Annotated in this window: 38 protein-coding genes, 1 tRNA gene and 2 pseudogenes; 33 read left to right on the forward strand and 8 right to left on the reverse strand. The window is 68.0% G+C overall.

Annotated elements, in window-relative coordinates; all coding sequences use genetic code 11:
• Nucleotides 1–222 (reverse strand): annotated as a pseudogene (locus tag ABT078_RS34110) (hypothetical protein); the annotation flags it as partial.
• Between the two features lie 247 nt (nucleotides 223–469).
• Between ABT078_RS34110 and ABT078_RS34115 the strand changes: the two are divergent.
• The 7 genes and pseudogenes from ABT078_RS34115 (at nucleotide 470) to ABT078_RS34145 (ending at nucleotide 7,336) form a co-directional block, all read left to right on the forward strand.
• The gene (locus ABT078_RS34115; protein WP_351234739.1) at nucleotides 470–805 is read left to right on the forward strand and encodes a hypothetical protein; all 336 of its coding nucleotides are present in this window, start codon (nucleotides 470–472) and stop codon (nucleotides 803–805) included.
• 332 nt (nucleotides 806–1,137) lie between these two features.
• On the forward strand, nucleotides 1,138–2,130 hold the full coding sequence (locus ABT078_RS34120; protein ID WP_351234741.1) for an ArsR/SmtB family transcription factor: 993 nt from the start codon (nucleotides 1,138–1,140) through the stop codon (nucleotides 2,128–2,130).
• 47 nt (nucleotides 2,131–2,177) lie between these two features.
• A pseudogene (locus ABT078_RS34125) lies at nucleotides 2,178–2,465 on the forward strand (transposase); the annotation flags it as partial.
• A 1,666-nt stretch (nucleotides 2,466–4,131) separates the two neighbouring features.
• Nucleotides 4,132–4,659 (forward strand): hypothetical protein, encoded by a 528-nt coding sequence (locus ABT078_RS34130; RefSeq protein WP_351234743.1) that lies wholly within the window; start codon nucleotides 4,132–4,134, stop codon nucleotides 4,657–4,659.
• A 395-nt stretch (nucleotides 4,660–5,054) separates the two neighbouring features.
• The gene (locus tag ABT078_RS34135) at nucleotides 5,055–5,948 is read left to right on the forward strand and encodes an alpha/beta hydrolase (RefSeq protein WP_351234745.1); all 894 of its coding nucleotides are present in this window, start codon (nucleotides 5,055–5,057) and stop codon (nucleotides 5,946–5,948) included.
• Nucleotides 5,949–6,603: 655 nt separating this feature from the next.
• On the forward strand, nucleotides 6,604–6,993 hold the full coding sequence (locus tag ABT078_RS34140; protein WP_351234747.1) for a DUF3846 domain-containing protein: 390 nt from the start codon (nucleotides 6,604–6,606) through the stop codon (nucleotides 6,991–6,993).
• Between the two features lie 73 nt (nucleotides 6,994–7,066).
• Nucleotides 7,067–7,336 carry a hypothetical protein gene (locus ABT078_RS34145; RefSeq protein ID WP_351234749.1) on the forward strand — a complete coding sequence of 90 codons (270 nt, stop codon included), beginning with the start codon at nucleotides 7,067–7,069 and terminating at the stop codon, nucleotides 7,334–7,336.
• Here ABT078_RS34145 and ABT078_RS34150 read toward each other — a convergent pair.
• Together ABT078_RS34150 and ABT078_RS34155 are read right to left on the reverse strand one after the other, a co-directional pair.
• Nucleotides 7,261–7,686 (reverse strand): hypothetical protein, encoded by a 426-nt coding sequence (locus ABT078_RS34150; RefSeq protein WP_351234751.1) that lies wholly within the window; start codon nucleotides 7,684–7,686, stop codon nucleotides 7,261–7,263. The two genes, ABT078_RS34145 and ABT078_RS34150, sit on opposite strands and share 76 nt — an antisense overlap.
• A 651-nt stretch (nucleotides 7,687–8,337) precedes the next feature.
• Entirely contained in the window at nucleotides 8,338–9,588 is a 1,251-nt protein-coding gene (locus ABT078_RS34155) for a beta-propeller fold lactonase family protein (protein WP_351234753.1), read from the reverse strand.
• A 370-nt stretch (nucleotides 9,589–9,958) separates the two neighbouring features.
• Between ABT078_RS34155 and ABT078_RS34160 the strand changes: the two genes are divergently transcribed.
• Nucleotides 9,959–10,663: a cytochrome P450 gene (locus tag ABT078_RS34160; RefSeq protein ID WP_351234755.1), complete on the forward strand. Its 705-nt coding sequence runs from the start codon at nucleotides 9,959–9,961 to the stop codon at nucleotides 10,661–10,663.
• A 14-nt stretch (nucleotides 10,664–10,677) separates the two neighbouring features.
• Nucleotides 10,678–11,310 carry a DUF2461 family protein gene (locus ABT078_RS34165; protein ID WP_351234757.1) on the forward strand — a complete coding sequence of 211 codons (633 nt, stop codon included), beginning with the start codon at nucleotides 10,678–10,680 and terminating at the stop codon, nucleotides 11,308–11,310.
• A gap of 371 nt (nucleotides 11,311–11,681) precedes the next feature.
• On the opposite strand, the gene ABT078_RS34175 is transcribed toward ABT078_RS34165, so the two are convergent.
• Nucleotides 11,682–12,344: a class I SAM-dependent methyltransferase gene (locus ABT078_RS34175; protein ID WP_351234759.1), complete on the reverse strand. Its 663-nt coding sequence runs from the start codon at nucleotides 12,342–12,344 to the stop codon at nucleotides 11,682–11,684.
• A 299-nt stretch (nucleotides 12,345–12,643) separates the two neighbouring features.
• Here ABT078_RS34175 and ABT078_RS34180 point away from each other — a divergent pair, with 299 nt between their 5' ends.
• The 5 genes from ABT078_RS34180 to ABT078_RS34200 all read left to right on the forward strand — a co-directional run bounded on the left by ABT078_RS34180 (nucleotide 12,644) and on the right by ABT078_RS34200 (nucleotide 16,338).
• On the forward strand, nucleotides 12,644–12,790 hold the full coding sequence (locus tag ABT078_RS34180; RefSeq protein ID WP_351234761.1) for a hypothetical protein: 147 nt from the start codon (nucleotides 12,644–12,646) through the stop codon (nucleotides 12,788–12,790).
• A gap of 270 nt (nucleotides 12,791–13,060) precedes the next feature.
• Nucleotides 13,061–13,897, forward strand: coding sequence for a hypothetical protein (locus ABT078_RS34185; RefSeq protein WP_351234810.1), 837 nt, complete (start codon nucleotides 13,061–13,063; stop codon nucleotides 13,895–13,897).
• A gap of 918 nt (nucleotides 13,898–14,815) precedes the next feature.
• A complete protein-coding gene (locus ABT078_RS34190) occupies nucleotides 14,816–15,028 on the forward strand; it encodes a hypothetical protein (RefSeq protein WP_351234763.1) in 213 nt (70 codons plus the stop codon).
• 309 nt (nucleotides 15,029–15,337) lie between these two features.
• On the forward strand, nucleotides 15,338–15,622 hold the full coding sequence (locus ABT078_RS34195; RefSeq protein ID WP_351234765.1) for a hypothetical protein: 285 nt from the start codon (nucleotides 15,338–15,340) through the stop codon (nucleotides 15,620–15,622).
• A gap of 110 nt (nucleotides 15,623–15,732) precedes the next feature.
• A complete protein-coding gene (locus ABT078_RS34200; protein ID WP_351234767.1) occupies nucleotides 15,733–16,338 on the forward strand; it encodes a GNAT family N-acetyltransferase in 606 nt (201 codons plus the stop codon).
• 575 nt (nucleotides 16,339–16,913) lie between these two features.
• Here ABT078_RS34200 and ABT078_RS34205 read toward each other — a convergent pair.
• Nucleotides 16,914–17,447 (reverse strand): hypothetical protein, encoded by a 534-nt coding sequence (locus ABT078_RS34205; protein WP_351234769.1) that lies wholly within the window; start codon nucleotides 17,445–17,447, stop codon nucleotides 16,914–16,916.
• 430 nt (nucleotides 17,448–17,877) lie between these two features.
• Between ABT078_RS34205 and ABT078_RS42955 the strand changes: the two genes are divergently transcribed.
• The 5 genes from ABT078_RS42955 (at nucleotide 17,878) to ABT078_RS34230 (ending at nucleotide 29,844) form a co-directional block, all read left to right on the forward strand.
• A complete protein-coding gene (locus ABT078_RS42955) occupies nucleotides 17,878–18,126 on the forward strand; it encodes a transposase family protein (RefSeq protein WP_502981447.1) in 249 nt (82 codons plus the stop codon).
• Between the two features lie 230 nt (nucleotides 18,127–18,356).
• Complete coding sequence (locus ABT078_RS34215; protein WP_351234771.1) at nucleotides 18,357–22,052, forward strand: laminin G domain-containing protein; 3,696 nt, start codon at nucleotides 18,357–18,359, stop codon at nucleotides 22,050–22,052.
• 153 nt (nucleotides 22,053–22,205) lie between these two features.
• Complete coding sequence (locus tag ABT078_RS34220; RefSeq protein WP_502981445.1) at nucleotides 22,206–28,790, forward strand: RHS repeat-associated core domain-containing protein; 6,585 nt, start codon at nucleotides 22,206–22,208, stop codon at nucleotides 28,788–28,790.
• 267 nt (nucleotides 28,791–29,057) lie between these two features.
• Nucleotides 29,058–29,345, forward strand: coding sequence for a hypothetical protein (locus ABT078_RS34225; RefSeq protein WP_351234775.1), 288 nt, complete (start codon nucleotides 29,058–29,060; stop codon nucleotides 29,343–29,345).
• 145 nt (nucleotides 29,346–29,490) lie between these two features.
• Nucleotides 29,491–29,844, forward strand: coding sequence for a hypothetical protein (locus tag ABT078_RS34230; protein ID WP_351234776.1), 354 nt, complete (start codon nucleotides 29,491–29,493; stop codon nucleotides 29,842–29,844).
• 272 nt (nucleotides 29,845–30,116) lie between these two features.
• On the opposite strand, the gene ABT078_RS34235 is transcribed toward ABT078_RS34230, so the two are convergent.
• Nucleotides 30,117–30,302, reverse strand: coding sequence for a hypothetical protein (locus ABT078_RS34235; protein WP_351234778.1), 186 nt, complete (start codon nucleotides 30,300–30,302; stop codon nucleotides 30,117–30,119).
• A gap of 119 nt (nucleotides 30,303–30,421) precedes the next feature.
• On the opposite strand from ABT078_RS34235, the gene ABT078_RS34240 reads away from it, so the two are divergent.
• From ABT078_RS34240 to ABT078_RS34270, 7 genes are all read left to right on the forward strand, one after another.
• Entirely contained in the window at nucleotides 30,422–32,068 is a 1,647-nt protein-coding gene (locus ABT078_RS34240; protein WP_351234780.1) for a hypothetical protein, read from the forward strand.
• 191 nt (nucleotides 32,069–32,259) lie between these two features.
• A complete protein-coding gene (locus tag ABT078_RS34245) occupies nucleotides 32,260–33,015 on the forward strand; it encodes a hypothetical protein (RefSeq protein WP_351234782.1) in 756 nt (251 codons plus the stop codon).
• 248 nt (nucleotides 33,016–33,263) lie between these two features.
• Entirely contained in the window at nucleotides 33,264–34,136 is an 873-nt protein-coding gene (locus ABT078_RS34250; RefSeq protein ID WP_351234784.1) for a hypothetical protein, read from the forward strand.
• 48 nt (nucleotides 34,137–34,184) lie between these two features.
• Complete coding sequence (locus tag ABT078_RS34255) at nucleotides 34,185–34,853, forward strand: hypothetical protein (RefSeq protein WP_351234786.1); 669 nt, start codon at nucleotides 34,185–34,187, stop codon at nucleotides 34,851–34,853.
• A 65-nt stretch (nucleotides 34,854–34,918) separates the two neighbouring features.
• Nucleotides 34,919–34,992: transfer RNA gene (locus tag ABT078_RS34260), tRNA-Met, on the forward strand.
• Between the two features lie 87 nt (nucleotides 34,993–35,079).
• A complete protein-coding gene (locus tag ABT078_RS34265; RefSeq protein ID WP_502981449.1) occupies nucleotides 35,080–36,777 on the forward strand; it encodes a DUF7380 domain-containing protein in 1,698 nt (565 codons plus the stop codon).
• Nucleotides 36,778–37,002: 225 nt separating this feature from the next.
• A complete protein-coding gene (locus tag ABT078_RS34270; RefSeq protein WP_351234790.1) occupies nucleotides 37,003–37,206 on the forward strand; it encodes a cold-shock protein in 204 nt (67 codons plus the stop codon).
• A gap of 105 nt (nucleotides 37,207–37,311) precedes the next feature.
• Here ABT078_RS34270 and ABT078_RS34275 read toward each other — a convergent pair whose 3' ends face one another.
• Both ABT078_RS34275 and ABT078_RS34280 read right to left on the reverse strand, forming a co-directional pair.
• Nucleotides 37,312–38,010 (reverse strand): hypothetical protein, encoded by a 699-nt coding sequence (locus ABT078_RS34275; RefSeq protein ID WP_351234792.1) that lies wholly within the window; start codon nucleotides 38,008–38,010, stop codon nucleotides 37,312–37,314.
• Between the two features lie 708 nt (nucleotides 38,011–38,718).
• Complete coding sequence (locus tag ABT078_RS34280; RefSeq protein ID WP_351234794.1) at nucleotides 38,719–39,078, reverse strand: GntR family transcriptional regulator; 360 nt, start codon at nucleotides 39,076–39,078, stop codon at nucleotides 38,719–38,721.
• A gap of 375 nt (nucleotides 39,079–39,453) precedes the next feature.
• Between ABT078_RS34280 and ABT078_RS34285 the strand changes: the two genes are divergently transcribed.
• The 7 genes from ABT078_RS34285 to ABT078_RS34315 all read left to right on the forward strand — a co-directional run bounded on the left by ABT078_RS34285 (nucleotide 39,454) and on the right by ABT078_RS34315 (nucleotide 48,661).
• Nucleotides 39,454–40,182 carry a hypothetical protein gene (locus tag ABT078_RS34285; protein ID WP_351234796.1) on the forward strand — a complete coding sequence of 243 codons (729 nt, stop codon included), beginning with the start codon at nucleotides 39,454–39,456 and terminating at the stop codon, nucleotides 40,180–40,182.
• A 261-nt stretch (nucleotides 40,183–40,443) separates the two neighbouring features.
• Nucleotides 40,444–40,827: a hypothetical protein gene (locus ABT078_RS34290; protein WP_351234798.1), complete on the forward strand. Its 384-nt coding sequence runs from the start codon at nucleotides 40,444–40,446 to the stop codon at nucleotides 40,825–40,827.
• Nucleotides 40,824–41,033, forward strand: coding sequence for a hypothetical protein (locus ABT078_RS34295; RefSeq protein WP_351234800.1), 210 nt, complete (start codon nucleotides 40,824–40,826; stop codon nucleotides 41,031–41,033). The genes ABT078_RS34290 and ABT078_RS34295 overlap by 4 nt, the downstream gene beginning before the upstream one ends.
• 139 nt (nucleotides 41,034–41,172) lie before the next feature.
• Nucleotides 41,173–41,466, forward strand: coding sequence for a WhiB family transcriptional regulator (locus ABT078_RS34300; protein ID WP_351234802.1), 294 nt, complete (start codon nucleotides 41,173–41,175; stop codon nucleotides 41,464–41,466).
• A 289-nt stretch (nucleotides 41,467–41,755) separates the two neighbouring features.
• Nucleotides 41,756–43,903: a protein kinase domain-containing protein gene (locus tag ABT078_RS34305; protein WP_351234804.1), complete on the forward strand. Its 2,148-nt coding sequence runs from the start codon at nucleotides 41,756–41,758 to the stop codon at nucleotides 43,901–43,903.
• A gap of 587 nt (nucleotides 43,904–44,490) precedes the next feature.
• Nucleotides 44,491–47,397, forward strand: a complete 2,907-nt coding sequence (locus tag ABT078_RS34310; RefSeq protein ID WP_351234806.1) for a LamG domain-containing protein — start codon at nucleotides 44,491–44,493, stop codon at nucleotides 47,395–47,397.
• Nucleotides 47,398–47,617: 220 nt separating this feature from the next.
• Nucleotides 47,618–48,661 carry a hypothetical protein gene (locus ABT078_RS34315; RefSeq protein ID WP_351234808.1) on the forward strand — a complete coding sequence of 348 codons (1,044 nt, stop codon included), beginning with the start codon at nucleotides 47,618–47,620 and terminating at the stop codon, nucleotides 48,659–48,661.
• Nucleotides 48,662–49,216 lie beyond the last annotated feature (555 nt).

Below are 49,216 nucleotides of genomic sequence, written 5' to 3' on the forward strand. Positions count from 1 at the left end.
CTGGTCGGGTGCCTGCTCGAAGACCATGTCGATGCGCGGGCCGGCCAGGGAGAACTGGGACTTGGGGACGGCCAGGACGTAGCCGACGCCGGATGTTTCCAGCATCCGGCGGAAGCGGTTGTCCTGCCCGTAGGCGGCGTCCGCCGTTACCCAGCCCCGGCAACGCAGGCCGGTCGTGGCAGCCGGCCCACGCCACCGAGACGCACACCTTCCGGGAGAACCATGTCCGCTTTCCCCGGCGCGGCATTGCGCCGTCGCCCCCGTGTCTTCGACCTGTTCTGCTGCTCGGGCGGCGCCGGCATGGGGTACTGGCGCGCAGGCTTCGACGTCGTCGGCGTCGACATCACCCCCGTCCGCGCTACCCCTTCCGCTTCATCGAGGGCGACGCCCTGGATGCCATGCGCGGGATGTGCCAGGACTTCCACCTGGTCCACGTCTCCCCGCCCTGCCGGGCCCACACGCCCTCACAATGGGCACCAACCGCGGCCGCCACTACGTTGACCTCATCCCGCAGATGCGCGAACTCTGCCAGTGGTCCGGCGTCCCGTGGGTGGTCGAGAACGGCACCACGATGCAACGCAGCACCATCCACCACGACTACTCCTTCGTTGGTGACACTACTGCCCACGCGGGCGAGCAAAAGAGCCGACGATCAGGGCTCATCATCATCGGCGGCGCCGCCGCCAAGACGATGAGAGTTGGCTTTAAATTGCGCTGTCAGATAGCCTCACGGCATGAGTGCACCTGGCGGCCTGGGACGACTCGGCCGCTGGACACAAGCGTGGCACTGATTCCGCTCATGTGATCAGTGCGCGGTGCGGGACTTGAACCAGCTGGAGTTGGCCGGCCAGAGCGTGCGGGACGCGCTGGAGGCCCTGGCGACCGCCGCGCCCGGATGGCTGGCCGGAGCGGTGAACGTGCCCGACCGCTACAAACCAGACGCCGCCACTCCCGCCTCGTGCAACGCAGCCCCATCACCTACGAGACCGCACTTCCAGGCAGCACCAACTGCTCTGACCCAAGCCGTATACCCCGTTAGTCCCTGTCGGCAGTTGTTCGGCGAGTTGGCCGCAACACTCTCACCCCGTCGAAGGGGCAGATACGGACAGCCCCGCCACGGAAGGTCTGCATCTTGTCATGGTCTACCGAATACACTTCACGGTTCAGGATCTGGCCCGGACTCGTGTGGCCGAGGCGCCGATCCTGCTGCATGAGCTGGAGCTGGCAGCGCGAGCTCTGCAGAGCCGCAGCCAGCCCGCCTGGCTCGACGCCTGGCGGCGCCGTACTCGCGCCCAATTGTCTACCCAAGCCAGCATGGTCCTGGTCCTCATGCCTGCCATGGGGTATTCCCCAAACTTCCTCAGTCCTATCAAAGTGGGCACTGCTGAGGAACTCTTGGAACACGTGCGTAGCACGCCTCGCCAACGCGTGAGGACCGATCTACTGGAAGTAGCAAGTTATTATCCTTCCCTCCCCGAGTGGGCTGGCCGTCTAGCAGACGATGCGTCTCTGTTTGGTGAGCTCTGCACAGGGCTCAGCCATCTTCATGAACGCCTGCTCGCTCCGCACTGGGTCCAGTTCAGGAAACTGCTAGCGGTCGATCGAACTCTGCGCCTGCAGCAACTACTCACCGGCGGTGTCGAGCAGTTGCTGAGCCAGGCCAACCCCCAGTGGATGCGCTGGCACCCGCCAATTTTGGAAGTTCGGAGGATGTACGGAGCCGATCGTGACCTTTACCTGGAAGGGGAAGGTTTCTTGCTAATTCCGTCAATGTTCTGCACACACGCCGTGGTCACCGATGGCCAGCCCGTTTCCGTGAGCTATCCTGCCCATCCACGCCCCAGTGAGCTCACTTCCCTTGACTCCGTAACTGGTTACGCGCGCTTTTCCGGGGTGTCGACACTTCTGGGCCGAACGCGCACAATGGTGCTCGCCACCATCGCGGAGCACCAAGCCTGTTCCACCAAGGAATTGGCCGCTCATGTAGGTATCGCACCCTCGAGCGCCAGCGAACACGCAACCATTCTTCGCGAAGCCGGACTGCTCCTCTCCATCCGCCACCGAAACTCCGTGCTTCACAGCCTCACCTCCCTGGGCTTGGCACTCCTCAACACCGCAGAGGAAGGCTGAACCGCTCCGGGTCTGATGGAGGCTCGATTCCCTGAGAGGATCGAGTCATGGCACGTCCGTCCCCCTACCCTCCCGAGCTTCGTGAGCGTGCGGTGCGCATGGTCACAGAGATCCGTCCGAACTATCCGACCGAGTGGGCCGCGATGAAGGCGGTCGCGGCGAAGCTGGGCATCGGCGCGGCGGAGAGGGTGCGGACCTGGGTCCGCAGAGCCGAGGTGGACGCCGGTCAGCGTCCCGGAACCACCTCGGAGGAGACCGCGGAGATCAAGCGGCTCAAGGCCGAGAACGCCGAACTGCGCTGGGCCAACGAGATCCTGAAGGCGGCGTCGGCTTTCTTCTCGTCAATGACAGTCTCTGAGACACGGGCCTACGGATGGTGACTTAGTGACAGGTACCGGCGGGGCTGGCTCGTTTCTTTGCTGCCCCGGTAACGGTGGCTTGTCGGCGATGTGCCGCCCCGCCGGCTGCGGCTCTGTACAGCCCGCGCTGCGAGTTCCAGCTCATGCACGGCATCGGCGCCGCGGCCACACGTGTCGGGTCACGGCCATCGGAGTCGTCGGCCGGCTCGCCAGATCTTGAACCGTGAAGTGTATGCGATAAACCATCACGGTCTGCGTGGATCCTTCCGGAGTGTCGTTCTTCGGGTGGGGGCGAATCAGGTTGAGATCGTATTGATCGAAGGGGAGGCTGGACTCGACAGTCGGCAAGGGGTGATTCGTCAGGTCTGGAATTAGCTGAGGGATAGCCATGTCGTGAGACCACTTATCTCGATCTGAGTGTGAACTTTGCGGGCCGAAAGAGTAAATTGGCAGAGCCTGGCGGCGATATAGAAGGTATGCAGATGAATCTGCGTAGAGTACTGGTTAGGCTCAGAGTGGGGGCGCCGACGCAAAGTGTCACGTAGTCGAATGACCGGACCAACCCCCGACTTTGCGGCATCGTCGGCACAGGCGCCTGGTCGCAGGGGGCGCGCAATAGCGCACGAAATTCCCATTCCGCTCACAGGAAACGGTAATTCCAATGATGATGAAGAGTCGACTCAAGGCAGTCGGCATAACTGTCGCGGCGACCATGGTGGCCACCGCGGGTCTCGTCGCGACCGCCCCTAGTGCTAGCGCGCAGGGAAACTGCTATCACTACGGACAGGCTGGATACGCGCAGGTATTCACTGACGAATACTATAATGGCGACTGCTTCGAGTGGTGGATCGGGGGCCAGGTAAAGTATCTCCCTAGCTACATGGCCTGGAAAACCTCGTCGCTCAGAAGCTGGGCCCTCTATCCGGGTCAACAGCTGAGGATTGGTAACGAATACAACGGCTACGAATTCTATGCAGGCGATCAGCAGCCAACAGCGTCCTGGGAGTGGCGCGACAACTCCGACCGCGTACTTTAGTTCGCAACGCTCACTGAAGTCACACACAGATAAACGAAGTTCGTCGATCCGTGCGTTGGCGACAGGCGACACGTCGTCGATGTTACTTTGACGAGGTGAGGGCCTTCTGGTTTCAGTATGGATTAAGACATCTGCACCGAAACCAGAAGGCCCCTTGCTTCCCACCGTGAACCGCCCACGACCCAGGCGTTCATGAACTGCTCCGAGCTCTACACCGCGATCGCCCGGTCGTCGACGTCGATCCCAGGCAGCGGCAGGTCGGCCTTTGACAACCAGACGGACACCCGCCGTCCTGGGCCAGCGCAGCATGGTGCGTACGGTCTGGGCTTCCTCGTCGTCGTGTTCCTTGGGCTGCGTCCTGCGCCTCGTTCCACGAGATCACGCGCCCTGCAGATCCGTTACGGGCTGTTGCTTCAGTGGATCACTGACCCGAAGTTCAGCGCTCGCCGCGTCCTCCATGACGGCTCATCCCGGCTTCCGCCACGCAAGCGATGCCGCAGCCCGCGGAGCGGGAGATCAGGCCGAGACCGGCGACGCTGCCTTCGCTCGATGAGGCGTACGTCGCCCACGCCGACGCCCTCAGGCGCCTTGCCGCCGGCGCTTTGCGTGACATCCCGCTGGAGCTACGCGCTCGACCGTGAGTACGGCGGCTTCCTGAGCGCGGCCCTGCACCTGCGTTACCTGGCCGACGTCCTGGTGGAGAAGGCCGTCATCGTCGAGAAGGAACGTGGCGCCAGCTGGTCCGACATCGGCAACGCCGCGGGGATGACCAACCAGTCCGCCCACGAGAAGTGGGGCACCGCGGTCGGAGCCTGGACGGTGGTCAACCAACGCCGCCACCCCGCCGAGTTCGGCTCCGCCCACCTCGCCCGCTGTATCGACGAGTGGTACGCCGAGCTGCACCCGGACGAGGAACACGCCATCACAGCCGGGCTCACGTCGACCGACCCCACGCGCGGTGTCGCCGAGGCCCAGACCGCCGCCGCCCACCGGGTCGCTGCCCGGCTGCTGTACGCCCGGTTGGACGAGCTGAAGAAGGAGAACACCGCGGCGTTCAACACCGCATTCGAGGCCACCGGCACCGACGGCCAAGCCGCCGCGCGCCAGCACTGGGCCGACACTCACACTGTTTAGGCCGAGGTTTACGACCAACACGCCATCGCCGAGCCGGCGATCGTCGACGAGCACCGCGCCCGCGCCGAGAAGCAGCGCGAGCTCGCAGCCTCAGTCCTCCCCCCACACCGCCGAGGAGACCGGACAGTGAGCAACCGCAGCAGGCAGGTGTACCAGCTGGGCGTCCACCTTACCCAGGTCACCGGCGTCGACGTCACGCTCGCCTACGAGACCGGCGTCACATGCAGGGAAGCGTCGGATCCGCTGTCTAACTTTATTTTTACAAGTCAGGGTCTAGTGTTCTGGACATCAGATGGGCCGGAGCCGCCGAGGGCGTCCGCCCGCACCCTCGGATCCCGCGAGCGCGGATGTCGTTGTGGTCTGCCGCCGGCCGCACAGGAAAGTGATGTTTTGTCATGGTTGCCCGTTCACAAATAGAGATCCCGGTGGAGGGGGCCACGCTGGCCGCCGTCCTCTACACGCCGGAGAATCTTGCAGCCCCGGCTCCCGCGATCACGCTGGCCAACGGCATGGCCGGGCTGAAGGAGTCTCTCGACAGCTACGCGACCGCGTTCGCGGAGGCCGGATTCGTCGCCGTGCTGCACGACCACCGCAACTTCGGCGGCAGCACCGGCACCCACCGGCACGACATCGACCCCTGGCAGCAGATCGCGGACTGGCGCCGCGTCATCTCCTACCTGGAGTCCCGTGAAGAGGTCGACGCGAGCCGCATCGGGCTGTGGGGGACCAGCTTCGCCGGAGGTCACGCCCTGGTCCTGGGCGCCACCGACCGCCGTCTGAAGGCCGTCGTCTCCCAGGTTCCCTTCATCAGCGGCCGTGAGGATTTCCGGCGCCGCGTTCTGCCGGAGGCGCAAGCGGCCTGGCAGGAGCGCTACGACGAGGACGAACGCGGCCAGCTGCGCGGTGAGCCGCCGCGGATGATCAAGATGGTCGACACCGACCCCGGTGCCGACGCGCTGTACCACGCCCCCGACATCGCCCGTGCCTACATCGACAAGCGCCCGGCCGGGGTGGAGTGGAGCAACGAGATCACACTGCGCTCCAGCCGGAGGACGCGGATCTACGAACCCGGCAGCTACGCCGACCTCGTCTCGCCGACCCCGCTGCTGATGATCGTCACCGACAACGACACCATGACGCCCGCCGACCTCGCTCTCGGCGCCTACGAGCGGGCACTGGAGCCGAAGTCCCTGCTGATGCTGCCGGGCACGCATTTCACCCCGTACGTCGACCGCTTCGACGAGTCCAGCACCGCAGCCCTGAACTGGTTTGCCAGCCACCTGTCCTGAGGCACTCGCACGCCCGTGCCGCCAGTCCGGACGCCCCGAGCCGCTGAGCGGCACGTGAGTACAGGCATCCACTCGTGCCGGACACGGCACGCAGCGCACACCGGGCCCCAGGTCCGTCGCCCCGGCACGACGGACCTGGGGCCCGCGCCGGATTCCGGATCCCGGCCGCTCAAGGCACAACCAGACCACCTTCAACGCCTGCTGAGAGGGCGGACGAAGGCGCGGGGCGGAACCGATCGGTTCCGCCCCGCAACGCCGCGTCCTGGGTCACCGTCTTCACCGTCCATGGCGACGCCGAGACGGTCACCGTCGACTTGGATCCCGGGTGTCTCGACCCGTCAGGCGGCGCCGCCCCGCACGTCGCCCTCCCCGCCTGATCACCGTCTCCCTCGCCTCGGTACGGCCCCGCGCCGTGCCGGGGCGTACTTGTCTCCCCGGCCGGCCGCCCGGGCCCTCTGGCGGCTGCTCGCGGATGCGTCGGCCGGGCGCGTGGCGCCCGGGCCGGCCGTCCTCGAGTGGCCGCTGATCTCGGGAAATGCCGTTAGGAAGATCTCCGCCACCCCCTTTGTGGTTCATAGATGGTATAGTTGTCTTATTGGTCGGCGGTGGCAGTCGGCCAGCACTGAAGCCCGCACTCCGAACAAAGGGGACGGCTATGCCCGCGACCGCCACGGCCATAGAGATCTTCGCGCTGTGGGTATCGCCCACCGGCACCTTCCGCCTGCTCGACTGGGACATGGTCACCACCCCGCAGCACGCGCTGAGCTGCGGCACCGCCCAGGACGTCAGCCTCGCCCCCGAGCTGGCCATGTGGACGGACCAGGACGCCATCTGGCTGCGCCGCCCGAGCAACGATCCCGCTTCCGAGGTGCTGCGGGCCTACCGGCCGCACCCTGGCCTGCGCTTCGGCGATGTCGTCTTCACCGGCGCCACGGACCCCGGGGCTGATGCCGTCCGCGGGCTCACCGAGGACCAGGTCCTGACGCTGGTCGACCTCTACCTGCTGCGCGTCAACGCCCCCATGCCGGGCGCGCAGTGCCGCTGACATCAGGTCATGCCGGGTTCCGGTGGCGGATTCCGGGGCCTGGCCCTTCCGGAGTACCGAGTAAGGGAAAGCCATGAAATACAGGATCATCGGCGACTGGTACGACTGCTGGGACCTCGCCTCGGCTTTCGCCGTCGTCGCCGACGAAGCAAGCCTCGACGAGGCCAAACAGAATGCAGCCGAAGCCGTCCTGGAACACTTCCCGCACCGCGCCAAGGGCGACAAGGGTGAGACCCCGGAAACCCTCTGGGGCGGAGAGGGCGGCGCCTACGTCGTCGCGGCGTTCGCGGGCGACCTGAGCGCCCAGGCCATCGAGAGCGTGACGTTCGAGCGGATCGCATGAGCGCAGCCGCCCAGTCGTTCACCGTCATCGGCCTGACCCTGAATGTCGACAGCAGTGAACTGCTCGTTGCCGCTGTCCTGCCCGGCCCGGTCGCCGACCAAATCGAGCTGCTGGCCACCAGCGAGGTCGACTTCATTGGCGGGGCTGAGGCGTTCGACGCCCTCGACCCCGACACGGCCGCTGCGTTCGCGCACCTGGACTACCCCGACGCGACTCAGGCCCTCCAGATCGTTCGCTGGCGACGCGGCCTCGGCACCGACAAACTCTCCATCGAGCGCGTCTACCTGATCACCAGCCTGGCACCCGGCCAGGCCACCGGGGCCCAGCTCGCCGCCTGGATCAGAGGCCACTTAAACATCGAGAAGCACCGCCCGCGACCACCCAAGACCCTGCCACCGCATCAGGGGGATGGCGCCCGCCCGGGCCCAGCACGCCAGACGGACGCCAAGTCATATGAAGCTCTATGGCGAGCCGGGGATCGTCACTGTCGCTCCCCGGACAATGAAGGTATCGGCTGGTCCGGGAGGTCCGGGAGGTCCGGGAGGTCCAGGAGGGCCGGTGGGGCCTTCCTTGCACCGCCTGTCTCTCGGATGGTGCTCTCGGCACTCGTCATCGTCGGTGGGTTGGATCTCCGCGCCCAGGTCGGAACCCGCGTTCTCGCGGGGGGCGTTGGCGTTTGCTGTCGGACTCGTGAATGCGACGAGTGCGAGTGCGAGCGACGCGAATGCGCCGCTGGTCGTCCAAGCCCTTCGTCGAGGCATCGGCCCCAGCGTGATCCATGAAGTGCGGTCAGAGGTCATACTTTTCTCCCGATTTTCCGAGAATCAACCAGTCGCCAGCGAGCGCTGCGACGGCAGCCGCCGTTCCTCCAGGAACCGTCTGCGCCATCAGGTTGCGCCCGGAACCACAAGGGGCCGCGGGCCAGCCGGGCATGACTTGAGCCTGCTGTTGCAGGGCGGGGGATGGCAGGTGACGGCCCCTGCCATCCCGCCCTTACGGTCTTAGGCCGGCGCGCAGACCGCGTAGGGGGTGAGCGTGATGGCTTGGAGTGCCTTGTTCTGGGCACTCACCTGCCAGGAGTCACCAACCGGCTTGTTCGTGAGTTCACTGGGCGCGGGACCCGTCAACTCAGCCCCTCCGCCAGTGAGCACACTGCCCGCGGGGCATGTCGCCGCAGTCGTAGCCGGCACTGACCCCAGCGCCACCTCAACGGGACTGTCGCTGGGGACGGTTGCGACAACGCCGTTGGTGGCGGTATCGATCACCGACACCTCCCCGATGTTCTCGGCGACGTAGAGGAGGGTGCCGTTCGAGGACACCGCCACGCCCTGGGGAAAACTGGTGGGGGCGCCGAGGGGGATGGTGGCGATGACTGTGTTGGTGCCGGTGTCGATCACCGCGACCTGGTGATCGCCGTTCTCGGCGACGTAGACGCGGGTGCCGTTCGGCGACACCGCCACGCCCCAGGGATCGCTGAAGGCGCCGAGGGGGATGGTGGCGATGACTGTGTTGGTGCCGGTGTCGATCACCGACACCTCATCCCCGCCGACCTCGGTGACGTAGACGCGGGTGCCGTTCGGGGACACCGCCACCTCGTTGGGAATAATGCCGGCGCCGAGGTTGATGGTGGCGATGACTGTGTTGGTGCCGGTGTCGATCACCGACACCTCGTCCCCGGCGCGCTCGGTGACGTAGACGCGGGTGCCGTTCGGGGACACCGCCACGCCGTTGGGAGCACCGCCGAGGTTGATGGTGGCGATGACTGTGTTGGTGCCGGTGTCGATCACCGACACCTCCCCGATGTTCTCGGTGACGTAGACGCGGGTGCCGTTCGGGGACACCGCCACGCCGTTGGGATCGCTGCCGACGCCGAGGGGGATGGTGGCGATGACCGTGTTGGTGCCGGTGTCGATCACCGACACCTCATCCCCGCCGACCTCGGTGACGTAGACGCGGGTGCCGTTCGGGGACACCGCCACGCCGTTGGGACCGCTGCCGGCGCCGAGCGGGATGGTGGCGATGACTGTGTTCGTGCCGGTATCGATCACCGACACCCCATCCCCGCCGAAGTCGGCGACGTAGGCGAAAGTGCCGGGGGCCGCGATGGCCGGCGTGGCCATGGCGACGGGCATGACCAAGCTGACGGGAACCGCACAGACGGCCACCCACGCGCGTAGCTGGGCCCACCACCCTCCCGCGCCCTCATGGCCACGGCTACTGCGTTCCGGCACTTCGCTGACGGCGCTGCCCATGAAACCTCCCAAGCGGTTCACACCCGTATGTTCGCCGGCCCACTTTCCCAACGACCGCAACTGGCATCTGCTCACCGCGATCCAGACGGGAGCCGGTTCCTTTAGCCGCCTTTAGCCGGGAACATTCAGCTACTTATCACCCCCGGCCATTTCCCGCGGACGCTCCTCGCTACCAAACAGCGGCATGTCACACACATGGCCGCCCCCATCCCGTCGGGGCCACCACCCATGCCGAGCCCACCACCAGCACCAGCACCGCCCCGGCGCGCCTCACCGCGCCCTGACCCGGGCCCCCGCCCGCATTTCCCTCGTCGTCACCGCGGAACTCCTTGGTGTCCGCGACGAGGCCGTCGGCCCGCTGGAAGCCGCCATGGCCCGTGTCACTCGCGCCGACGTGGACAGCGACGAGGTCCAGGAGGCCCACCTGGAGATCCTGCGCTACTACGCCGAGGCACTGTTCGAACCGCCTGGCGCGCCCGACGCCAACGTGGTCTCCGCGCTGCTGCACGCCCGTTCCCTGGGGCAGGACATCTCGGACGAGGAGATCATCCTGGCCTGCGACAACGTGATCGTCGCCGCCACCGAGACCAGCCGCAACGCCATGACCTCAGGGCTCCTGGCCCTGCTGAGGCACCCGACGGCCTGGACCGAACTGTGCGACGGCCACCTGGACACGGCACCGGTCGTCGAGGAGATCCTGCGTCTGACGTCCCCGGCGATGCACGTGCTGCGCACCGCCACCCGCGATCTCAGCCTGTCCGGCGCCCAGATCAAGGCCGGTGACGCGGTCGTGGTGTGGATCGCCTCGGTCAACCGCGACACTTCCGTCTTCGAAGCCCCCGACGCCTTGCGATTCGACCGCCGGCCCACCCGCCATCTCACCTTCGGCTCTGGGGTGCACTTCTGTCTGGGCGCCCCGCTCGCCCGGCTCCTGCTCTCCGTGTTCCTCGACGAACTCGCCCACCGCGCACGGGACATCGAACTGGCCGACGAGCCCCGCCGCAACGCCTCCCACCATGTCTGGGGCTACGCCTCCCTGCCCGTTTCACTCTCCCGGCGCGCGGATCGTGGGTGAGCTATCCTGCGCGCATGCGCGGACAGTTCACCGGCTGGCCGGAGCAGGCCATGGACGTGTTGTGGCAGCTCCAGGGCGAACCGACCCACGCGACTCGCGAGCGCTACCGCGCGGACCGCGAACGCCTGGTCCGGCAGCCGATGATCGCCCTGCTGAACGAGGTCGCGGACACCGACCCCCGGTACGAGGACTTCTCCGTCTGGCACTACCGCACCGACTCCTGGTGGTGGCAGCACCAGGGCGCGGTGATCCGGCTCGGCCGCAAGATCGAGATCGGTCTCCGTTTCGACCTGGACGGCCTGCGGATCCAGGGCGCCTGGTGGTACCCCGATCCCGGCCAGGTGGACATGTTCCGCAAAGCCGTGGCCTCCGAGGGGAGCGGCCGCGAACTGTCCGCCATCGTCGAGGACGTGCGGAAGAAGGGCTACGACATCTCCGGGGACGTGATGAAACGCCCCCCGCGCGGCTATCCGACGGACCACTCCCGTACGAACCTGCTGCGCCACCGTTCGCTGATCGCCGCCCGTCCCCTCGGCTGCGAGCAGTGGCTGCACACCCCCGAGGCGGTCGACCGGGTCCTCTCGGCCGCCGCCGACCTGGACGCCCTGCTGATGTGGCTGGTCCGCCACGTGCAGCGCGCCGCCTGACATCACAAGGGCGCCACGCGGCACGGGAGGAACCACACCCGCGCCGCCGGCCCCCGCACTCTGACGGTGATGCGCACTTTCAGCGCCGACCGGTCGTCCCTCGCCCGATAACCGTCCGGCACCTCGGCCAGGGGGACGGCACCGTCGAAGACGGGCCCCGGATCGAGGGCCCCGGAGAGCGCATCCGGCAGGAGTTCGGGCAGGGGCTCCAGGCTGCGACTGCCCGCTGGCCGGGTGCGCGATGGAAACGGATCCGCGTTCGTCCACGCGCGCTTTCCGGGGCGGGGTCTTACCTGCGTGGCGATCCTCTGCGCCACCGGTCATGGAGAAGCCCGGTCAGCCAGGGGTGGTTGACCGGGGCAGCTGCGGCCCTATGGTTCAGTGCGGACGAGGAGGGTGCCGACCGTCCGATCCCCGGGTGGGGCGGGCAGTACTGCGGCGGTGGCGGTGAAGCCGTGCTCGGCGAGGATCTCCACCCAGCGCTCGGTTTCGTAGTCCCAGCGTTTCACGACGAGTGGGTGCTGGTCCTCGGAGCGGTTGATGTGTGCGGCCTGGCAGCCGTAGCAGCCGTCGATGGCCGGCCGGTGGGAGAAGGCGAACACGCCGCCTGGGCGGAGGCGCTTGTGGAGAAGGGGCAACAGTTCGTTGGGGTCGGTGAACCAGGCCGCACCGAACACGGAGAACACGGCGTCGAACTCGAGGTCGGTCTGAGCGAGGTAGGCGACCGCCTCCACGTGCTCCAGCTGCAGGCGGGGCATGTAGCCCCAGCGGTCCTTCGCGAGGGCGAGCTGGGCGGCAGAGACGTCGACGCCGATGGCGCGGGCACCGAGGGAGGCCAAGTGCGCGAGGTTGCCCCCGCTTCCGCACCCGAGGTCGAGTGTCATCGAGCCGGGGCCGATGCCGAGGACCTCCGCCCCCGGACCGTGGTCGGGGTACTGGGTCCAGTTGAACCAGGTGGCCTCACCGGCGGCGTTCGTCTGTCGCCGCTGGATGCTGTCTTTCGCATACACGTCCCATGCGAGGGTGTCCGTCAACGTGCTGGCCTTTCACGTGCGGGGGCGGGCGCCCGGCAGTGGGGCACGGCCGGCCGTAGGACGGGCGAGTCAGTGCTTTGGGGCTGTGGCACCCGGCGCGGCACTGTGTGCAGTCATCGGTACCGCGCCACAGGTGCAGCCAGCCGCGGTCGGTGCCGCCACGGTAGTACGGAGCAGCTCGCCCGCCTCGGAGCCGCGTCCGTCGGCCTCGATGTCGGGCACGTGGTGAATGAAACCGTAAGAGATCCGCCAGTAGAAGGCGGCCGCGCGCGGCTTCGCCCCCGACGTCGTCCAGCCTCGTGCCCGGCGGTGTTCCGGAAGGCTCCCCTGGTGAGAGCGCCGAAACTCTCTGGGGCGGAGAGGGCGGCGCCTACGTCGTCGCGGCGTTCGCGGGCGACCTGAGCGCCGAGGCCATCGAGGACGCGACGTTCGAGCTGATCGTTTGACCGCAGCAGCTACCCAGTCGTTCACCGTCATCGGCCTGGCCCCTGGATGTCGACAGCAGCGAGCTGCTCATCGCCGCCGTCCTGCCCAAGATGTCGAAGGAGTTCGCCCAGGTGGGGAACCGGTTGTACCTGCCCCTGCGGACTGAGTGAGCGACAGGATGGCTCCTGTGTTGAACGCCCCGCGCGGATTCTTTGAAGGGGAGCTGGACGGGCTCGCCCTGAAGAACCCATTTGGTGTGTGGTGGTGGGCCTCGTACCGTCGTGGGCGTGATGAACATCGTCGGCGAGCCGCGCCGCTTCGGAGTTCCCGGACCTGAGGCGAGGCTGCGGTTCGAGACAGAGCTCCAGGAACGGGGGTCGGCGCCGCGGCGCAGGCTGTTGGTGCTCGATGGGAAGCCCGCGTTCGAGCTCTCCCCGTGGTGTGGGACGTGTCAGTTCCTGTTCCAGCGGCTTGAGGGTGCCAACCAGACGTTGTCGTTGGAGGGCATGCAGGAACGCCTCGCCGGCCGGGTCTCCGACCTGGACGACGGGATCCTGGATGCGTTCGGCTCCTTGCTGCCGGAAGGCGACTACCTTCCTTTGCTGCTCCGTGTCGAGCCGCGGCTGGTCATTCCGGGGCAGGAGGGTGACTACTTCAGCGGTGAACAGGTGGCCACCTGGGGACTCGAACAGTTTTGGGGACTTCCGGAGCACCCGCGCACGCCGTACTACCGCACGTTCGAGACTGTGGTCGACGACACCGCGCATTTCTACGAGTTCGTCGTACCCATGGTTCCTCCGTCCTGGAACGAACGGGGGCGGGTGGAGGAGTATGTCGAGCGGATGGGGCGAGGGTCTGTGCCGACAGCAGCCGCGGTTTCGACTCTGGATCTGTGTCAGCCTGCGGTGAGTATCCAGTCGTCCGACGAATACGAGCACTGGGGGCTGACGCATTTCCTGCTCGACGGCCATCACAAGCTGGAGGCGGCAGCATCGGCGGGACGTCCCGTGCAGCTTCTATCGCTCTTGGCCTTGGGCGAGAGCCTGGCCGGCCCCGGTGATCACGAGAGGCTGGCGACCCTGCGCGCTCAGCCCAGCCTGAGCCGTGGAGCTCGGCCGGCCCGGTGACGTGGGTCCGTGTTCGAGTCCGCTGTTCGCCTACCGTCCAGGGAGCGGCCGTTGGCCGGCAGCCCCTGTCCTGGGCCGGGGGCCCTGCCCACCAAGACAGCATGACCGGCACGGCCGAGACCGCCGGGCGCTACTTACAGACGTCGCAGCCGCCCTTGCCGAGCTCTGCGGATACGACCGCATCGACATCCGGGGCACCGTCCACTTCACCGGAGACAGCGCCGAGACCGACAGCGCGCCGGGCATGGACGACGACAGCCACTTCGCGGTGTTCGAGTCCCTGGCGCTGGTCTGCAACGCCCCAGGGGCGCGCCTATGGTGCCAGTACCGGCCCGCCGACACGGTGCTCGTCAGTCCCACCGACTACGCCCCCGGCGACACTCTCTGGGCCCTCGGCAGGCCGCACCGTTTCATGGGCCTGGTCGACTTCCCGGCCGACTCCAAGACCGGCCAGCCACCGTCCCGGCTGGCCGGGGCATTTTCTTGCCCCTGCGCGGTTGGCTGCCGCAGCGCGTGGGTGAGCCCCCGTCCTGGCAACGGCGCGCGACGTGGACAGGGGCTCACTGTCATTGAATCCCGGCTGGCGGGTGGACGCAGCGGCTCTCCGAGGCCTACGTCACCGGCGGCCTCATCTGGGGATACGCCGACGCCACGTGCCGGGAAGTGGTACTGAACCACTCGCTGACCGTCATCCTGGAAAGGCGCGGACCGGGCGGGAAGCGGGAGGAGGTCGGCAAGCAGTCGAACCACCTTTCGCCCGTCAAGAACGCAGTCAAGCAGGTCACCACATCGGTACCCTCCAAGCCGGGGTACTACCGGCCAGGATGCAGGCCACAGTGGAGGCCCTGAACGATCCGAACGGGCCCGACTCCGGCGGAGCCGAGAGCCCCGGTGCCGCCATCAGCAAGGAGCATGCGCATGAACCAGGCAAAAGAACACCCCGAGCCCCTCATCGCCCTCTCCCTCGGCCGCGGATCCGACCGCACCACAACACGCCTGCGCCTGTTCACCTGGTACTGGGAGCATGGCGGCCGCCACCTCCGCAACGCGAAGATCACCGTCCTCGGCTGGTTCGGCTGGCAGTGGGAACCCGACGGACAGCGCGGCATCCGCTGGGTACGCCGCCGATAGAAACCACCCGACACGACAGCGCCCCGGCGATCATCCGTCGGGGCGCTGCAATGCGCAGGGCCCTTGCTTCTCGCGAAACGTCGAGACAGCCGGCATGGGCGCTTCGGTTCCAGGAGCGCTTCCCCCGGGTCCGGCTCCGGCGAGCCGGACTCGGAGTGCGCATCGCCCGCAGACGAACCCCAGCGGGACAACGGCGCGCCTACGGTCGGCGCATCCCCAAGCCGGGACCTGACACCCCCAGATGCGAGCCTCCGCCACACGAGTGACCCTGGTGGAAGTGCCCTGACCCCACACACCAGGGAGAACGCAATGATCAAGATGCTGCATGAAAAGGGCCTGCGCAGCGAGCACGCCTACACCGCGGCCTTCATGTCCATCGGCTTCTCCATCTTCACCTGGGCCGCCTCCCTCAAAGTCGAGCCAGGCGTCGGGCTCGATCGCGCAGACCGGTGGGGCATCTTCGTCGGCGAGTGGGCGCCCACGTTCTTCGGCCTCGGGCTGGCCCTCTCCCACTACGAGCAGCAGGACGGCACCCTTAACGCCAGCGTCCGCGACATCCGTAAGCAGCATGAGCGGCAGCAGGACGTCGTGTAGCCACACCAGGAAGCGCCCGCCCCTGTCTGAGATCCGGGGGCGGGCGGGGCACGTCAAGGCCGTAGGCCGGACCCGTACACACCGGTCAGCGTCGCACCTACACTCGGAAGATGCCTCGGATCAACAGGCCACCCGTCCCGCACACCATCGACGGGGAAGACAGGTCGCTGGGCGGTAGCGCACTGTACGTGGACCTGATCCCCTCGACCTGTTGGGGAAGTGCCGCGCGCACCGTTCATGCCACGCAGTACGAGTGGCAGCGTATCCGCAGGATGGTCTACGAGCGTGCCGGGTTCACCGGTCAGCGGCTGTGGCGGTACATGCGGGCCGACCTGCCCGTCCGCGGCCTGCCCCACCTCGCCCACGTCCGGGTACAGCCGGACCCGGGTGAGAAGGACGCCCGCCGACTGGAGGCACGGCAGGACGACCGCCTCGTCGCGGAAGCCGTTGTCGGTCTGCCCGTTCAGGGCACCGGTGTCCTGTGGTGGATCGGGGTGGAGCCCAGCGCACGGGGGCGCGGCCTTGGCCGGGCCATGCTCGGCTCTGCACTCGACGTCCTCGCCGGGCTCGGCGCCGCGGCGGCGATCCTCTACGTCGACGACGACGCGCCGCCCGGCGACGAACGCGACCGGAGGGCCGCCAACGCGCTCTACGACTCCGCCGGGTTCATCGAGGTCGACCGGCTGAATTCCTACACCCTGTCACGTCCCGCGTAGCGCCGAGCATCTGCGCCGAGTGCGGCCCGCGCCCGCGCGCTCGGCGCCTGATCGTCGTGCAGGCGCCGGGGGATGTGACCGTCCGGCCCGCGGTCGCTGCATGGGTCGCTCGGGGCTGCTTCTTGTGGTGCGCCGGCGGGTGGGGAGCACAAGGTCCCGCGTCGCGCGGTCCGGGGAGTCGTGCTTCCGCGTACGCCGCGGGCCCCTGCCGGTCCTGGGGCCAACAGTCCCAGGTCGCCACCCTGGCGACCCGGGCCCCGGCAGGGGCCCGGCCGGGCCGTCCCTGCTGCTCCCGTCAAGGGGCAGCCCCTGGTCGGCCGAAGGCCGGCCCCGGGCCGTGCCCGCCCCCTGCTGGTCTCGTCGTCGGTACCGCGCCTGGTGCTGCTCCGTGTCCCGGTTGCCTCGGGGGCTCTCGGCTCCTTCGTACTCATGAGGAACCGACGGAATTCGCTGACCTGCTGAAACACGACTCACGCGGTAGGTCCCGCGTCGTAGTGCGGAGATTCCCAGCGAACCTCCGTGCGCGAGCGGTATCGGCCTGGGGGCCCTCTGAGCTCCCCGGATGGGGAAACTCATCAACTCTCGTCGATGGGTACGCGGACGGTGGCACCGGCTCCTTCGGTTCCTTCGCCACCCAGGTGCCAGGTCAGGTCGGCGGCCGGTCCATACGGGGAGGAGAGGGTGCCGATCTGCATGGCGAAGTCCAGGTGCTTCCCTGGGGCAATGGCGTCGGGCGCCCCGGCGCAGTTGAGGTATCCGATTTCTACCAGTTTCGCCATTTGGACGCGGTAACGCGGGCAGGGGTGCAGGGAGATGGAGCGGGCGCCGGCGTTGGCTAGGCGGACAGTGAACTCGTACCGCTTGCCCGGAGTGACGGCCCTAGGGGTGAGGAGGATGACGGTCACAGGCTGGCCCGCCAGCGGGGTCACAGCGGGCGTCGGTCCGATGGGCTTGCCCGCCGCGGTGGTGCTCCAGGGGATGGGCGCGGGGCTTGTGGTGACCGGCGGGCGGGAGGCCTTGCCGGTGCTGCTGTCTGTCGCGATACAGCCGGTCAGGGCAATGGACAGGGCCACGGTGGCGGCGGCCTGGGCGGGGTTCGCTCGTCTCATGCCATAACACTGCCGCGCTGCTGCGGGTCACGTCTACGGAGAGCACGTCGCTGTGCCAAGCAGGCCTTCCAGTACAGCTCGCCGAAGAAGCAACGGTGTGACCCTGACAGTGCCTTGCACATCGTGTCCCCCGCTGGAGCGTACCCGAGGCGCCCTGGGAGGTCCCGCGGTGCCGACTTGGAGAATGGGAGCAGCGCGAGCGCCGCCACTCTGCCCTTGTCGGTGTACCCGCCAATGTGGCCCTGGCCAAATTTCCGTGAATCCGGGGTGCGCCACCGTGCGCCGGTGACGCTCCGTCACAGGTGACGGCATTGTCAGCGAGTGTGATGACCTCGTACGGATTGTGTCTCCGCACCTGGATACGGTGCGAGTGGAACGGGTGTGGGCGGAGGCCGGCACTGTGCATGTGGCCTCCCGTACCCGTGAGTTGATGGTGGCGTGTCCGGAGTGCGGTCGCGGTTCTGCCCGGGTGCACAGTCGCTATTGCCGCACGTTGGCCGATGTCGCTGTCGGGGGCCGCCCGGTGCTGATCGGACTGTCGGTGCGCCGGCAGCGTGGGCTGCAGTCTCCACGCGCCAAGGATGGGTCGGTGACCAGCGCTCCCCGCGACGACATCACGCGACATTCTCCTAATTCAGGCGAATTGCATCATTTCTTTCAGTATGCCTTCTACGGATAGGTGGGTAGGCGTGTTGAGTTCGAGTGAGGCCAGCCGGTCCTGTGTGACCGGGCAGGCTCTCATTAACTGCAAGCGGAATCCCGTCGGTTGACGATTTCCTGAGGTGCCGTCAGAGATACCTGGGCTCTGATCTGCGAGTTCCTAACTTCAGGGAGCCTTGACGTGATCGAAAGCGGAAGCTGATACTCAGTCGGTCTGTGTAGGGATCATGTAAGGCTTGGAGTGGGTTTGTGAGGGGTGAGGTGTGGCGTCGTGCGCGCCGCAGAACGGTCGCGCTGACCGCGGCGGCGGTCATGGCCTCGGTGTTGCAGCCGTTGGCCGGTCAGGCCGCGGCACAGCAATCAGCTGCAGCGCCGATGTCGGCGCAGAGCGCGGCGGCACTTGCCGCCGAGTCGGGTGAGCCTGTTGAGGTCGTCAGTGAGCGCACCGAGTACTCGAAGACGATGGCGAATCCGGATGGCACATATACGCTGACGCAGTCGACGAGTCCGCAGCGCGCCCGGGCCGAGGACGGTTCGTGGCGGAGCATCGATACGACGCTGGAGCGCCGGTCGGACGGGTCGGTCGGACCGAAGTCCACCGTCGTGGACCTTTCCTTCTCCGGTGGCGGCGCGGGCAAGGACCTGATCCGTCTTGCGTCGCCGAAGGGCGCGATCGAGCTGGGCTGGCCGGAGACCCTTCCGAAGCCGACGCTCGAGGGTCCGACGGCCACCTACCCCGAGGTGTACGAGGGGGTCGACCTGCAGCTCACCGCCACTTCGGATGGCTTTCGCGAGGTCCTCGTCGTCAAGTCCGCCGAGGCGGCCGCGAACCCGGCACTGAACAAGATCACCATGTCGGCCAACGGCGACCGCCTGAACATCGTTCCTGGCGCGGGAGGTGGCCTGCGCGCCCTGGACGGCGACGGAAACACGGTCTTCTCCGGCCCGGCGGGCATGATGTGGGACTCCGCCGGCGACGCCGGCACACAGACCCAGATGCTGCCCAGCGTCTCCGACGAGGGAGAAGAGCCGGCCGAGGGCGCTTCGGACCCCGCACAGCCCGACGCGGGTGACGCGACTTCGGTTCTTCCGGTCCAGGTAGCCGACGGCTCGGTGAGCGTGGTCCCCGATCAGGAGCTCCTGCGCGGCGAGGACACCGTCTTTCCGGTCTACATCGACCCCCCGATCGGCACCGGAGCCTCGGAGAAGTCGGTGATCTCCTCCGATGGTGATCGCTGGTGGAACTTCGACGGCGACTACGGAGTCGGCCGCTGCTACCGGGTCGGCCCGTGGTACTGCGACGCGGACCACACCAACCGGATGCTGTTCGAGTTCGCCCCGACCAAGATCTCCGGCATGCATGTGCTGGACGCGACCTTCCGGGCGTACGAGACGTGGTCGTTCTCGTGCAGCCCGCATGAGATCGAGCTGGTGCGGACCGGGAACATGTCGGAGGCCACCCGCTGGCCGGGCCCGTCCGAGCTGGACCACATGGGCGACCAGAACGTCTCAGCCGGCCGCGGCGACAACTGCACTCCCGAGCAGCCGGACAAGTGGATCGAGTTTCACGACAACCCGGCCGAGACGGACGAGAACCTCACCGCCACGGTGAGGAACTTCGCAGACGGCAAGTTCTCCCGGCTCACCCTGATGCTGAAGGCGAAGGACGAGGGCGACCCGGACGCGTGGAAGCGGTTCGACGACAACGCCGACATCCAGGTCATCTACGTGCCCAAGCCGTACCTGCCGAACAACGTCGGCGTCATCCCCGGCTTTACAAAGCAGCAGTACTGCGCGAAGGACGTGGCTTCCGCGACCACGGTCACGCGGACGAATCCCACGATCCAGGGCATGGTGCAGACCCAGCAGCAGCCCCAGGGCAACGAGTTCCGCGGGTCGCTGCGAGCTCTGTTCAACACCGAGTACCTGAAGAGTGATGGCACGTGGGCCGACGCCTTCACCGTCAACGTGCCTGATTCGGGATCGGTCCCGGACGACACCCTGGTGCCGTTCCCCATTGACGGGGTTGCCGAAGGTGCGACGTACCGGTTCAACGTGCTGACTGAGTCGTACTGGACCTGGGGCGGGCAGAACGGGAAGTTGTCCTCCGGCCGCTCGGCCTGGTGCTACTTCACGGTGGACACCACCGCGCCGAAGGCACCGGTCATCACCTCCAATGAGGTCAACGGTGAGCGATACACCGAGTGCACGACGGAATCCTGTGAGGCGAACGGCGGCCCGAACGTGCCGGGCAGTTTCACGTTCAAGCCGAACTCTGCGGACACGAACATCATCGGATACCGATGGCGGCTGCTGACCACCGCGGAGTCCGGAGCGAAGGAAGTCACCGGCAGCACGGCCACGGTCCCGGACATCACGCCGACGTTGGCCGGTACGCAGGTGCTGTCCGTCGAAGCCAAGGAACCCACCGCAACTGGCGGCCGCTTTGGCACACCGGCAGAGTTTGTGTTCAAGGTCGAGCCGGGTTCTCTGGAGACCAGCCGCTGGAGCTTCACCGAGAACACGGGCACAACGGCCAAGGACACCGGGGTTGAAGGCACCACCCGGCATAACGCCACGCTCTACCAGCCGCAGCCGAACACGGTGACATGGTCCCCGCTGGGCCGTCGTGGCGAGGGTGACACCTCGCTCGCGCTGAACACCGCTATCGCCGATCCGGCCAAGCAGGTCGGCTACGCCGCCACGACCACGCCGGCGGTCAACACCAACGGCTCCTTCACCGTGTCGGCCTGGGTGTATCTCACCGACACTTCTGCCAACCGTGCGATCCTGTCCGCGCCGGGCGCCAAGGACTCGGCGTTCACTCTCATGTATTCGCCGACGAAGAAGACCTGGGTCTTCAAACGAGGCTCGAAGGACGCTTTGGATGCGGTCGACCTCGTGACGGTCGCAGATCAGCCGGCGACCGTGGGTGTGTGGACACATGTGGCTGGCGTCTTCGACACGAAGGGCGACGCCGACGCGGCGAACGACACCATTGAGCTGATCATCAACGGGCGGGCTCAGGGCGAGCTCGTGCTCAGCAGCCAGTCCGCCACCTACACCCCGTGGACTTCGGCCAATGGTCTGCAGTTCGGCCGCACGCAGACGAAGGGCAATCCGTTCGCCCAGTACTACCGCGGCATCATTGACGAGGTTGCTGTCTGGCATCGCCCGCTGGATCCGAGCGAGCTGCTGAACGAGTCCGAGGCGATGCAGCCGCTGGACGGCAATCCGGCGGTGCCGTTGATCGCCCACTGGGATGCGGTCGGCTCTACCGGTTCGGCGCTGGCCAACCTCTCGCCGTATCCGGTCGCACCACTGACGCTGTCGGCCTCAGGCTCGCTCGTCGGCGGGGACGCGGGCCTGGTCCTGAACGGCACCACTGAACATGCGTGGGCCACCGGGCCGGTTCTGGATGAGACGGCATCGTTCACCGTCTCCGCCGCGGTGAAACTGGACAAGGCGAAGCTCGATGCCAAGCCTGTGGGCTACCGCGCCCAGATCTTCGGGCAGGCCACGCCGACAGGGGCAGAGTCCTCCTGGGCCCTGTGGGTGGAGAAAGCCGCCGACGGCTGGTATTGGAAGTTCGGGCGCACCGCGACCAATGCATCCGGCCAGATCATCGGCAGCAGCAAGGTGACGTCCCGCGACGTTGCCGGAATGGACGACTGGGTGCAGGTCACCGGCGTGTACAACGCCGCCGAACCTGCAACTGGCGGCTCCGGCAGCACGAGGCTCTACGTCAGCGATGCACCCCAGCCCCCGGACAGTGACGCCGACTTCACCACGCTCATGCAAGGCGGCGGCACGATCGCGGCCGGCCGGGGCTCCGCTGCCGGTACGACCGGTCATTACCTGCCCGGTAGCCTGCAGAGCCTGCGCGTGTGGACCGGTGCCATGAACGACACCCAGATCTACGACAAGGTCATCGCCGCCTCATAACGCGGCCGCGGCCCAGAAACCAGCGTGGGGGCGGACTCCTCATGTCCGCCCCCACCCGGCCGCATCGCCTCTGATTCGGCCGATCACGCATACCCAGAATCAGTGCAACTCGTCTCCTGCCGCCCTCGCGCGCCCAGATTGAAACGGATGTGCATGAAACCGCCTCTCCCCGTTGCCCCCGGACAGGGCCGTAGCCAAAGACGCACTCGCACATTGCCAGTACGGCGTGTAGCGGCCGTCATCGGCTTCAGCCTCATACCCGGCCTCCTGACTCCCGTAGCCTTCGCCGCGACGGTCGACCCACTGGGCAGGCCAGAGCTGAAGGCTCCCGCGTCGCAACAGGTGTCCCGGTTCACGGGCAAGACGGACAAGAAGACCGCCGGGCTGCTGAAGAAGGCCGCCGAGGCTGGTCGTGCCGATGCGGCCCGCGCGAAGACGGACCAGCGCAAGACGGTCTCCTGGCCGACTGCCGGCACGGCGACGCTGACGCTTCCCGCCACGGGCACGGCCAAGGCTGCCCCCGGCACCCTCCCGCTCACACTGACCACGCCGAAGCCCGCCAAGAAGACCAAGCCGGTCAAGGCTGCGGGCAGCGTCAAAGTCAATGTGCTGGACCAGAAGCAGGCGGGCGCTCTGGGCGTGAAGGGCATCGTCCTCACCGTCACCGGCCCTGCCGGCGGTGGTGCGGCCGAGCTCGCCATCGACTACAGCAAGTTTGCCTCCGCCTATGGCGGTGACTGGGCCGGGCGTCTGCAGGTACTTCGCCTGCCGGACTGTGCGTTGAAGGATCCGGCGAGCGCGAAGTGCCGCAAGCGCACGCCCGTCGCGTTCACCAACCACCGCAAGAACAACCGCCTCGACGCGCAGCTCTCCTTCAAGCCGGCCCCCACGGCCACGAGCCGTGCGGCGAACATGACGGCTACGCCGGCAACGGGGCAGACGATGGTGCTCGCGCTGGCCGCGGGAACGAAGTCCGGCTCGGGTGACTACAAGGCCACCCCGCTCGCGTCGTCCTCCACGTGGGAGGCTGGCGGCTCATCGGGCTCCTTCACCTGGTCCTACCCGCTGCGTGTTCCGCCGTCGGCGGCCGGCCCGAAGCCGGACCTGAAGATCTCCTACGACTCGGGCAGCGTGGACGGCCGCACGGCCAACACGAACAACCAGGGCAGCACCGTCGGCGAGGGCTTCGACATCACCTCGTCCTACATCGAGCGCAAGTACGGCTCGTGCGACGACGACGGCCAGACCGACAAGTTCGACCTGTGCTGGAAGTACGAGAACGCCTCCCTCGTCCTGAACGGCAAGGCCACCGAGCTGGTCAAAGACGACACCACGGGCAAGTGGCGCCTGAAGAACGACGACGCCTCCACCGTCATCCACTCCACCGGCGCCGACAACGGCGACGACAACGGCGAGCACTGGACCGTCATCACCGGCGAAGGCACCAAGCACGTCTTCGGCCTCAACAAGCTCACCGGCGCACCCGCGGGCGAGCGCACCCAGTCGGTGTGGACCGTTCCGGTCTTCGGCGACGACGCCGGTGAGCCCGGCTACGCAGACGGCACCAGCTTCTCCAGCCGCGACAAGCAGCAGGGCTGGCGCTGGAACCTCGACTACGTCGAGGACACCCACGGCAACGCCATGTCCTACTGGTACACCGCCGAGGAGAACAACTACGACAAGCTCGGCGACGACACCACAGGCACCCCCTACACCCGCGGCGGATACCTGAACGAGATCCGCTACGGCCAGCGTGCCGACGCCCTGTTCAGCGGCAGCCCCGCAGCCTCGAACAAGGTCGTCTTCGACTACAAGGAACGCTGCATCCAGTCCGGCACCGGCTGCAGCAACCTCGACCCGGACACCCGCGACAACTGGCCCGACGTCCCCCTGGACGCCATCTGCCAGGCAGGCGCCAAGTGCACCGGCAACGTCGGCCCCACCTTCTTCACCCGCAAGCGAATGACCGCCGTCACCACCTACGCATGGGACGCCGCGGCGACAACTCCCGCCTTCGCTGAGGTGGACAAGTGGGCGCTCACCCAGGCCTACCTGGACCCGGGCGACACCGGTGACTCCTCCGACCAGTCCCTGTGGCTGGACGAGATCCGCCACACCGGCATGCGCGGCACACCCATCACCCTGGACCCGGTCAAGTTCGACCACGAGTTCCGGGCCAACCGCGTCGACGGCGCCCAGGACAACATCCTGCCGCTGCACAAGCCCCGCCTGTACACGATCACGTCGGAAACCGGCGCAGCAACCATCGTCAACTACCTGCAGGCCGACTGCCTCGCCAGCCAGGCCAAGCCCAAGCTCGACGAGAACACCCGCCGCTGCTACCCCGTCTACTGGTCGCCCAACGGGGAGAAGGACCCGATCCTCGACTGGTTCCACAAGTACCCCGTCGAGCAGGTCTCCACGACCGACCCCAAGGGCGGCGGCCTGACCGTCTACCACACCTACACCTACTCCGGCGGCGGCGCCTGGCACTACAACGAGGACCCGCTAGTCAAGGAGAAGGAACGCACCTGGTCCATCTGGCGCGGCTACGAGAAGGTCACCCACCTCACGGGCATGGCCGGCCGCACCCAGTCCAAGACCGTCACCGTCTACATGCGCGGCATGGACGGCGACCGCGTCCTCGGCACCGACGGAAAGACCCCCGACCCGACTGCACGTAAGACAGCCACCGTCGGCGGAATCAAGGCCCCGGCGATCACCGACTCGGACCAATACGCCGGCTTCACCCGCGAAACCGTCACCTACAACGGCGCCACCGGCCCCGAGGTCGGCGGCCAGGTCAACGACCCCTGGTCCCAGGTGACCGCGACCCAGCACAAGTCGTACGCCGACACCGAGGCGTACTACGTCCGCACCGGTGCCACCCATGCACGTACCAACATCACCACAAGCCTCCCGGCACGTGACCGCATCCGCTCCACGGTGACGACCTACGACGCCTACGGCATGGCCACAACCGTCGAGGACAAGGGCGACGACGGCACAACCGGCGACGAGAAGTGCACCCGCACCTGGTATGCCCGCAACGACGCCGCAGGCATCAACAGTCTGGTCTCTCGCACCCGTGTCACCGGTAAGCCCTGTGCCATCACGGGTGATGCCCTCGACCTGCCGGTTGATTCCACTGTCCCGGGTGACGTGATCTCGGATACGGGCACCGCGTACGACAGCACCACCTGGTCGGCCACGCAGACGCCGACCAAGGGTGAGCCGCAGTGGACCGGCCGTGCCAAGGGCTACACCACCGCGAACAACCCGGTGTGGCAGAAGCTCGCCACGACCACCTACGACGCCCTGGGCCGCCCGCTCACGGTCAAGGACACCAACGACACCACCAAAGCCACGACGACCTACACCCCAGCAGGCGTCGGTCCGGTAACCAGCAGCACGGTCGCCAACGCCCAGGGGCACACCACCACCACACTCGTGGACTTCGCCACCGGCGCAGCCGTTAAGGTCACCGACCCCAACGGCAAGATCACCGAGAGTGAATTTGACGCCCTGGGTCGGGTCACCAAGACCTGGCTGGCCGACCGCTCCAAGCTGGGCGGCAAGACCCCCAACTACGTCTACGACTACCGCGTCACCGCCTCGGACTTGCCATGGGTGTCCACGGCCACGCTCAAGGGCGACGGCAGCGGATACAACACCACCTACGAGATCTACGACAGCCTCCTGCGCCCGCGCCAGACCCAGACACCGTCACCGGCGGGCGGCCGACTGGTCGCACTGACCTGGTACGACGAGCGCGGCCTCGCGGCCTCCGCCCATGCCGACATCTGGGACGCCAACAACGCCCCCTCCGGCACCATGGTGGAGGTCGACGGTGGCCAGGCACCGATGCAGGTCGACACCACCTACGACGGCGCCGGACGCGCCATCCAGGCAGTGACGAAGGTCAAGGGCGTCCCCCGCTGGACGATCGACACCGCCTACACCGGCGACACCGTCACCACCACCGCCCCGGCCGGCGGCCAGGCCACCGCCGTGGTCACCAACGCCCTCGGCCAGACGACCCAGCGCCGCGAGTACGGCGGCACCCAGCCCATCGGCAGCGACTACACCACCACGAACTACACCCACTTCCTGACCGGCCAGCAGGACACGATCACCGGCCCGGACCAGGCCAAGTGGAACTACCAGTACGACCTGTTCGGCCGTCAGACCAGTGCGAGTGACCCGGACAAGGGCACATCGACCACCACCTATGACGCGCTCGACCAAGCCGTCACGACCACGGATTCCCGCGGCAAGACCCTCACCAACGAGTACGACACCCTCGGCCGCAAGACCGGCCTGTGGGACACCAGCACCGCGGCCAAGTCGGACGCGAACAAGCTTGCCGCGTGGACGTTCGACACGCTCGCCAAGGGCCAGCAGGACACCGCGGTCCGCTACGAGAACGGCATCGGCCAGGCCACCAGCAAGGCCTACACCCAGAAGGTCACCAGCTACGACGCGCTCTACCAGCCGACCGGCGCTTCGCTCACCCTGCCCGCCAACGACCCCCTCGTTGCCGCAGGCGTCCCCCAGACCCTGACGACGGCCACGACCTACAACCTGGACGGCACCGTCTGGACGGCCCGCAGTCCTGGTGTCGCCGGCCTGGCCACCGAGACCGTCTCGTACACGTACGGCTCGCTGGGCCAGCTGACCTCGTCCAGGGGCACCACCGGCTACGTCCAGGCCGCCACGTATTCGCCGCAGGGCGACCTGCGCCAGGTCAACCTCGGCGTGAGCGCCGTGGCGAACAAGGCCTACCTCAACTACGACTACGAGGACGGCACCCGGCGCCTCACCCGTTCCTACGTGACCGACGACGTCCACGGCTACATGCCGCAAGAGCTCAAGTTCACCCAGGACGGCGCGGGCAACGTCACATCGATCTTCGACGCCACCACGCAGGGCGGCACAGCGAAGGCCGACTACCAGTGCTTCACCTACGACGGCCACCGTCGCCTGACCGAGGCCTGGACCCCGAAGACCGCCGACTGCGCCGCATCCGGGCGCACGATGGCCAACATCGACGGCGCGGCCCCGTACTGGACCAGCTACACCTACAACGCATCTGGTCAGCGCGCCAAGGAGACCGAGCACACCAGCTCGGGCGACAAGACCACCACCTACAACTACGGCACCGCGACGAACCAGCCGCACCCGCTGGCCAACACCACCGGCGCCAAGGCCGCCACCTACACCTACGACAAGTCAGGCAACACCACCAGCCGCCCCGGCACCCAGGCCCAGCAGACCCTGGGCTGGAACGCCGAAGGCGAACTCGTCAGTGCGACGGAACCGGCTGCAGGCGGTAAACCCGCGACCGGCACCAGCTACCTGTACGACGCCTCAGGCGAGCTCCTCATCCGCCGCCCCACCACCACGGACGGCGACACCGTCCTCTACCTGGGCGGCACCGAGGTCCGCCTCAACGTCAAGGGCGCCACGAAGGCTCTTTCCGGCACGCGGTACTACACCGCTGCCGGCCAGACGATCGCCGTCCGCACCGCCACCCTGGGCGTCACGGGCACCAAGCTCAACTGGCTCGCCGCCGACCACCACGGCACCTCCAGCCTCGTCCTGGACGCCACCACCCTCGCCGCAACCAAGCGCTACACCACCCCCTTCGGCGCCCCCCGCGGCACCGCCCCGACGATGTGGCCGGACGACAAGGGCTTCCTCGGAAAGCCCGCCGACGGCACGACCGGTCTCACCCACATCGGCGCCCGCGAATACGACCCCGGCGTCGGCCAATTCATCAGCGTCGACCCAGTCCTGGTCCTCGACCAGCACCAGTCCCTCAACGGCTACGCCTACGCCAACAACACCCCCGTCACCGCAAGCGACCCCACCGGCCTGTGCATCGACCCTGGCAACGGACACTGCCAGCCGGATGACGGCGGCCAGAACGGCGGCAAGGTCGACCCGGCGTTCCCCATCAACACCAGCGACGGTGACGGGGACGTAAACAACGACGTAGATGGCACCCTCACCAGCGGCACTGGAAACGGCCTGGGGGGCTGGGTGCCAGGTGCCACGTTCAATCCCATCATCGGCGCTTGGGACACTCCCTACATCAACTTCGGCAACATGGGAGGACCCCTGTATCAAGCGTCGTACTACGGGATCATTTCCGGGAGTCAGCGAAATGCGTGGGAGACATCGCTCGCGCTCTTCTTGGGATGGGTTTGGGGAGGTGGATATCCGCTGGGGCCGACACAGGAGTTTCGCGGCGGTGATGCATTCACGGCAAGCCTCGCCATGGACCCCACATTCAGCAACATGCGGGCCGAGCTGGTCGCCCAAGCTGTTTACAAGGGAATGGACGCAAAGGGCGCCCAGGGGCCTGTGAACTTCGCCTACAGGGACCGAGGGCCGGAGCCGGGTAGCCCCTGGTATCGCCTTAACACGCCCCGCGGCGTTGCCAATGACGTCATGGGAACCCTCACAAATGGGGCGGTTGGCACGAAGAATCAGGCGGACGCCTTCCTCGGTAGCTACACAGCCACCGGCCAGATCACTTCCGTCAACAGGAAAAAGGGAACAGTGAATCTCAAATTCACCGCGACCAACCTTTCCGACTGGAATTCGGCTACGCATACCATCCCCAGGAATTGGAATCCAGTCTTCAAGGACACGTTTGGGGCGGCAGTCAGACAGAACTTCGCCTGGGAAGAGCGCTGGCCGCTAAATTCGTGTTTGTGCTGGGTCCAGTAGTATACCGAGGGTAGATCCGGCTGTGACTGCGCGAATCGCGCGGTCACGGCCGGATCAGTGCTACGGGAGGAAGAATTGATCGCTCGCTTTAGCTCGCGCAAAGTGACATGCATCCTAATGCTTGGCGCGGTGATATTCTCAACCGCCTCATGCGCCGAACAGGAGGCAGTGACATCCGTACAGGAGTCCGATGTTGTCGGCTCCTGGAAAACATCGAACGGCGGACAGGTAACCCTCCGAGAGGACAGGACCTTCGACGCTTCTAGTGTGAACTGGAATGTCACTCTCGGCGACGAAGCTTGTCCGACCGGGAAGGCCGTGGGGACATGGGGTTTCTGGGTGCAAGAAGATGAATCCAGTGGGACTTTCGTGGTCTCTTCAGAGGCGAATTCTGGTGACACGATCGGGCTGGCTTTTGCAGGTGTACCCCAAGGCGGATGTGGCATCAGCTTGAGTGTGGTCGACGGCGGTGATGCGCTATGCGCCACGGACGATCCGGATGCCGTCTGTGGGCTCGACGTACGCTTTATTCGGGCAGAGGCCGTAGGTCGCTGATGATGCCGGGACGCATGGTCGCTTACACTCCCAGATCGGCATCGAGATGCCCTGAGCCTGGATCCACCGCGCGATAGTCGGTCTGTGGACCCGCTCCTCGCGCTCAAGCGCCCCATTACGGGTGGACCGCCATGAGGAGAGCACAATGAAGGAGTGGACGGATGACGAGTATCTCCTTTACGTGAACGCCAGAGAGGGCTCAACTCTTTGGGATATCGTGGCGGACCGCACACAGAGCGAGGACGAGAAGCTCTGGGAGGAATACATCCCGGTCTTCGCCCAGCTCATCGTGCGCTGGCAGCGCCTGGGATTCCTCAAGGTCCGTCGAGGTCCGGAGTGGCCAGCGTCCGTCGTCGGTGATGAGGTGCCAACGGACCAGGTACCCGCCCTCGTGGAAGACCCGACCAGCTGGCGCTACGAGGAGGAGCCAACCGTCTTCATTGCGGTGACGGTTGGGGATCGGGACATCACTGAGCTGGAGGAGGGCATGGAGGAGTAGTCAGCGTCGAGCACGTGTAGGGGCGATCGTAAGGGCCATGGGCCCGCGATCGCCCCTACTGCTATCGGGATGAGGCGCGCGCGTTGTCCTCCCTCGCGCAGGGGATTCGGCCAACCGACGGAATTCGCTGACCTGCTGAAATGCGACCCCCGGGGCGTGGGCATCCCGTGAAAGAGTGTGGAGACGCCCGCACCTGGCTGGACGCCCAGTGCGCCCCGCTCCGAGGGCCTCGCACCATCTGCTTCGCGTCCATGGTGAGGACTGCCCCCAGCTCACTTCGTCGACTCGTCAGACTCAGAAAGCGGGACGTGCAGCAGGACATGGGCGGCGTCGACGAGCTCCTTCGGCTCCGCATAGAGCGGTATGGCCAGGGCACGGACCATGCCGGGTGCACGTCGGCCTGAGGCATCCAGGTAGGCGTAGCGCCATCCGGAGTCGTCGGCCCAATGCCATGACATCCCGACCGTGCCCGGAATTCGGCCGGGGATCCAGTCCAGCCGGGCGCACATCCGCAACTCGCCGCGGCTCGTGGCCTGCTGGCCGGGGTGGGCCGCCGCGTATGCCCAACACTTCGAGGGTGGGAGGCCGGCCTCGCCGAGGGCGCGGTCAACAGCCTCGATGTACGTGCTGTGCGGGAGCCACCGCTCGCCTGGGGTCTGCATGGCAGTCTCTCCGTCTTGCCGACCGCGCCACCAGGGACGTCTCTCCCGCCGAACTGCGCCGCGCCGCCGAGGCCGAACTCGTCGCACCAGGCGAGTGGGCACCGGTCCACGAAGAGCAGCGGCGGCACCTGGAGACCGCGTGGCTGACCGCGCGCCTCGGCAGCGTCCCGCGCTACTACCTGCACCCTCTGGACGGCACCGATCCGTCGGCCGAAAGCCAGGGACTCAGCGCCGCGCTGGAGGCCGCGCTACGCCTGGAACACCCCCACATCCTGGACCGCATCACGGACATCGGCGACCGCTGGGCGCCCGCCGACGCCGACGACGCGGCGACCGACGCGGAGCGCTGGACAACGGCCGCCGCCCGCGCGCTGGATCTCGCGGACAACCCCCACACCGTGCCGGAAGCCAGCGACGAGGACCTGGCCGCCTCCTGGAAGCTGCTGCACGCCGTATCGCTGCACACGGCCGACCGCCCCGGCCTCGACGAGCAGGCCGCGCCGCTTCTGGCGGAGCTGGCCGCCCGCAGCGTCGAGGCACAGCGGCTGCGCGCGGTCCTGGAACCCCCGCAGGCCGAAGCCTTGCTGGCGGCGGAAACCGTCGGCCCCTTCGACGGCCCGACCGGCCTCGATCCGGTCCGCGCCGAGCAGACCGAGTCCGCACGGGCCGCGGCCGAGGCCTACACCCGGGCCCGGCTCCTGCAGGGCACCGGCCTCGCCCCGCACCCGGCCCAGGTACGCGAACGGGCCCTGCGCGAGGCACAGGTCAGCACCTTCACCGACGTCGCCACCACCGGCACGCCCGGTGCGCCCTCTCGCGACGGCGGGCGTGACGGGTTCGCGGACGCCTGGATGGTCGGCCATCCCACCACGAGGGCCGCACTGTCGAGGGAACGGCAGCTGGCCGAGCAGGCCGCCGAGCGGGCCACGGGCCCAACACCCCCGCCGCGGGCGGCAGCCGAAGCCGTCTACTGGCAGCTGCGCGCCGACCGGACGGCCGCCACCCACAGCGTCCTCAGCCACCTCACCACCGTCCCCCCAGGCGATTCCAACCCCTACAGCGCCATGGTGCGCGGGATCAACGCCAACGCCGTCACGACGATGCTGCCCACGGTCTTCGGCAGCGAGCAGCGCGCCATGCAGGTCCTTGCCGCCACCGCGGCCTACCTCGACAACCTCCACACCCAGACCAGGGCCCTGCTCCTCACCTTCCAGACGGAAGGTCCCTACAGCGACTTCCCCGATCCCTCGGCCGCAGCCGCAGCCGACGTACAGGCCTGGGAAGCCACCACAGCCATGCGGGCACGCAGGCAGCTCGCGCTGGCCATGCACGAGGCCACCGCCGCCCTCGCCCGCCTCTTCCCGCACCTGCCGCCGCCCGGCGCCGACGGCATCGACCCAGCGCGCATCCGGCAGGCAGCAGCAGACCTGACCGCCGGCGCCGCCACCCGCCGCGAGCAGACGCCCCCAGCGGCCCGGCCGCCCACCGCACATGACCCCACGCAGCAGGCCGCCCACACCGCCTCCCGCCAAGCCCAGGTCGGCGGCCCCACGCCTGCGTGAACCCGCGGGCGGGCCCGCGCGCGAGGAGCGGCCGTTTCCCCTCCCGCGGGACAGCCCTCCAGGTCGGCGTGCACGGGCCTGGAACACCGCCCGCGTACACCCGCGCCACGGCCCGGTGCCGCAGCAGGCTGGCCCCTCACTGCGGCCCGCGGCGCTGCGCTATGGGACATCAGGAAAAGGGGAGCGTGCGAGTGTCCGACACCGACCGGCTATACGCCCTGACCAGCATCTACACCCACCCCTGGCTGGATGATGTGGATGGGCCCAGCCTGCTGATCGGCGATGCGGTGCTGGCGATGCGCTGGTATCTCACCCACGAGAGCGAATCGGCGCTCGCGGTCACCGGCCACGTCAGCGACGACAGCGGCGCCACCTGGCGGCCGCTCACCCCCGGCGAGCTCCTTGCCGATGCCGAACGCTTCCTCACCACCACCGAGCCGGGCACGGCCAAGGTGCTGGCCTGGACGCTGGCGGCCGAGGCCGCCGACTGGCTGGACCACCGCATCCGCTACGTCGAGCCCGACGACCCTGCCCAGTGGCGGCCCGATACCCCGGAGCTGGACTCATGGCGGCGCGGCGGCCAGGTCTGGGCCATGGCACTGGGCACCGTGCCCGACGACACCATCCTGGCCCCGCTTGCCGCCCACTACACGGCGCCGCAGCCCGAAGGCCCGCAGCTGCTGAAAGCTGCCGCCCGCGACACCCTCAACCACCTTGCCACCGCCGAGGACCCGTCCGGCCACAGCATCGGCGACCTGCTGGGAAACATGGGCCAGCTGCACCGGCTCACATTCAGCTTCGGGATGGGGCAGGTCAACGGGCCGGTCAGGGCCGCACATCAGCGGCTCATGGATCACCTGACCGCCACCCACCCGACACGGCACCGGTCATCGCCGCACACCCCGACCCGCAGCATCCAGCCCACCAGGCCGCCCGCGGCTATCTGAACAGGCTGGCCTACATCGAACCCGCCGACGAGGAACGCCTGCGCGCTGATGCCCGCGCCGCCTTCGAGGACGCCCTGCTCGCCGCCACCCTTGCCCCAGAGCCCGCTGAGGAGCGGCAGGCGCATCAGCAGCCGGCGGCGATCCCCGGCTACCCGAGAGTCCTGCCGGACGATCTGCAGGCCGCCGCCGCATGGCGCCTGATCTCTCCGGCAGCCCGCCGAGACGCCGAGCACGCGATGGACCGGCTGGTGCGAGCGAACACGCACCTGTTGCAGGTCATAGCCAGCACCGACGACAGGATCGACGGCTTGCCCCGCACCCTGGCCGAGAAGACAGCCTCCCAAGCACGCCTCGACTCCCAGCGGGAACTGGACCAGCTCACCGCCCGCCACGCCATGCTGATGCACGGCTCCGTCCTGGCCGATGCCGAAGAAGCCGGCCAGACCGCGGCGCGCGAGGCCGTCGTCGCCGCCGCACAGGCCACCGAACCACCCCCGGGGCAGCGCCGGACCGTGGCCTACGACCTCCAGATCCAGGACGCGTTCATGGCACACGTGAACGCAGCCGAAGACGGCATCGCCCACACCCTCCACGAGCAGCGGCAGTTGGCCCGCGACGCCCTGCACCGGCTCTTCCCTCAGACCTCGGGCAGCAGCGGCCTGAACAGGCTGCGCACCGAGCTGGTCGAGCACTCCGGTCTCGGGACCGACGCCTACAACGGCGCCTACCACGCGAGCGGCGAGGCCCGACGGAAACTCTGGAACCTTCAGAGCCGCCTGGACAGCGGATACATGGAGTTCGGGCGCCCGCCGGTGACCGGCGAGCAGGTCAAGCAGGTCCGCCTCCACCTGAAGGCAATGGAGGAGCGCTTCGACGCCCTGCGCGTCAGCCGCCCCACCACGCTGCGCGCCGTGCAGGCCCTCGACAGCGTCAAAGCCCTGCACCCCTCCGCAGGCGGCGGGATCGCCGCGCGTGCCGCGCAGATCGCGGACCAGTCACGCGAGCGCACCCGCCAGCCCGCGGCCACCCCTGCGCGGAACGAACCCACCACACACGCACAGCACCAACAGCACCAGCACCAGCAGGCCCCGCACACCGGTCAGACCACCCGCCTGCCCTGACCGGTGTACACCACCCCTTGGCCGACGTGATGACCCCTGGAGCCCCCGGTGACCCACCCTGCCGCCCTGGAGAAGCTGCTCTCCGTACGGTCCTGGACGCCGCGCCGGGCCCAGCGCCACGGTTCGAACTGCGGCATCTCGACGACGTGGTCCGCGCCTACGCCACCGAGAAGGGGCACCCCCGCACGCTGTGGGACCGGTCCTTCGCCGACTGGGCCGGACACCCAGGTGCTGGTGCCCCTGCTGCAGGACCTGCTGAGCGGGCTCCGCCACCGGCTGGACCAGGTGCACGGACAGGACACCGGGGCGACCGAGCTCCTGAACGGCCCGGCCCCGGGCCTGCCGCACGCCCGGTTTCCCCAGACGGTCCTCGATCCAGCGGAACTGATGCAGGACGTCGACGGCCAGTACCAGCAGGAGAAGACGCTCTGGGATGCCCAGCCTGCGGACGGCCCGCTGTTCGCCGTGGGCCGCGCGGACAACACCCACGCAAGGCGCGACCTCATGCGCCTGGACCTGCACACCGACAGCAGGCCCGCACGGGCGTTGACCGTGCCCGACCTGGCGGCCCTGGCCGCTGGCAGCGGCATGCCGCCCGATACGGTGCGCGCCTGGCAGGCGGTCTGGCTGCGCCACCGGCTCACCGAGGACGCCCCCGCACTCTCCCGGCACAACCTGCCGCGCGAACACCGGCACGCCCCGCACCCGGCTGCCTGATCCTGCGCCCGGCGACCACTGAAAAGCACTCGTCTCGCGCCGATTCGGCGCCGTACAGTGAAGGCCGCCGGGTGGAGCAGGTCGGTAGCTCGCTGGGCTCATAACCCAGAGGTCGCGGGTTCAAATCCCGCCTCGGCTACGAAGGATCGGGCCCGTCGCACATGCTGCGGCGGGCCCGATCGCTGCGCCCGGCCGATCCGCAGACAGACAGGAGCAGCGGGTGGCAATGGCAGTGCAGGACTCGGTCCTCGAGGAGCTGAACAGAGCATGCACACCGTTCACCTCCTACCAGTCGGTGGCCTCCGCTCTGGCAATAGCGGCCGACGAGGAACGTAGCGACACCGAGGCCGACCACCTGCACGCGCCGTGCGCGGCGATGCTCTTCTTCACCCAGCCCGACGGCACCTTCCGGGGCGACTACATGGGGCCGGGGCCCGAGCCATGGCCGCGCCGGGCGGACGAGCTCTCGCCCGACGTCCACGCTGTCTGGTCCGCCTACGCCGACGCGGCCAGCCATCCGACGGTGCGTGCCCGCCTGCACCACCTGCTGTGGACCATTCGCCACGGCGACCGCCCCGTCACGCACCTGCAGGCTGCCATCGCCGGCTACCGGCAAGCAGTCCCCGGCCTGCTGACCGGCACGGAACCCCTCGTCACGGCCAACCGGTGGACGGCCGGCCAGGCCCTGAGAGCCGCCCACACCCTGGCCGTCGCGACTCGCCAGCCTGAGCTCGGAGACATCGTCACCGAGATGCTCGGCCTCGCCGACACCGCGCTCGGCTGGCCCGAGCACGCCCCCGGCGTCGTCTGCGCCATGACCGAACCGCTCCTGGCGGACAAGATGAACCACACGCAGCTGCGCCCGCTACTCGAGCGCGCCATCGACCACTACCGCAACGATTCCCACAGCCACATCGCGTTCCTCGACCAGCTGCGCCGCACCGAGCCCGACCCGGACGCCCAGCGCCAGATCGACGAGCGCATCGTGGCGGCCGCCACAACCAACGCCGACCAGCTCAGCGGCCTCGCCAAGCTCACGCAGTTGGAGGAGGCCGCCGTCCTCGCCCGCGACCGCGGCCTGGCAGATGCCCTGGACCGGATTCGCCGCACGCAGCAAAAGCTCACCCCCAAGGACCTCGAACTGACCCCCATCGTCACCTCGCTCCAGCTGCCGACGCACCTCATCGACGCCGCACGCGCCGTCATCGACGAGGCCGCCGACCTCGAGCAGGGCCTGCAGACCATCGCCGCCACCACCCCGGCCCTCGCCGACCCGACCGAGACCGACCAGCACGGGCTCATACGGCTCCCTACAGCGCTGCTGAACCTCAACGGGCCCGTGGTCACCGCCGTATCCGACACCGAGAGCCCCACCGGACAGCACCTCATCGACACCCGAGTCCTGTCCCTGGATCTGCACGGGCTCCTCGTCGCAGCCCAGCTCGACCGCATCAACGAACGCTTTGCCCCCACCCAGGATCAGCTGCTCGCCCTCCTGGAGCGTCCCCCGCTTGCGCCGGCTGCCCGGATGCGCGGCCTGGCCCGCGCCTTCATGGCCTTCTGGGACCACGATGACGACGTCGCCATCGCCCTGGTCCTGCCGCGCATCGAGGGCCTGCTGAGGCGCCGTCTCCAGGCCGCCGACGTCCCCGTCATCCAGCACGCGAAGGGCGACCGCCCCGGCCAGGTCAGCCAGCTCGGAACCCTCATCATGGGCATGGAAGCAGCCGGGTACCCCCACCCCTGGCCGACAGTTTTCCGCGCGCTGATCGGCGGTCCTGAGGACGGCATGAACCTGCGCAACAACGTCCTCCACGACCTGGTGGACACCCCGCCCCGCCACCGCATCGCTCTGGCCCTGCAGGCCTCGCTCGCCGTGTTCTTGCTGCTGCCGGAAGATGACGAACGGACCTCGACCTCGTGACCGGGCGCATCGAAGGTGAAGAGCCCCCTGTGGTTGCAGCATGGCCGTTTCCGTGATCGCGGAGGCCCGGCCGTGTAGCGTCGTGTCCAGCTGTCGTGGTTCCGAAGTCCCTTCCGCCCGTGAGCATCACGGGCGGTTTTGCTGTTCAGCACCGCTGAGGACCCGGCGAGCACCTCCGGCCCCGCACGGTGCGGGAGCCGACATCGAGTCCCTTGGAGGGCATGCATGGCCAGCGGAACCGTGAAGTGGTTCAACGCGGAGAAGGGCTTCGGCTTCATCCAGCAGGACGGCGGAGGCCCCGACGTCTTCGCCCACTACTCCAACATCAACACCAGCGGCTTCCGTGAGCTCCGGGAAGGCCAGCAGGTGACGTTCGACGTCACCCAGGGGCAGAAGGGCCCGCAGGCGGAGAACATCATCCCCGCGTGAGCCAGAGAGGCCTGTCCGTCCCCGCACGGGCGGGGACGGACAGGACCGCGCCTGAACCGGCGCAGCGCGTCACCCCGTGCTGTTGTACCGGGGGCCGCGCGCTGGCTACACCTCAGCCGCAACCTTCTCCTCGGTCGGCGCGCTCTCGGCGGCAGGGCCGGGCACCGAGACCGTGGCGGTGTCATTCTCGGGCGCCGTGAAGAAGACGGCTGTGCCCTGCTGGTGGCGCTCGGCCCGGCTGTTGCGAATGAGGGTGTTCAGCGCGTTGCGCACCAGCTGGGTGTTGGTGACTGCGCGCTTCGGGTGCGCCTCAGCCAGTGCCGTGACCAGCTCGCCAGCTGTCTTCGGGTCGCTGGTGAGGAGGCCCTGCACCAGCTCATGCAGGGCGGGCCGGGTCTTCTTGGCCGCCGCTTTCTGAGGCTTCGCTGCGCCGCGTGGCTTGGACTGCGACTGCGTCGCGTTCTCCTGCTGGCGTCGGGGGGCGGCGGCCGCCTTCTTCGCCTTCGCGCTGCGTGGCTTTGGAACAGCCTGCGGCGCGGCTGCCTCGCCGGACGTGGCATCCGCTTCGCCGCTCGCAGACTTGGCGGCCCGTTCCTTCACCGGCGTTTCGGGCGCCCCAACGCCCTTGGTCCCGCACATTTCGGAGAGCAGCTTGTGGTCGTGCTGGAGCCGCTCGAGACGTGCTTGCAGGTCGGCCATCTGCGAGCGAACGCGCTCCTGCTCCTGGGTATTGGTCTCCAGAACGGCCGCAATCTGCGCTGTGTACTGGTCCTGGGGCTTGGTGTTGTCCGGCTCGTTGGGCACGGCAACTCGCTCTCGTCGTGGGGTGGTGTGCCACGGATGCTACATACCCCGAGCGGACGGTAGTTGCGATACGGGCGATATGCACTCTGCCGGGGTGCCACTGACCCACCGTCATGCCCCGACGCACGAAGCCACACCCACACACCGGCGCCAGCCGGGCAGGGGCGCCGGGGGTTGGTTTCCGGCATGATCGTGATGCCCGCGGATCAGCGCTCTGGCCGCGGGCAACCCTCATCCCCGTCGGCCGGCCCGTTGGGCGGGGTGACCGTGTCGGGGTCCGCGGCGGCATCGGCTTCGAGGTGATGGGGCGCCGCGGACCTGGGCCAGGCTCCCTCAGCGTGCCGATGAGCATCGGGGCGGGGCAGGGAGACACCCAGTCGGCGGGCTTCAGCGCGCGCCGGGTGCCGCTGCTGTCATATGGTCGCCATACCGCTGGCTTGACAGGACGCCAGTAGGCCATGGGCGACGCCCGGCATCCGGGCGTCGCCCAATTCAGCCGCACACACGGCGGGCGCCCGGCGTATCGGTGTCACGCCGCGCCCCGAAGCGCCGGCTGCCCATTCCGTGGCCTGCACCTCGGCCACGGTCGTCGGCCTCGCCGAACGGCGGTAGCTGACCGCGCCCGTCCCCATGGCGGTCACGGGTCGGGGACGCGGAGGCTCGGCACTGCTGGCGCATGGGCGCCTGTCAGGCGGCCGGCGAGGCAACCTACGCCAGTACGTCCGCCATGCCTGTGCGCCACCGTTCCAGCTCTTCGACGCGCCGGCCGAGCTGCTCCATCCTGTGCTCAAGGTCTTGTACATACGCAGGCGTTGCCGTCCTGCCGACGGCCCCATCAGGCGACATGCCGACCACGTACACGGCCTTTCCCTGCTGACCCCGCACCACACCCTCGCTCTTGAGGATGTGCATTGCGGAGTTGATCACCGAGTTCGACACCCCGTACTGCTTCATCAGCTGTGACATGGAAGGCAGAGCGGCCCCGGGCGCCAGCACACCGGTGCGGACCTGCCTGCGGATCAGCTCGGCGAGCTGCTGGTACGCGGGTATGCCGTTGGGCTCGATCACGGGGAACCCCTCTTTCCGCTCTGAGGACGCTAGGTGCCTTGTGTCTAGCCGACCGAGGAAGCCCACACCCACCTCGCGGTGCTTGCGTCCCGCCAGGCGGCACTCGTAGGTGGGCTCGCGTTCCGTCTCGCGGACTGCGGCCCGAAAGGCCGGTGCGCGCGGGTTTCGTCCCCCAGTTGCTGCCACGCATTCGCGCGGGCCCTCGGCAGGGTCCGGGACTACCGGCGCACTCCCGTAGGGCGGAACACGCACCCGATCCGTCGCCCGCCGGACGGGAGGAACGGTGGCAGACACGTTGAGCGAGGCCAGGGGTGTTGCAGTGTGGGCGGAAGCCGTGGCCCTCAGAGGAGGCCGCGATGTCTGAGGGGACAGCGAGTGACGCGACTGTTCGACCGGCAACTTGCGCAGCCGGATCCGCCCACGCTGTACGACTTCCTGCAGACCGTCCAATACACCGACAACGACGATCCAGGCGCTGCGAAGGCACGCGTGATGCTGGCCCGCCCGGACATTGCCCGGATGGCGCGCAGCGTGCGGGCCGGTGGCACCGGCGTGCGGGTCCGGGAGGTTGAGGGAGCCCACGTCGTCGCCGCCGAAGCGGTCCACGACCGCGTGGCACGCACACCTGCCCCGGTACTCTTTGCTCGGCTGTGTGAGCGCTCGGTCCTGCCACAGCACGAGGTGACCTTCATCGAGGCACAGAAACTCCGCTCCCTGGGACCTGTGACCGCCTTCGGATGGCTGGTCAAAGCCGATCCGACGCCCGACGGGTACACCCTGCAGGCGTACCTCGCCACGGAATGGGGACGAGGCAAGCTCTTCTCCCCGCTCGCCGCCTGCGACCTCGACCTGGACGAACGAGGGCGCTACCGACGCGAAGCGGGCACGGACGGCCCCGCCGCCCAGTTCTCCACTCCGGACGATCCACAGCGGCCTGGGGTTCTTTCAGGAATCCTGGACCCGATCCTGCCGGGCCTGATGGTCACTGTCGGCAGCCTGCTGGCGACCCTGGCCGTACTCGCCCACCATCCCAGCTCCCTGAGACCGTCCCGGACCAGGCACAGTCAGCCGCCTACCAGCGCCGCGCGGGCCGACCTCTCGTGACCTACCGCCGGATCCCCAAGGACGCCGCCGCCCTCCAGGAGCTCTTCGCCGGCCTCGATGCCACTTCGTGAGCCGGGTTGCTCGGGCTTGCGCTCACCGAACCCTGAGCCCTGGTGACGGAACCGCAGTATGTGAATGATCCGCGGCGCTCGCCAACTGGCCCGTGTTCTAGCGGGGTTCGCCAGGATTGCGACGATCGCATTTTCATGCGATCGTCGCAATCATGATCTGATCGCTGACATCGCAGCCCTCGTCGCCCCCATGCCCACGCCCGACGACGTCTCACCCGGCGAGTTCTACCCCGACGCCTGCGAGCAGGTGGAGCGGGAGCGTGCCGAGCATGCCGCCGACCTGCAGGCCCAGGCCGACGGGCTGGACGAGGACCCCGTCATTCTGGCGATCGGCAACGCCCGCACCAGGCGGGAAGCAGCCGAGCGCGAGATCCGCCTGCTGCTTGCCTATGCGAGGGAGTTCCACGCCGACCGCCCCTACAAGCTCGAACAGCTCGCCCAGGCTGCCGGGATGACTCCCTCCGGGGTGCGCACCGCCTTCAAGGACGGCGAGGTCGGTGCGGTGGCCAAGCAGATCGGCCGCCGGGCGGACGGCCGCCGCTACCGGGACCGGGCGGATGGAGAGCGCCCGTGAGCGGGGAGGTCGACGGGCAGGGCTGCACCTGCCCGCACCCGTGGCCCGCACTGACCACGGTGATTGAGGGGCACCGCTACCCGGTCACGCCCGCACCTGCGCACATGCCTGCCTCCGCGCTCTACCTCGCTCACTGCGCCGGGTGCGGTGCCCGCTACTTCGGCCCGTGGAAACGCCTCCCGTCCACCACGCCGCACGCCGCCTGACAGGCCACCGCCACCCACCGGCCTCGCGGCCTGATCAGGGGCACGGGAGCGGCAGCGACGTCCGTCCCCGGCCGGTCCGGGAACCGACGGCGGCACCGAGTCGTTGCTGTGCGGCAAGGAAGGCGAGGAGGGGGACGACATGGCCGGCGCGAGCGCCCACTGGCGTATGGAGGCTGCCTGCCGGGCGGCGGACTCGGAGGAACTGTTCGCCGAGGCCGCGAAGCAGAACCGTGCCAAGGCCGTCTGCGCCGGGTGCCCGGTACGTATCGCGTGCCTGGCCGAAGCCCTGGACAACCGGATCGAGTTCGGCGTGTGGGGCGGCATGACGGAGCGCGAGCGCAGAGCCCTGCTGCGTCGCCGGCCCGGCGTCCGCTCTTGGCGGGTGGTGCTGGATGCGGCCCGCGGCGTACGCGAGCAGCCGCGCGCGAGCTGACCCCGGCCGGCCACGAGCTTTCCGCGCGTGGGCGGAGCCTAGCGCACGCAGCGGGGTGCTGAGTCGGTGACGCGGGTCCTGGGAGGCGGTCACCCGAAGGGCGCCATCCCTGGACACCTCCGCCGATGCGCCGCGCCTGGCACCCGCCCCTGTGAACGGAGTCCGTTTGGCGGTGACGCGGGATGCGCTAACCTCCGTGCTTCTCAGAGGAATTGGGATTGTGGACCCTCCGGCTCACGTTGGCGCGTGGAGGAGGGCTCGGACACCGCGGAGTCGCAGGAGAGGGCCCTTGAGCTGGCAGGACGAGACGACGCCGTCGGCGGTCGGGGAGTACCACATAGAACGCCGTATCGGTGCGGGCGGCATGGGGGTCGTCTATCTGGCTGTGTCGCCGTCGGGCCGACGGGTCGCTCTGAAGGTCATCCGCGGGGAGTTTGCGGGGGATGCCGATTACCGCGCCCGGTTCCGGCATGAGATCGAGGCCGCGCGGCAGGTCAGCGGGGCGTTCACGGCTCCGGTGGTGGGCGCCGATGCCGATTGCGACCCCCCGTGGATGGCGACGCAGTACTTCGACGCCCCGACCCTTTCGGAACGCGTGCATGGGAGCGGCCCGTTCGACGAGGACGCCGTGTGGCGGCTGGGCCGGGGACTTGCCGAGGCCCTGCGGGACATCCACCGCGCCGGCCTGGTGCACCGCGATCTGAAGCCGAGCAATGTGCTCCTGACCGAGGACGGCCCCCGGGTCATCGACTTCGGTATTGCCCGCGCGCTGAACGCGGAACGGCTGACGCAGACCGGCAAGATACTCGGCACCGTGTCCTTCATGGCCCCCGAACAGCTGAGGTCCCCACGTGACGTAGGGGCAGCGGCCGACGTGTTCGCACTCGGCGGGCTCCTCACCTACGCGGCAACGGGCCGCGGGCCGTTCGACGGCGACACCGGAGCCCCGCCCATCGCCATCGCCATGAACATCGTCCAGGACGAGCCGGACCTGGCGGCAGTCCCGGCTGCTCTGCACTCCGTGATCGAGCAGTGCCTGTGCAAGGACCCGACCGGCCGGCCCTCACCCACCGAACTTCTCGCTCTGCTTCAGGCGAAGGGTGTAGCGGCGGCGGGCCCGGAGAAGTCCCGGGCGACGCCGGGACCCGTCGGCCTCGCGCACCGTTCACGGCTGCGGCCCCGGACCCGCACCTACATGGTGGGCGCCGTGGCCGTGATCGCGGTCGCCGTGGCGGTGCCGATCATGCAGAGGGGCGGTGCGGGAGGCGACCGTGTCGATCCCCGGGGCTCCGCAGCGCCCTCGCGTTCGGCCTCGCCATCGGCCTCGGCCTCGTCGGTGCCGGCTGCTCCCGCCGTCGAACCAGTGGCGGCCGTGCGGCCGAAGGGATGGGCTTTGTGGGAGAAGAAGCCGACCATCGCCCTGGAAACCCTCGGGGGTGCCCGCCCCGCCTGCGCCAGTAGCGGGGATGTTCTCTTGTGCACCCAGCCGGGTGTGGTGGCCGAAAGGTTCGATGCCGCCACCGGGCGGGTCATGTGGCACACGGGGCACACCTCAAAGCCCTCGCGGCCGGCGCCGGGCGTGTTCGCGGGTCTCGCGGGAGAAACGGCCCTGATTCTGGACTTGGACCAGGACCAGCTCGTGGCCCTCGACGTGAAGACCGGTGAGCGGCTGTGGGCGACCCGGGAATCGGGGGCCGATCATCCGACCGTGCAGAAGTCCACGGTCACGACGGTTCACGCGAACGGGGAGGACGGAACACGGATCGACCGAAGGGACGCACGGACCGGAAAGCTCCTCGCGTCCAGGACCCTTCCCGCCGGCGCCTGGTACGACGTCTTCGACGGCGGGGACGGCACGCTGCATCTCATGACGACCAGCAACTTCTTCATCACGTCTGTCGCCGTCCTTGACCCCGCCACGTTGCGCACGACCAAGACCCTCGCCACATTCGACGAGGACCCCGGGACACCAGTCGCGGCAGACCGCGACGCCGTGTCCTTCCTGCTTCACGGCAAGAGCATCACCCACGTCGCCCGCGCCGACGGAAAGGTCCAACGCGTACCCCTGCAAAACCCGCAACGCGGCGCCGCCCACGCAGAGGACGGCACCTTGTACATCAGCCGCACGGACGGCACGCTGGCCTCATACGACCTGCGCACGGGCAGACGGCACTGGGCCGCAGAGACACAAGGCGAGGCCCCCGCCCGACCGGTGCTCGCCGACGGGCGTCTGTACAGTCTGGCCAGCGACGGACGGATCACCTGCGTCGATCCCGCCACGGGAAAGATCCTGTGGCGGAGCGCGGCGCGCCGCGACCCGAACGCGGATCTCGCGCCCATTGGCGAGCCGAAGCCGCCACCCGTGGTCCTGAACGGTGTCGTGTACGCGGGATCCAGCACAGGGTCCGTTTTCGCGATCGCCCAGCCCACAGCGTGAGCGCACATGAGCGGAGTTCCGCGCACGGAGGGATGCAGATTCTGATAATCGGGCGAACGTGCCCGCCGAACGGGCCTGCTGGCGAGCGGATCCGCCAGGGCGTCCCTACTGTGAGAGACAGGCGGGGACGCCGCCCGAGGGCTCCCCGGCCGGGGCCCGCCGCCACGTCGCACGTTCGGCGGGCCCAGTACCCACCTTCAAGCCGCCCGATAGCTCGACCGTCGTTCAGGCTGGTCAGGGCTGTACAGGGCGGCCGGAACGCCAGCACGGAGCGCTGCCGACCCGGCGTCCGCTCCTGGCGGGATGTGCCGGAGAAGCCTGCGGCGAGTATGGGCAGCCGCCGGCGAGCTGCCCCCGCCGACCAGGGGCTTCCCGCACGTGGGCGAATGATCGTCTCCGGAGCGCCGGTCGGCTGCCCCCGTCGGCGGGCTACACGCCATTGATCAACATCGCGCTGCCCGTGACGCACTTGGTGATCAGGCACCGGGTCCGGGCGACCACGCCCGCCGTGAAATACGGCGCAGCTGTTACTACGGCCGGCGGGCATGATGTGGGACTCCGCCGGCGACGCCGGTACGCAGCCCCAGATGCTGCCCCGTGTCTCCGACGACAGCGAGGAGCCGGCGGAGGGCGCTCAGGACCCTGCGCAGCCCGACGCGGGGGACACGACTGCCGTCCTCCCGGTCCAGGTCGCCGATGGCTCGGTGAGCGTGGTTCCCGACCAGGAGCTCCTGCGCGGCGAGGACACCGTCTTCCCGGTCTACATCGACCCGCCGATCGGCACCGGGGCCTCGGAGAAGTCGGTGATCTCCTCCGATGGGGATCGCTGGTGGAACTTCGACGGCGACTACGGGGTGGGCCGTTGCTACCGGGTGGGCCCGTGGTACTGCGACGCGGACCACACCAACCGGATGCTGTTCGAGTTCGCTCCGACCAAGATCTCCGGTATGCATGTGCTGGACGCGACGTTCCGCGCGTATGAGACGTGGTCGTTCTCGTGCAGTCCGCATGAGATCGAGCTGGTGCGGACCGGCAACATGTCGGAGGCTACTCGCTGGCCGGGCCCGTCTGAGCTGGACCACATGGGTGACCAGAATGTGTCGGCGGGCCGCGGCGCCAACTGTTCCCCGGAGCAGCCGGACAAGTGGATTGAGTTCCATGACAATCCGGCGGAGACGGACGAGAACCTCACGGCCACGGTGAGGAGCTTCGCTGACGGCAAGTTTTCCCGGCTCACCCTGATGCTGAAGGCGAAGGACGAGGGGGACGCGGATGCGTGGAAGCGGTTCGAGGACAACGCCGACATCCAGGTCATCTATGTCCCCAAGCCGTACCTGCCGAACAACGTCGGCGTCATCCCCGGCTATGGCAATGAGCAGTACTGTTCCAAGGACGCCGACACTCCCACGATCGTCACCCGGGAGGACCCCACGATCCAGGGGATGGTGCAGACCCAGCAACAGCCCCAGGGGAACGAGTTCCGTGGATCTCTGCGTGCGCTGTTCAACACCGAATACCTGAAGAGTGACGGCACCTGGGCCGACGCCTTCACCGTCAACGTGCCCTCTTCTGGCTCGGTTCCGGATGACACCGAGGTGCCCTTCCGCATCCTTGGGGTGGCGGAGGGTGTGAAGTACCGGTTCAATGTGCTGACCGAGTCGTACTGGACCTGGGGCGGCGAGAACGGGAAGTTGTCCTCCGGCCGATCCGCGTGGTGCTACTTCAAGTACGAATCAGAGGCACCAAAAGTTCCGACTGTCATCGCCAACACTGTGTACACCGAATGCGCCGACACCTGCGTTGCCTCCGGTGCCCCGGGCAAAGCCGGTAGCTTCACGTTCAAACCGAACCCTGCGGACACGGACATCACCGGATACCGGTGGCGGTTGGGGAGTACCGAACTGTCTGGAGCGACGGAGGTCACCGGCAGCTCCGTGACCGTATCAATCACGCCGTCTCAGGCGGGCGTTCAGACGCTGACCGTCTGGGCCATGGATGTCCCCGACCGCTACGGCGACCCTCGCTCGTTCAAGATCTTTGTCATGCCGGGGACGCGGGACACCAGCCGCTGGAGCTTCGCAGAGGCCACTGGATCCACGGCAAAGGACACAGGTGCCGAGGGCAGCACCCGGTACGACGCCACGCTGATAGAGCCGCTGGCGAACACCATGACTCGGTCCCCGCTAGGGCGTCTTGGCGACGGTGACACCTCAATCGCGCTCAACACAGCCATGACCGATCCCGCCAAGCAGGTCGGCTACGCCGCCACGAGTAGCCCGCCGGTCAGCACCAAGGAGTCCTTCACGGTGTCGGCCTGGGTGTATCTGACCGATACCACGGCCAACCGTGCGGTCCTGTCCGCTCCGGGCGCGCATGACTCTGCTTTCACACTGCTCTATTCGCCGACGAAGAAGACATGGGTGTTCAAGCGGGGGTCGAAGGACGCTGCGGATGCGGTGGACATCGTGACCGTTGCGGATCAGCCTGCGACGGCGAGTGTGTGGACGCATGTGGCCGGCGTGTTCGACACGAAGGACGACACCGACGCGACGAACGACACGATTGAGCTGGTCATCAACGGGCGCCCGCAGGGTGAACTTGTCGCCAGCAGCCAGTCCACGAGCTACACCGCGTGGACCTCGCCCAGTGGCCTGCAGTTCGGGCGTACGCAGACCAAGGGTGGCCCATTCGCCCAGTACTACCGCGGCAATATCGACGAGGTCGCCGTCTGGCAGCGTGCCCTGCAGCCGAGCGAGCTGCGCAACGAAGCGGAAGGGATCCAGCCGGGGAGCAACCTCCCGGCGGTGCCTTTGATCGCTCACTGGGACGCCACCACTGCCACCGGGACGGAACTCACCAACCTCTCGGACTATCCGGTCGCGCCGCTGGAGCTGTCCGCGTCGGGTGCGGAACTTGCCGGCGGAGAGGGGGGCCTTGTGCTGAATGGCACGGCCGGCTATGCCTCGATGACCGGTCCGGTCCTGGATGAGACCGGATCGTTCACCGTCTCCGCCACGGTGAACCTGGACAAGGTAAAGCTGGCCAACGTGGGCGACCGCGCTTACGTCTTTGGCCAGGCCACCCCGCTCGGGGGTAAGTCGTCCTGGGCGCTGTGGGTGGAGAAGCGCGCCGACGGCCACTGGTGGACGTTCGGACGCACAGCGACCGACGCATCAGGCGCGGTCATCGACAGCGCCCAGGTCGCCTCTAAGGATGCTTCGCAGGGCTCGGTTCACGTCACCGGCGTGTTCGATGCGGATGAGTCCATCACAGAGGGGCATGGCGCTACGAGCCTGTATGTCGCCGATGCGCCCACAGTCCCGGGCGTCGACGCTGCCTTCACCGTACCCATGCAGGGCAGCGGCGTGCTTGTGGCAGGCCGGGCAGCCGGATCCACCGAGGACTACCTGCCCGGCAATCTGTATGACCTGCGCATGTGGGCAGGCGCCATGACCGCCGACCAGGTCTTCGAAAAGATCATCGAAGCCTCGTAACCCGGCTTGGAGTGCGGTCATCAGCGTGGGGGCGGATTCATCGTGTCCCGCCCCCACGAGGCCTATCTGCTCGTATTCGCTCCTTCACGGCGTACCAGCACGGAGCAGTCTTCTCCCCTGCCGACTTTGCGCGGCCAGACAGAAACGGATTTGCATGAAACCGTTCATGCCGCCTGCTTTCAGGCGGGGTCGGAATCACAGACGCACCCGCACCGGGCCTATGCGGCATGTCGCCACGGTTGTTGGCTTCAGCCTGATACCTGGCCTGCTCACTCCTGTCGCCTTTGCTGCTCCGGCCGATACCCTGGGCAGGCCAGAGCCGAAGGCACCGAAGTCGCAGAAAGTGTCCCGGTTCACGGGCAAGCTGGACAAGAAGACAGCTGCCCTGCTGAAGAAGGCTGCGGAGGCCGGCCGTGCCGATACGGCCCGCGCGAAGAAGGATCAGGGGAAGACGGTCTCCTGGCCAAAGGCGGGCACGGCAACGATCACAGTCCCGTCGGATGGGGCCGCCAAGGCTTCCCCGGGTACTCTCGCGCTCACGCTGACTCCGCCGAAGCCCGCTAAGAACGCGAAGTCTGTCAAGGCTGCGGGCAGTGTCAAGGTCAATGTGCTGGACCAGAAGCAGGCGGCTGCTCTGGGTGTGAAGGGTGTCGTCCTCACCGTCACCGGCCCGGCCACCGGCGGTGCGACGGAACTCGGGATCGACTACAGCAAGTTCGCCTCCGCCTATGGCGGTGACTGGGCGGGTCGTCTGCAGGTCCTTCGCCTGCCGGATTGTGCGCTGAAGGATCCGGCGAGCGCGAAGTGCCGCATCCGCACGCCCATGGCCTTCACCAATCACCGCAAGAACAACCGCCTCGACACCGAGCTGTCCTTCAAGGCTGCTCCCACTGCGACAGCCCGCGCACCGAAGACGGCAGCCGCTCCGGCCGCGGGGCAGACGATTGTCCTTGCGGTCGCGGCCGGGACACAGTCCGGTTCGGGTGACTACAAGGCCACCCCGCTCGCATCGTCCTCGTCGTGGGAGGCGGGCGGCTCCTCCGGCTCCTTCACGTGGTCCTATCCGCTGCGTGTACCGCCGTCGGCGGTCGGCCCGAAGCCGTCTCTGACGATCTCGTATGACTCGGGCAGCGTGGATGGCCGCACGGCCAACACGAACAACCAGGGCAGCACGGTCGGCGAGGGCTTCGACTGGCAGAAGTCAAGCAGCCGTCTGGCCCCGGGATGCGCCGAGTGCTTGGCCGGATGGGGCGATGTGTCCTGACGTATCTTCTCGTCTACGCAGCCGCATGGCTGATCATCGCTCTGTTTTTCCCATGGGAGGGTGAACCATTCACCCTTGTAATGGAGACAAGTCTGATCTTGCTAGGGTTCATCGGCACTCCAACGCTGATCCTTGGGCTCCTTGCGGGGCTCAATCACACCCGGATGGACCCCACCCGGTTCCGGATCGCGCTAGCGGTGCCCATGCTCGTGTTCTGTTGGCCGCTACTGGCGTCCAGCACGGCCGAGCCGCTACTACTCCAGTTGGTGGCCCAGCTTGCGTTCGTATGGCTGACGCCGGCGCCCCTCGTACCCGAGAACTGGGAGGGGCAGCCGTAGCAGACCGGTAGAACGAACGGTGCCCCGGCGGGCTCCCTCGCCGGGGCATCAGTGTCTGATCGCCTCATGAACCTCCTCAGTACAATTCCGCCTGCCTGGACTACGGCGGGTCCAGCGACCGTCGGCGCAGGCGATCCCCTTGCCGCCCACCTGCTCGCCTCCCACCACGCCGCCGTCGGCCACAGCCCCTGCGTCGGATCTTGGGGGTGTCGTCGTC

The sequence above is a fragment of the Streptomyces sp. NPDC002133 genome, from assembly GCF_040296405.1.
Lineage (GTDB): Bacteria > Actinomycetota > Actinomycetes > Streptomycetales > Streptomycetaceae > Streptomyces.

What these genes read in the sequence shown, in the direction of transcription:
- ABT078_RS34315 (WP_351234808.1), top strand. Translation starts at nt 47,618, where the DNA reads ATGCGGCATGTCGCCACGGTTGTTGGCTTCAGCCTGATACCTGGCCTG.
- ABT078_RS34120 (WP_351234741.1), top strand. Translation starts at nt 1,138, where the DNA reads ATGGTCTACCGAATACACTTCACGGTTCAGGATCTGGCCCGGACTCGT.
- ABT078_RS34290 (WP_351234798.1), top strand. Translation starts at nt 40,444, where the DNA reads ATGCCCACGCCCGACGACGTCTCACCCGGCGAGTTCTACCCCGACGCC.
- ABT078_RS34205 (WP_351234769.1), bottom strand. Translation starts at nt 17,447, where the DNA reads ATGAGACGAGCGAACCCCGCCCAGGCCGCCGCCACCGTGGCCCTGTCC.
- ABT078_RS34185 (WP_351234810.1), top strand. Translation starts at nt 13,061, where the DNA reads ATGAACATCGTCGGCGAGCCGCGCCGCTTCGGAGTTCCCGGACCTGAG.
- ABT078_RS34265 (WP_502981449.1), top strand. Translation starts at nt 35,080, where the DNA reads ATGGCAGTGCAGGACTCGGTCCTCGAGGAGCTGAACAGAGCATGCACA.
- ABT078_RS34310 (WP_351234806.1), top strand. Translation starts at nt 44,491, where the DNA reads ATGCTGCCCCGTGTCTCCGACGACAGCGAGGAGCCGGCGGAGGGCGCT.
- ABT078_RS34145 (WP_351234749.1), top strand. Translation starts at nt 7,067, where the DNA reads ATGAAATACAGGATCATCGGCGACTGGTACGACTGCTGGGACCTCGCC.
- ABT078_RS34200 (WP_351234767.1), top strand. Translation starts at nt 15,733, where the DNA reads ATGCCTCGGATCAACAGGCCACCCGTCCCGCACACCATCGACGGGGAA.
- ABT078_RS34270 (WP_351234790.1), top strand. Translation starts at nt 37,003, where the DNA reads ATGGCCAGCGGAACCGTGAAGTGGTTCAACGCGGAGAAGGGCTTCGGC.
- ABT078_RS34115 (WP_351234739.1), top strand. Translation starts at nt 470, where the DNA reads ATGGGCACCAACCGCGGCCGCCACTACGTTGACCTCATCCCGCAGATG.
- ABT078_RS34230 (WP_351234776.1), top strand. Translation starts at nt 29,491, where the DNA reads ATGAAGGAGTGGACGGATGACGAGTATCTCCTTTACGTGAACGCCAGA.
- ABT078_RS34190 (WP_351234763.1), top strand. Translation starts at nt 14,816, where the DNA reads ATGAACCAGGCAAAAGAACACCCCGAGCCCCTCATCGCCCTCTCCCTC.
- ABT078_RS34160 (WP_351234755.1), top strand. Translation starts at nt 9,959, where the DNA reads ATGGCCCGTGTCACTCGCGCCGACGTGGACAGCGACGAGGTCCAGGAG.
- ABT078_RS42955 (WP_502981447.1), top strand. Translation starts at nt 17,878, where the DNA reads ATGGTGGCGTGTCCGGAGTGCGGTCGCGGTTCTGCCCGGGTGCACAGT.
- ABT078_RS34195 (WP_351234765.1), top strand. Translation starts at nt 15,338, where the DNA reads ATGATCAAGATGCTGCATGAAAAGGGCCTGCGCAGCGAGCACGCCTAC.
- ABT078_RS34155 (WP_351234753.1), bottom strand. Translation starts at nt 9,588, where the DNA reads ATGGGCAGCGCCGTCAGCGAAGTGCCGGAACGCAGTAGCCGTGGCCAT.
- ABT078_RS34300 (WP_351234802.1), top strand. Translation starts at nt 41,173, where the DNA reads ATGGCCGGCGCGAGCGCCCACTGGCGTATGGAGGCTGCCTGCCGGGCG.
- ABT078_RS34140 (WP_351234747.1), top strand. Translation starts at nt 6,604, where the DNA reads ATGCCCGCGACCGCCACGGCCATAGAGATCTTCGCGCTGTGGGTATCG.
- ABT078_RS34220 (WP_502981445.1), top strand. Translation starts at nt 22,206, where the DNA reads ATGAAACCGCCTCTCCCCGTTGCCCCCGGACAGGGCCGTAGCCAAAGA.
- ABT078_RS34135 (WP_351234745.1), top strand. Translation starts at nt 5,055, where the DNA reads ATGGTTGCCCGTTCACAAATAGAGATCCCGGTGGAGGGGGCCACGCTG.
- ABT078_RS34165 (WP_351234757.1), top strand. Translation starts at nt 10,678, where the DNA reads ATGCGCGGACAGTTCACCGGCTGGCCGGAGCAGGCCATGGACGTGTTG.
- ABT078_RS34235 (WP_351234778.1), bottom strand. Translation starts at nt 30,302, where the DNA reads ATGTCATGGCATTGGGCCGACGACTCCGGATGGCGCTACGCCTACCTG.